Raw genomic sequence first — 57671 nt, 5'->3', positions numbered from 1 at the left:
CCTGAATATCATCGGCAGAATCGATCAGCCGCGCCAGCTTACCGGCACGCTGCGCCAGTTCGGCCAGACGGTTGGAGTTGGACGAGTTTTTCGAGCCGACCACCAGCACCACGTCCGCATCCTTCGACAGCGTTCGCACCGCTTCCTGGCGGTTGGTGGTGGCATAGCAGATATCATCTTTACGCGGCCCGATGATTTTCGGGAAACGGGCACGCAGGGCGTCGATCACTTCATACGTATCATCAACAGACAGCGTGGTCTGCGTCATAAAGCTCAGGTTATTTTCATCTTTCACCTGCAGCTTCCACACGTCGGCCGGCTCCTCAACCAGGTACATGCCCCCTTTCGGGTTATTGTACTGGCCCATGGTGCCCTCCACCTCCGGGTGACCGGCGTGACCAATCAAAATGGCTTCGGTGCCCTTACGGCTGGCACGCGCCACTTCCATATGCACTTTGGTCACCAGCGGACAGGTGGCGTCGAACAGCATGGTTAAATCACGCGCCTTCGCTTCTGCACGCACCGCCTGCGAAACGCCGTGGGCGGAGAAAATCAGAATGCAGCCATCCGGCACCTCACTGATTTCCTCAATAAAAATCGCACCACGCTCGCGCAGGCTGTTCACCACATAGCGGTTGTGCACCACTTCATGACGCACGTAAATCGGTGCGCCGTACATCTCCAGCGCACGCTCGACAATGCTGATAGCGCGATCTACGCCCGCACAAAAACCGCGAGGGTTAGCCAACAGGATCTGCATTCGCCGCCTCCAGTACCGGATCGATCTCCAGCACTTCTACGTCAAAATGAATAGTCTGCCCGGCCAGTGGATGATTGAAATCAACGGTGATCGAGTCACCGGAAACTTCACGGATCACGCCGGGCATTTCGTTACCGTCCATGCCGGAGAACAGCATGATAGCGCCGACCTCCGGTTCCCCTGCCTGCACAAAATCGCGGCGCGAGAAGTACTGGATCAGATCCGGGCTGATGCCGCCGAAAGCGTCTTCAGACTCCAGCGCAAAGGCGTGCTTGTCACCCACCTTCAGTCCGATCAGCTGGTTTTCCAGCCCCTCGGACAGGCTGCCGTCACCCAGACAAAACAGCGCCGGCTTACCGTTGTTACGCGTTGATTCTGCGGTAGAACCGTCCGCCAGTTTTAAGGTGAAATGCACCAGCAGTGAGCTGTCGCGCTTTACAGTATCGATCATGCCCTACCCTTAATTCTTAGCCTGTTTACCGGCCGGGCTGATAAACCCTTCCAGTACGACCAGCGCGGCACCAATACAGATAGCGCAGTCGGCAATATTGAACGTGGCGAAGTGCCAGTCACCCACATAGAAGTCGATGAAGTCCACCACAAAACCATGATATGCCCGATCGAACAGGTTGCCTAATGCGCCTCCTACGATCAGCGCATAGGCGATGTTATTCAGTTTATTGCTCGCCGCGGTGCGGTACATCATCACCAGCAGCACGACGACGATGGCGATAGCAATACCGGCAAAGAACCAGCGCTGCCAGCCACCTTTATCGGCGAGGAAGCTGAACGCCGCGCCGTAGTTGTGAGCATAAAAGAAGTTAAAAAACGGCATCACCGGCATCGATTCGTGCAGCATCAGCGTGTTCATAATCCACTGCTTGCTGGCAAAATCGATGCCAATCACCACCAGCACCAGCCACAGCCAGCGCAATCCGGTAGAAAGAACGGGCCGGCTCATCATGCAAACTTACGCAGTTCGCCGCTGCCCGCGACGTTGGTGGCACAGCGACCACAAACGTCCGCATGCGCAGCGTTCTGGCCGATATCGGTGGTATAGTGCCAGCAACGCGGGCACTTCTCACCTTCTGCTTTATGCAGGGCAATCTTCAGGCCTTTGATAACTTCGCTCTGCTGGGCATCGTTCGTCGCCTGGGCGTAATCCGCCACGTCAGCGCCGGAGGTCAGCAGCACAAAGCGCAGCTCTTCGCCCAGACTGTTCAGCTTCGCGGCCAGCTCAGCATCGGCATACAGCGTGACGCTGGCTTCCAGTGAACCACCAATGCGCTTGTCGGCACGCGCCTGCTCAAGCACCTTGTTCACTTCGCTACGCACTTTCAGCAGGTCCGCCCAGTAGGCGTCGTTCATTGACTCATCCGCCGCCAGGCTGAACAGGCCATCGAACCACTCTTCGGTAAACACGTACTGGCTGCGTTTGCCCGGCAGGTAGGCCCAGATCTCATCGGCGGTAAACGACATGATCGGTGCCATCCAGCGCACCAGTGCCTCAGCGATGTACCACAGCGCGGTCTGGCAGCTGCGGCGCGCCAGGCCATCGGCCTTCGCGGTGTACTGACGGTCTTTAATGATGTCGAGGTAGAAGGACCCCATTTCCACCGAGCAGAACTGCATCAGGCGCTGAACCACTTCGTGGAAATCATAGGCTTCGTAAGAGGCAACGATATCGTTCTGCGCTGCCAGCGCACGGCCTACGGCCCAGCGATCCACGACCACCATCTCTTCCGGCTTCACCAGGTCGGTTTCCGGGTTAAAGCCCGCCAGGTTAGCCAGCAGGAAGCGCGCGGTGTTACGAATACGGCGATAGCTGTCGGCGGAACGCTTCAGGATTTCGTCGGAAACGGCGATCTCACCGGAGTAGTCGGTGGAAGCCACCCACAGACGCAGGATATCCGCGCCCAGTTTGTTCATGACGTCCTGCGGCGATACCGTGTTGCCCAGCGATTTGGACATCTTGCGGCCCTGACCGTCAACGGTGAAACCGTGGGTCAGTACCTGACGGTAAGGCGCTTTGCCCTTCATCGCGGTAGAAATCATCAGCGAGGACATAAACCAGCCGCGGTGCTGGTCAGAACCTTCCAGATACATATCCGGTGCATGGCCGCCAAACTCAGGGCGCGCATCCACCACGGAATAGCTGGTTGAACCGGAGTCAAACCACACGTCCAGCGTATCCGGCACTTTCACATAGTTGTCGGCGTCATCGCCCATCAGGTCACGCGGGTCAAGATCCCACCACGCCTGGATACCTTCTTCCTCTACGCGCAGCGCCACTTTTTCCATCAGCGCCAGGCTGTCTGGATGCAGCTGTTCGGTGTCTTTATGCACGAACAGCGCCATCGGCACGCCCCAGGTACGCTGACGTGAGATACACCAGTCAGGGCGGTTCGCGACCATTGCTTCAATACGCGCCTGGCCCCAGTCCGGGATCCACTGCACGCCTTTGATCTCTTTCAGCGACTGCGCGCGCAGGCCTTTCTGATCCATGCTGATAAACCACTGCGGGGTCGCACGGAAGATGATCGGCGTTTTGTGACGCCAGCAGTGCGGGTAGCTGTGGTGCAGTTTTTCAACGTGCAGCAGAGCACCTTTCTCTTTCAGCAGCTCAACGATCATATCGTTGGCTTTAAAGACGTTAACACCGTCCAGCGTCGGATAGGTACCCGGCAGATAGGTGCCGTCCGGGCCTACCGGGTTAGCGGTTTCCAGACCGTATTTCTGACCGATAACATAGTCATCCGGGCCGTGGCCCGGCGCGGTATGGACAGCACCGGTACCGGCTTCCAGCGTAACGTGTTCACCCAGCACGACTTTCGACTGGATCTGCTCAAGGAACGGATGCTGGAACAGCTGAAGTTCCAGCGCCTCACCCTTGCACTCGCCCAGCACGGTCCACTCTGCAACGCCCGCGCGTTTCATCACGCTTTCCACCAGCTCTTTCGCCAGGATCAGGCTGCGGCCTTCGATCTGCACCATCTGGTACTCGAATTCCGGATGCAGGGAGATACCGCGGTTAGCCGGCATGGTCCACGGGGTGGTGGTCCAGATAACCAGCGAAACCGGGCCTTCTGAAGCGGCAACGCCGAACTTCGCGCGCACGGCGTCGGCATCCAGGGCGTTAAACATCACGTCGATGGATGGCGAGGTTTTGTCGTAGTACTCAACTTCGGCTTCCGCCAGCGCAGAGCGGCAGTCAAGGCACCAGTGCACCGGCTTCGCGCCTTTGTGCAGGTGGCCGTTGCCGATGATTTTACCCAGCGCGCGGATGATGTTGGCTTCGGTTTTGAAGTTCATCGTCAGGTACGGGCGATCCCAGTCGCCCAGCACGCCAAGGCGGATGAAGTCGGCTTTCTGCCCTTCCACCTGCTCGGCCGCGTATTTGCGGCAGGCAGCACGGAACTCGGCCGGGGTGACTTTCTCGCCCGGCTTGCCGATCATCTGCTCAACTTTGTGCTCGATAGGCAGACCGTGGCAGTCCCAGCCCGGTACGTACGGCGAATCGTAACCCGCCATGCCTTTCGACTTAACGATAATATCTTTCAGAATCTTGTTAACTGAGTGACCAATATGAATGCTGCCGTTCGCATAAGGAGGGCCATCATGAAGGATAAAGGTTTTTTTCCCTTTTTTGGCTTCGCGGATGATGCCGTACAGGTTGTCATCATACCAACGTTGCAGCATTCCCGGTTCGCGTTTGGCCAGATCGCCACGCATCGGGAACCCCGTTTCCGGCAAATTCAGGGTTGATTTATAGTCACTCATCAGATTCTCGATTCCGTATTTCGCTTCAGTTCTGTTTAAACCGGTGTCTTCAGCCCGAAAAAGTCGCGGGCAGTCACCACATCTTTAGCAATTTGCTCTTTCAGTGCATCGAGCGAGGCAAAGCGCTGCTCGTTGCGAATTTTTTTACGCAGCACCACGTCAATATGGCGCCCGTAAAGGTCGATAGCGACATCCAGCAGGTGCACTTCCAGCTGCTGACGCAGCCCGGCAACCGTCGGACGGGTGCCAATATTGGCCACGCCCGGCAGTGGATGTTCCCCAAGGCCCAGCACCTCAACGGCGTACACCCCTTTTACCGGGGAAACGGTGCGCTTAAGCGGCAGGTTAGCGGTGGGGAAGCCAATAGTCCGGCCCAGCGCATCACCGTGGACCACGCGACCGGAAATGCTGAAGGGATGCCCCAGCAAAACGGCTGCCTGCGCCAGGTCATCGTCTGCCAGCGCCTGGCGTACCGCCGTACTGCTGATGCGTTTGCCATTATCGCAAAATGTCTGGGTGCTGATGACATCGAAACCGTATTCGACGCCAGCCTTCTGTAATAACAGGAAATCGCCCTGGCGACCAGCGCCAAAGCGGAAATCATCGCCGACAACGAGGAACTGTACGCCGAGCTTGCCGACCAGCAGATCGGCGATAAAACTTTGCGCCGTATGGGCAGCAAAACGCCGATCGAAGCGCACGCACAGCACGTTATCAATACCGGCCTGCGCAAGGTAACGCACTTTTTCACGCAGGCGGGTCAGCCGTGCCGGGGCACCGTCAGCCGCAAAAAGCTCCAGCGGCTGGGGTTCAAACAGCATCACCATCACCGGCAGATTGCGCTGTCGCCCTTCTTCGCACAGGCGCGCCAGCAGCGCCTGGTGACCGCGGTGTACGCCATCGAAATTACCGATAGCCAGTACGCAGCCGCGATGCTGCTCTCTCAGGTTATGTATACCGCGGATAAACTTCATGGCTGGCTCAAATTTGTGGAAATCGGCGGATTATACCTTGTACAGCGATGAAGGTTAACCCGCGATTGCGGGCTTTCGCGCTTTCTTACTGCCATTTCATTCTGTATGGTACTCGCTGGCCATGGGATTATATTTTTTCTTGTGAATAAGCTGTATTCGCCGGGCTTATGCTGGTAGAATCTTGCGCCATCGAAACGTAACCAAGTGCCAATGTTTCATCGGCGCTTATTTGCACAAATCCATTGACAACCGAAGGCGAAAAGGGCATATTCCTCGGCCTTTGAATTGTCCTCATAGAACTATTTGGGAGTTGGACCTTGGCTAATATCAAATCAGCTAAGAAACGCGCCGTAACGTCTGAGAAGCGTCGTAAGCACAACGCTAGCCGTCGTTCAATGATGCGTACCTTTGTTAAGAAAGTATACGCAGCTATCGCTACTGGCGATAAAGCAGCTGCACAGGCTGCATTCAATGAAATGCAACCTATCGTGGACCGCCAGGCAGCTAAAGGCCTGATCCACAAAAACAAGGCTGCTCGTCATAAAGCAAACCTGGCTGCACAGATCGGCAACCTGGCGTAATGCCTGCTTGTTGATCCGCGTTAAAAAGACCGCCTTACGGCGGTTTTTTTATGCCTGTTAAACGGCAAACAGCGCGCTGAAATCCTTATTGCAGATACGCTGCACCGCCGGATGCTGGATCATACGCTCGGCAAAAATCACGTGATACTCCTCCACCACCGCTTCCGGTCTTCCCAGTTCGACAATCCCTTCATCGTAATAGCTCTCCTTACCGTACAGCGTTGGCGCCACAAAAATAGCCCGATTCGCGGCTCCAAATGCCTTCATCAGCGCCGCATCATCGAACTCACCGAGAATGGTCACGTCCAGATTTTGCGACTGGAACCAGTTCAGCAGCCGGCGCCCCAGCATCGAACGCCTGCCGGGAACCAGCAAATTATTTGCGGTCAGGCAGGCCGGAAACGCGCTCTCGGGTAGCGCATCGTGGCACCAGAAGCTGACGCCGCATTCGCCCAGCTTGACGGAAAACAGCCCCGCCTGCTGCGAAGAATCCACCGGGCAGTCCGAGAGGATCATATCCAGCTTGTGCTCGCTGAGCTGCTCCAGCAGCAGCTCATGAGTCGATTCAAAGCAGCGCAGGTGGATAGGCTCTGCTTCCTGTACGGCGGTGGCCAGAATCTGGCTGACCAGCTTTTTGGACAGCGCATCGGCCACGCCAACGTCAAACAGCAGGCTCGCTTCCTTGCGGTAGTTAACGATATCCAGCATCTCCTGGCTGAGGGTAAACATGCGGTCGGCATAGCGAAAAACCAGCTGTCCCAGCTCCGAGGGCACCAGCCCCCGCCCCTGCCGCTTGAACAGTCGCCCCTGCAGGCGCTCTTCCAGCGCCTTCAGCTGGCCGGTAATGGTCTGCGGCGTGAGGTTGAGTACCTCGGCAGCTTTAACCACCGAGCCGGTTTTACAGACCTGCCAGAAGTAATAGAGGTGGTTAAAGTTCATCTGCGACATCTCATCCCCCGCACAGGCTACCGGAGCTTCGCCCGCAGCAGCAGATAGCCCACCACGGCGGAAACCACCGAACCGGTTAAAATGCCCAGCTTAGCCAGCGTCACCATCTCTTCATGCTGCGCATCAAAGGCCAGCGAGGCGATGAAGATAGACATGGTAAAGCCAATCCCGCACAGCACGCCAACGGCGGCGATATCGACCATTTTGGTCCGCTCGGGCAGAGCGGCAATTTTCAGCTTCACCGCCAGCCAGCAGATCAGCGTAATGCCCAGCGGCTTGCCAATGAACAGGCCGAGGATAATGCCAAGCGGCACGGCGGAGTACAGGCCGTCAAGCGAGACGCCGCTCAGCGACACGCCGGCATTGGCAAAGGCAAACAGCGGCAGGATGATCCAGCTTACCCACGGCTGTAATCCGTGCGCCAAATCAATCGACGGTGAAACCTCTCCCTTTCCCTTCAGCGGGATAAAGAAGCCGACGATGACCCCGGCCAGCGTGGCGTGAACGCCGGACTTGAGTACCGCCACCCACAGCACCACCCCAACCAGCAGGTACAGCGAGGTTTTACGCACCCCGCACAGATTCAGCAGCGCCAGCGCCAGAACGGAGGCCGCCGCCACGCTCAGCGAAACCAGCGAAAGGTCGCTGGTGTAGAAGAAGGCGATAATGACAATCGCACCGAGGTCGTCAATCACCGCCAGCGCCATCAGGAACATTTTTAACTGCACCGGAACCCGGCTGCCCAGCAGCGCGAGGATCCCCAGCGCAAAAGCGATGTCCGTGGCGGTGGGGATCGCCCAGCCGTGGATCGCCAGGGGATCGTTATGGTTAAAGGCGGTAAAGATCAGTGCCGGAGCCAGCATCCCGCCCAGCGCGGCGATCAGCGGGAACATCGCCCGCTCGCGACTGTTCAGCGACCCCATGACCAGTTCGCGTTTGACCTCAAGACCAATCAACAGGAAGAACAGCGCCATCAGTGCGTCATTAATCCACAACAGGAGATCTTTGTTGATTTCAAGTTCACCAAAACGGAACTGCACCGGCATTGCCAGCAGCGCCTGATAGTCCTGCTGCGTCGCGCTGTTGTTCGCCAGAAACATAGCGACAGCCGCGGCCAGGATCAGTACCACACCGCCGGTGGCGTCATTGTTAAGCAGACGCTTAAGAGCTGTTTTCATCGAAGATTCCATTAATTCGAGTTTAGGCTTAAAGATAGCCACAGCATACTCGCTTTAACTCTTCGTAAAAAACAGATTATAAATGGTTAAAGGATCGGAATTTCCGAATTAAAGAAAATGGGCGGCCCTGTTGAGACCGCCCATCGAATACTGCGCGTAAAGAGTAAAACAGATTAGCGCGTCAGATCGTCAAAGAACTTTTTCACGCCGTCAAAGAAGCTCTTTGAACGCGGACTGTTCTGATCGCCGCTCGGGCCACCAAAGCTCTCTTCAAGCTCGCGCAGCAGCGCTTTCTGCTTGTCGTTGAGGCTGACCGGGGTTTCCACCACCACGCGGCACAGCAGGTCACCCTGCGCGCCGCCGCGCACGGATTTCACACCTTTACCGCGCATGCGGAACAGCTTGCCGGTCTGGGTTTCCGCAGGCACTTTCAGCTTCACGCGGCCATCCAGGGTGGGCACTTCAATCTCACCGCCCAGGGCTGCCATCGCAAAGTTAATCGGCACTTCGCAGTACAGGTTATTCTCTTCACGCTCGAAGATACGGTGTTTTTTCACCTGAACCTGAACGTACAGATCGCCAGACGGCGCACCGTGCTCGCCCGCTTCACCTTCGCCGCTCAGACGGATGCGATCGCCGGTATCCACGCCCGCCGGAATTTTCACCGACAGCGTTTTAGACTTCTCTACGCGTCCGTGGCCGTGACAGGCGTTGCACGGATCTTTGATCACGGAACCGCGACCGTGACAGGTCGGACACGCCTGCTGAACGGTAAAGAAGCCCTGGCGCATCTGCACCTGGCCGGCACCGTGACAGGTTGAACAGGTCTGCGGCTTGGTCCCCGCTTTGGCTCCGCTGCCGTGGCACACTTCACACTCTTCCAGCGTTGGAATGCGGATCTCTTTGGTCACGCCGCGTACCGCTTCTTCCAGCGTCAGTTCCATGTTGTAGCGTAAATCAGCACCGCGTGCGGCGCGCTGTTGACGGCGGCCTCCGCCGAAAATATCGCCGAATACGTCGCCAAAGATATCGCTAAAATCTGCACCGCCACCGCCGAAACCACCGCCGCCGCCGCCCATTCCGCCCTGTTCAAAGGCGGCATGGCCGTACTGATCGTAAGCCGCACGTTTCTGCTCATCGGTCAGAATTTCGTACGCTTCTTTGATCTCTTTGAATTTCTCTTCGGCTTCTTTATCGCCCTGGTTGCGGTCGGGGTGGAACTTCATCGCAAGACGTTTATAAGCCTTTTTGATTTCACGCTCTTCCGCTGATTTGGAAACGCCTAAAATCTCGTAATAGTCTTTCTTCGCCATTGTTATTGATCCTACCCTTAACATGCGTGCACGGGCGGGGAGAAATCTCCACGCCCGTGCTGGTTAATACGATGCTCCACCGGGGAGCATCATGCCCGCTCAAGGGCGATTATTTCTTGTCTTTAACTTCTTCGAATTCGGCGTCAACGACGTCGTCATCTTTCTTACCTTCGGCGGCTTCTGCTGCGCCGCCAGCGGCCTGCTGCTGCTGAGCAAATTCCATCAGCTTGCCGGACACTTCCATCAGAGCCTGGATCTTCGCTTCAATCTCAGCTTTGTCTTCGCCTTTCAGCGCAGTATCCAGCTCGGCCAGAGCCGCTTCGATTGGCGCTTTCACGTCTGCTGGCAGTTGGTCACCGGCATCGGTCAGCTGTTTGCGGGTGCTGTGCGCAACCTGGTCACCCTGGTTACGGGTCTGCACCAGCTCTTCAAACTTGCGGTCAGATTCGGCATTAGCTTCCGCATCGCGCACCATTTTTTCGATCTCTTCATCGTTCAGACCAGAAGAGGCCTTAATGGTGATCTTCTGCTCTTTACCGCTGTTTTTATCTTTAGCGGATACGTGCAGAATACCGTCGGCGTCGATGTCGAAGGTCACTTCGATCTGCGGCATACCGCGCGGTGCTGACTGGATACCGTCAAGGTTGAACTGGCCCAGTGACTTGTTATCCGCAGCGCGTTTACGCTCACCCTGCACAACGTGGATGGTTACGGCAGACTGGTTATCTTCTGCAGTAGAGAACACCTGGCTGTGCTTGGTTGGGATCGTAGTGTTCTTGGTAATCAGCGAAGTCATCACGCCGCCCATGGTTTCGATACCCAGTGACAGTGGGGTAACGTCCAGCAGCAGAACGTCTTTCACTTCACCCGCCAGAACGCCACCCTGTACGGCTGCGCCCACGGCAACGGCTTCGTCCGGGTTAACGTCTTTACGCGGCTCTTTACCAAAGAACTCAGCCACTTTGGCCTGAACCATTGGCATACGCGTCTGGCCACCGACGAGGATAACGTCGTTGATATCAGACACGGACAGGCCAGCATCCTGCAGCGCAACTTTCAGCGGCTCAATAGAGCGAGCAACCAGGTCTTCTACCAGTGATTCCAGTTTTGCACGGGTCACTTTGATGTTCAGGTGCTTAGGACCGGTCGCATCCGCCGTGATGTACGGCAGGTTCACGTCGGTCTGCTGCGCAGAAGACAGTTCGATCTTCGCTTTTTCAGCGGCTTCTTTCAGACGCTGCATCGCCAGCGGATCGTTGTGCAGATCGATACCTGAATCTTTCTTAAATTCAGCCACCAGGTAGTTGATCATACGGCTGTCGAAGTCTTCACCACCCAGGTGAGTATCACCGTTGGTTGCCAGCACTTCGAAGGTTTTTTCGCCGTCAACTTCATCGATTTCGATAATTGAGATATCGAAGGTACCACCACCCAGGTCGTATACCGCGATAGTGCGGTTGCCCTGGCCTTTATCCAGACCGTAGGCCAGTGCGGCTGCGGTCGGTTCGTTGATGATACGTTTGACTTCCAGACCGGCGATACGGCCCGCATCTTTAGTTGCCTGACGCTGTGCATCGTTGAAGTAAGCCGGTACGGTAATTACCGCTTCGGTCACTGGCTCACCCAGATAATCTTCCGCCGTTTTCTTCATTTTTTTCAGCACTTCTGCAGAAATCTGCGGAGGTGCTACGCGCTGGCCTTTCACGTCCAGCCATGCGTCACCGTTGTCAGCGCCAACGATTTTGAACGGCATGATTTTAATATCACGCTGTACTTCTTCGTCCTGGAAGCGACGGCCAATCAGGCGCTTAATCGCAAACAGGGTGTTCTGCGGGTTAGTCACGGCCTGACGTTTAGCAGGCTGACCCACCAGCGTTTCGCCGTCCTGAGTGTAGGCAATGATGGATGGCGTGGTGCGATCGCCTTCCGCATTCTCCAGTACGCGTGCCTTGCCGCCATCCATGATAGCTACACAAGAGTTAGTCGTACCCAGGTCAATACCAATAATCTTACCCATCTAAACGTCTCCCACTTAAATTCATTTCAAATCAGGTTATGAACCTTAAATGCGGGCATTTTTCACAGTTTCAACTGCTCAACCCGCTCTTTTTTTCCAGGTCCGTAGCCTCGGATGCCAATTAAGATGGGGCCGCCAGGCGCCGCATCAAGGGGCAGGAGGAAAAAAAATTCGTTTTTTTTAAAAAAAAACGGACCGGCGGCGGCCGGTCCGTATTAACCACGGTAAAAAAGCGGTTACTGCACGCTCACCTGCTGCAGCAGAACGCGCTGTGCGGACGCGCGCCGGAGCCAGAAACCGACCAGCACGCCGACGCCGGCAAGGCCAAGAACGTAGTAAGCCGGCGCCATCGGCGTCAGCTTCATCAGCAGCGTCACCATGATGGGCGTCAGGCCGCCGAAAATGGCATACGAGAGATTGTAAGAGAAGGAGATACCGGTAAAACGCACCGCGGGCGGAAACGCAGAGACCATGACGAAAGGCACCACGCCCACCACGCCAACGCACAAACCGGCCAGCGCATAGGCGCTGAACAGCCAGGCCGGATGCTCCGCCGCCACGGTGAAGAAGGTCCAGCTGGTTACGGCCAGCAGCAGGCTGCCGACAATCAGCGTGGTCGCCGCGCCAATACGATCGACCAGCGCCCCGGCAATAATACAGCCAAATATCAGCATCACCGTAGCCAGGCTGTTCGCTTTCAGGGTCAGCGCGGCGGGCAGGCCGTGGAGTTTTTGCAGCAGCACCGGCGCCATCAGCAGCACCACCACAATGCAGGCGGAGAGCAGCCAGGTCAGCAGCATCGACACCACCACGCTCTGGCGATGATGGGCAATGACCGTCTTCAGCGGCAGCTCATCCGATAAGGCCTTGCGCTGCTGCATCTGGGTGAACACCGGCGTTTCGTGCAGCCAGCGGCGCAGGTACATGGCCAGCAGGCCGAATGCCCCTCCCAGCAGGAACGGAATACGCCAGCCGGTCTCAGCAATAGTCTGAGGCGTCATGCTGGTATTAATCAGCGTGGCGACCAGTGAGCCGAGCAGAATGCCAAAGGTCAGACCGGCCGTCAGCGTACCGCAGGCAAAACCCACACGCTTTTGCGGCACGTGTTCGGCCACGAAAACCCAGGCGCCGGGCACTTCGCCACCGATGGCCGCGCCCTGCAATACCCGGAGCAGCAGCAGCAGAATGGGTGCAGCGATACCCAGCGTGGCATAGGTCGGCAGCAGCCCCATCGCCAGCGTGGGCAGGGCCATCAGCAGAATGCTCAGGCTGAACATTTTCTTGCGCCCTTTGCTGTCGCCAAAGTGCGCCATGATCAGGCCACCCAACGGGCGGGCAAGGTAACCCGCGGCAAAAATGGCGAACGTCTGCAGCTGACGCAGCCATTCAGGGATATCGGCAGGGAAAAACAGCTCGCCGATCACGGCGGCGAAAAAGACGAAGATAATAAAGTCGTAGAATTCCAGCGCGCCACCGAGCGCCGCCAGAGCCAGGGTTTTGTAATCCTGTCGGTTCAGAGGCCGTGCGTGTTCTTGTTCCATGATTCTTCTGGTAAATCCATAGTCAGAGAGAAGAAAAATAATTCACCTTGTAAAGCTATGCTTACTATAACGTCAATTATTTTCCACACCAGACGACACTGGATCTTATGCCTGAGAATCCTGTTTTTTAGCTGTTTGTTTCGCGCCGGGCGCTTTTCGGCCTAAATGCTGCTACCACCTGCGGGTGGGTTTCAATATACGGCCCGTCTAACAGCTGAATGCAGTAGGGCACGCTGGCAAAGATGCCGTGCACCACGGTATTCCCCTGCTCATCCTTCAGGCCTTCCAGCGTCTCTTTGATCGACTTAGGCTGCCCCGGAAGATTGATTATCAGCGACTGTTTGCGGATCACCCCCACCTGGCGGGAGAGGATCGCCGTCGGAACGAAGTTCAGGCTAATCTGGCGCATCTGCTCGCCAAAGCCGGGCATGTCACGATCGGCGATCGCCAGGGTGGCATCGGGCGTTACATCGCGGCGCGCAGGGCCGGTGCCGCCGGTGGTCAGCACCAGGTGGCAAAACAGCTCATCGACCAGTTCACAAATCGTCTGTTCAATCATCGACTGCTCATCGGGCACCAGGCGTTTCTCAATTTTGAACGGCGTCGACAGAGCCTCGGTAAGCCAGGCTTCCAGCGCAGGCAGCCCCTGATCCTGATAGATGCCGTTCGCGGCGCGATCGGAAACGGAAATTAATCCTATGCGTAGCGTATTCATATCGTCTTAGTTTCTGCATGAGGGGGAATAAGGGGGATTATATACTGAAAATAATTCAAGATGCAGGCAGAGGGTCAAGGAAGGTGATTCAGACAGCGGTGGGTTGATGCAGTTTCTTTCGCTGGATACCGTGGCCGGATAACCGGCCACGGTGAGCCATTACAGCAGATCGGCAATCATTTTATCCAGTTTGCCCTGGTCAACGGCAAAGTTACGGATGCCTTCAGCCAGTTTCTGAACCGCCATTGGGTCCTGGTTGTGCTGCCACAGGAACTCAGACTCGGTCATTTTCGCCGGACGTGCTTTCACTTCACCGGTGTAAGACAGTTTGCGCTCGATGCTGCCTTCAGTCTCAGCCAGCTCTTTCAGCAGGCCCGGAGAGATGGTCAGACGGTCACAGCCGGCCAGTTCAATGATTTCGCCCACGTTACGGAAGCTTGCGCCCATCACCACGGTTTCGTAACCGTGCTGTTTGTAGTATTCGTAGATTTCAGTCACGGAAACAACGCCTGGATCTTCAGCTGGCGCGTACTCTTTCTTATCGGTATTGGCTTTGTACCAGTCGAGAATGCGGCCAACGAATGGCGAGATCAGGTACACGCCCGCTTCGGCACAGGCACGCGCCTGGGCGAAGGAGAACAGCAGGGTCAGGTTACAGTTGATGCCTTCTTTTTCCAGCTGCTCGGCAGCACGGATGCCCTGCCAGGTAGACGCCAGTTTAATCAGGATGCGGTCGTTGCTGATGCCGGCATCGTTGTACAGTTTGATCAGGCTACGCGCTTTAGCGATGCTGCCTTCGGTGTCATAAGACAGACGTGCATCCACTTCGGTAGAGATACGGCCCGGAACCAGCTTCAGGATCTCCAGACCGATGTTCACGGCCAGCTTGTCCGCAGCGAAAGAAACCTGTGCTTCTTTATCGCTGCTCTGCTCGCGCGCCCAGGTCACGGCTTCATCAATGAGCTTACGGTATTCTGGGATCTGGGCTGCGCTGAGGATCAGAGAAGGGTTGGTGGTGGCATCCTGCGGTTTGTAGAGTTTCATCGCTGCGATGTCGCCGGTATCAGCAACAACGGTAGTGATCTGACGCAGGGAGGATAATTTGTCCGTCATAGTTGTCATTCTCATCAAGGTTGAAACAAGGTTGATTTGTCAGGGTGTTGAAAATGTCTGCCCCGGATGATAGCACGCGTACCCGACCTTGCAACAACCATAAAACCCCGTGCCACAGGGGGATAAATACGCTGCACAAACGTGCTTTTTCGGTTTCTTTACGATGAATCAACAGATCCGCCAATGACAGCGATTTGTCCTCTGTTAACGCTTTTTTGCTACAGTATGCTCTGGCAATTTTTCGCATGCACAAGGACACCCCGATCATGTTGATGGTTATTTCCCCCGCAAAAACGCTGGACTATGAAAGCCCGCTGGCCACCCGCCGTTTTACCCAGCCCGAACTGCTGAAGGAATCACAAAAACTGATCGCCGTGGCGCGCCAGCTCTCGCCGTCGCAGATCGGTTCGCTGATGCATATCAGCGACAAGCTGGCGGTGCTCAACGCGGAGCGATTCAATGACTGGCAGCCGAAATTCACCCCGGATAACGCCCGTCAGGCGATCCTGGCGTTTAAAGGCGATGTCTATACCGGCCTGCAGGCGGAAAGCTTCAGCGAAGATGATTTCGACTATGCCCAGCAGCATTTGCGCATGCTCTCCGGCCTTTACGGCCTGCTGCGCCCGCTGGATCTGATGATGCCGTACCGGCTGGAGATGGGTATCAAACTGGATAATCCGGCGGGGAAAGATCTCTACAGCTTCTGGGGCGACAGGCTGACTCTGGCGCTGAATGACGCGCTGGCCGCCCAGGGTGATAAGGTACTGGTGAATCTCGCTTCCGATGAATACTTCAAGTCGGTCAAACCTAAGCAGCTGAACGGTGAAATTATCAAGCCGGTGTTCCTCGATGAGAAGAACGGCAAGTTTAAGGTGATCAGCTTCTACGCCAAAAAAGCGCGGGGTCTGATGAGCCGCTACATTATCCAGAACCGCCTGACGCAGCCGGATCAGCTGAAGAAGTTTGATGTCGATGGATACGCGTATGATGCCGACGGCAGCAAGGGAAATGAGCTGGTGTTTAAGCGGCGGGAAGTTGCCTGAACAAACTAAATGGAGAAGGAGAACCCCTCTCCATTTCCGCGCGGATTAACCGTCAGTGAGCGGTTAATCCGCGCGGGAGCAGGGCGAAGCTTCTTCGCCCTTGCATCCCTTATTTCTTCAGCAGGAACTCACGCAGGTCGGCAAACTCGGCCTTCATCTTGTGCGACAGCAGCGGCAGATCCGCCCGTTCGGCCAGGGCCTCCGGCAGAGGGAGCTTGCGGTCGAGGATCGCTTCCACGCTCTCAATGAACTTCGCCGGATGCGCCGTTCCCAGGAACAGGCCAAACTCCCCTTCCTGCAGCTGATCGCGCAGCAGACGATAGGCAATCGCCGCATGCGGTTCAGAGATGTAGCCCAGGTCGGCCAGCTCGCGCATGGTTTCTTTGGTGGTTTCATCACTGACTGCACCAAAGCCCAGGTCCTGCAGACGCCAGGTTTTACGGCGGAAGATCTCTTCCACACGCGGCCAGTTGTTAGGCTGCGACACATCCATCGCGTTGGACAGCGTGGCAACGGTGACGTTTGGCGTCCACTTGCCGTCGGCCAGGAAGCGCGGCACGGTATCGTTGGCATTGGTGGCAGCGATAAAACGCTTCACCGGCAGGCCCAGTGATTTCGCCAGCAGGCCCGCGGTCAGGTCGCCGAAGTTACCGCTTGGCACCGAAATCACCAGCTGATTGCGTTTTTCCTGCGGCAGCTGAGCGACGGCTTCAAAGTAGTAGCAGATCTGCGCCAGCAGGCGGCTGATGTTGATCGAGTTAGCCGAATTCAGGCCAATCGCCTTCTTCAGCTCTTCATCGTCAAACGCCTGCTTAACCAGCGCCTGACAGGCATCGAAGTCACCGTCGATGGCGATAGTCTGGATATTACCGCCCAGCGTACAGAACAGTTTTTCCTGCAGCGGGCTGATTTTACCCTGCGGGTAAAGGATCACGACGCGCACGTTTTCCATACCGTAGAAGGCATGCGCCACGGCGGCACCGGTGTCGCCGGAGGTGGCGGTCAGAATGGTAATTTTTTCATCCGACCCGCTGACGTAAGAGAGCATCTGCGCCATAAAGCGGCCGCCGAAGTCCTTAAAGGCCAGCGTCGGGCCGTGGAACAGTTCCAGAGCGGCGATATCGTCCGTTACGCTGGCGACCGGAGCCGGGAAGGTAAAGGCGGTTTTCAGACGTGCCAGCAGCTGCTCTTTTGGAATTTCATCACCGATAAACGCCGACAGGATTTTGCTGCTGCGAGTGACGAAGTCCTCCTCCAGCAGCGCATCAATATCGGTCAGTTCGAATTCGGGTAATTCCAGCGGAAAGAACAGGCCCTGCTGTGAACCCAGCCCCTGCTTCACCGCCTGGGCGAAGCTAACCTGCTCGTTGTGATCCTTAAGATTGTACAGTTTCATGCGTTATCCCAGTTTACGTGCGCCTGCCGTATCTAAACGACAAATATGAACGAAGCCTTCATCATTTTGCAGATAGTTCTGGCGAAGCCAGTCCGCCATCCGCTGTGCCGTATCCAGCTGATTGCATACGGCAAACAGCGTCGGCCCTGAACCCGAGATACCGCAGGCCAGCGCGCCGATATCGGCCGCCGCCTCGCGCGCTTCGGCAAAGCCGGGCAGCAGTCGGGTACGGTAAGGTTCAGCAATTACGTCCTGCATCAGCTTCGCGGCCAGTTCCGGCTGCTGCGTGTGGCAGGCGTGAATAAAGCCGCCGAGGTAGCGGCCGTGGCGAATAATATCCTCTTTGCGGTACTGCGCCGGCAAAATCGCCCGCGCCTCGGCGGTAGAGACTTTAATCCCCGGATAGGCCATCACCCACAGCCAGTCATCAAAGCCTGGCACGGCCTGGCTGATAATGCCGTTTTCTTCCAGCATCAGCTGCATACCGCCCAGGAAGCACGGCGCCACGTTGTCGTAGTGCACGCTGCCGGAAATGCGCCCTTCCAGCTCGCCCATCAGCGCCAGCAGCTCGGTATCATTCAGCGGCTTACCGCAGAATTCGTTCATGGCCATCAGGCCGGCAACGACCGAACAGGCGCTGGAACCGAGTCCGGAGCCAATCGGCATATTTTTTTCCAGCGTCATCGCCACCGGTACGCGTTTGCCGATCGCTTCACAGAAGCGGTCCCAGCACTGATACACGATGTTGTCTTTCGGGTCGGCGGGCAGTTTGCTGACAAAGCTGCCTTCATTCCGCAGGCTGAACTCGTCAGCCGCTTCCACGCTGACGCAGTCGCCCAGCAGCGTGCCGTCAATCGGCGATACCGCCGCCCCCAGCACGTCGAAGCCGACGCTGACGTTGCCAATTGAGGCGGGGGCATGAATCTTAACCATGTTTAAACTCCCAACTTCCACGACAGAGTGCGTAACAGATCGGCAAACACGCCCGCCGCGGTCACATCATTACCGGCGCCGTAACCACGGAGCACCAGCGGAATTGGCTGATAGTAACGGCTGTAGAAGGCCAGCGCGTTTTCGCCGTTTTTCACTTTAAACAGAGGATCGTTACCGTCCACGGCATCGATCTTCACTTTACAGACGCCGCCCTCTTCAATCGCCCCGACGAAGCGCAGGACTTTCCCGGCATCGCGTGCAGCGGCAACCCGGGTAGCAAACGCATCGTCCAGCTCCGGCAGACGCGCCATAAAGGTATCGACATCGGCAATGGCGGTAAACGCTTCCGGCAGCACCGTTTCGATCTCAATATCATTCAGCTCCAGCTGATAGCCCGCTTCACGCGCCAGAATCAGTAACTTACGCGCCACGTCCATCCCGGAAAGATCCTCGCGTGGATCCGGCTCGGTGAAGCCCATCTCACGCGCCATGGTGGTCGCTGCGGACAGCGATACGCCTTCGTCCAGCTTACCAAAAATAAACGACAGCGAGCCGGAGAGAATACCGGAGAAACGAATCAGTTCGTCACCGGCATTGAGCAGATTTTGCAGGTTTTCAATCACCGGCAGACCGGCGCCCACGTTGGTATCGTACAGGAACTTACGGCGAGATTTCGCCGCCGCCGCGCGCATCTGCTGGTAATAGTTGTACGACGAGGTGTTGGCCTTTTTGTTCGGCGTGACCACGTGGAAACCGTCGGCCAGGAAATCGGCGTAGCGATCGGCAACCTGCTGGCTGGAAGTACAGTCAACGATCACCGGATTCAGCAGATGATACTCTTTGACCAGGCGCTTCAGCCGGTCGAGATCGAACGGCTCTTTTGCCGCCTCCAGCTGCTCCTGCCAGTTTTCCAGCGGGATGCCGTGTACGTTAGTCAGCAGCGCGCGTGAATTGGCAATGCCGCACACGCGCAGATCGATATGCTTGTTCTTCAGCCACGCCTGCTGGCGGTACAGCTGATCGATTAACGCGCCGCCCACGCCGCCCACGCCAATCACAAACACCTCAATGACCTGGTCGGTGGCAAACAGCATCTGATGCACCACGCGTACGCCGGTGGTCGCTTCATCATTGCTGACCACCGCAGAGATAGATCGCTCGGAAGACCCCTGCGCAATCGCAACGATATTGATATTGGCGCGGGCCAGCGCGGAGAAGAACTTGGCCGAAATACCGCGCAGCGTACGCATGCCGTCGCCGACCACGGAGATCACCGCCAGCCGTTCCATCACGTCCAGCGGCTCCAGCAGGCCGTCTTTCAGTTCCAGATAGAATTCATCTTCCAGCACTTTACGTGCACGCGACAGTTCGCTCTGGGACACGCAGAAGCTGATGCTGTATTCGGATGATGACTGGGTGATCAGCACCACGGAGATGCCGCTGCGGGACATGGTGGCGAACACGCGTGCCGCCATGCCGACCATGCCTTTCATTCCCGGACCGGAAATATTGAACATCGCCATATTGTTCAGATTGGTAATCCCCTTCACCGGGGTATCGTCATCGCTGGCGCTGTCGCCGATCAGCGTACCGGGAGCCTGTGGGTTGGCGGTGTTTTTAATCAGGCAGGGGATCTGGAACTGGGCAATAGGGGCGATGGTGCGAGGGTGAAGAACTTTAGCGCCGAAGTAGGAAAGCTCCATGGCTTCCTGATACGACATCGACTTCAGCAGCCTGGCATCAGGGACCTGGCGCGGGTCGCAGGTATAAACCCCGTCGACGTCGGTCCAGATTTCGCAACAGTCGGCGCGCAGACAGGCGGCCAGCACCGCAGCAGAGTAGTCGGAGCCGTTACGGCCCAGCACCACCAGTTCACCGCGCTCGTTACCGGCGGTGAAACCGGCCATCAGCACCATATTGCTGGCCGGAATTTTGTTGGCGGCGATACGGCGAGTCGATTCCGCGATATCCACTGTCGATTCCAGATAGTGCCCAATCGCCAGCAGGTTTTCGACCGGGTTGATCACGCTGACGCCGTAGCCACGCGCCTGCAGAAGGCCTTCCATGATGGCAATCGAGAGTTTTTCACCGCGGCAGATGATGGCGGCGTTGACGCTGTCCGGGCACTGACCCAGCAGGCTGATACCGTGCAGAACCTGCTTAAGCTGCGCGAACTCCTGGTCGACAACCCCCTTCAGACGGTCGAAGTCGAAGCCCGGCTGCGCTTCCGCCAGCCCCTGTAACAGCTCGGCAAAAATACGCTCGGCATCGGTAATATTCGGCGCCGCATCCTGACCGCTGATGGTCTTTTCAATCATCGCCACCAGATGATTGGTAATTTTAGCTGGCGCGGACAATACGGTAGCAACCTGTCCCTGCTGTGCATTGCTTTCCAGAATGTCAGCCACACGCAGAAATCTTTCCGCATTGGCTACCGAGGTTCCACCGAATTTCAGCACTCGCATGTTCAAACTCTCCTGAATTTTTCACGAAAAAAAAGCCCGCACTGTTCAGGTGCGGGCTTTTTTCTATTTTACTCTTTATGCGTCAGCCCGCACCGTTACCTGTGGTAATGGTGGTGGTAATAATGATTGTGGTAATCAGGCTGTTTTTACGCATTTTAGATTTATCGTCTGTCTGTCTGTAAAATCTGTCGGTCTTCAGAAGTAAAGCAATTGCCCCACTAAGTCAATTTTTTTATCGCCGGTGCCCTATCGCTCCTGCGACGTCAGTTAAGACTATTTACGCCTGGCGCCATTCTGTTCTGTTACCCCTGCGGGTGATAGCAGTAAATCACGCCATTAATCCGACATTAACCAGCGTTTTTCTCTGCCAGCTTTTTTTCCACATCGTGAAGTAAACGATGCAGCATGGCCGTATCGCGCTGCTGCAGCAGACCGAGCCGCTGCTGTAGCCAGTCCGCCAGCTTGACATCATCCGCCACCTCCAGCTTCGCTAAGAGCTGCTGAGCACGCTGGCGCAGGGCGGCCAGCTGGGGGACTTCAGCCGCGGGTTCTGCAGCGGCACTGACCTGGCGCAGCGCCGACAGCTGGTAACAGTAGACCATCACCGCCTGGCCCAGATTCAGCGAAGGATAGTCCCCGGCCATCGGGATGCCGGTCAGCAAATCGACCAGCTCCAGCTCGTCATTGGTCAGGCCGCTATCTTCCCGGCCGAACACCAGCGCGGCGCTGCCGATCCACTGCTGCTTTTCTTCCAGTACGGTTTGCACCTGCTGCGGCGTGGCGTAGTAGCGAAACTTTGCCCGGCTGCGGGCCGTGGTGGCGATGCTGAAATCGATATCCTCTAACGCGGCGGCCAGCGATTCCCAACGCGTGGCGTTGTCGAGGATTTCGGTGGCTCCGTGGGCAACCCGCCTGGCGGCCTCATCAAGATGCACATCGCTGCTGACGATGCGTAACTCGCTAAATCCCATGGTTTTCATCGCGCGTGCGGCGGCACCGACATTTTCAGGACGAGCAGGAGAAACAAGAATAAGAGGGAAACGCATAACCGCCTTTACTATTAACAAAACCCGAGCGGGTACTTTGCCATGCCAGCCGTGTAAATGACAGAAGGCGATATTTAACATCTGCCCAACAGGACTACGGTAGCAATTTAAAACCAGTGAATCTGATGTTACACTAGCATTCTGTTGAATAAGCAATAAAAACCAGTTGTTACTTAAATAAAATCTGTTTTATCAATTGGGTAACATTTGTTAAATGTAGACTAAACGTTAGATTAACCTTCCACGCTTAATCGTTAGCATTTGGCGCTGTTTGTGAGCTAAGCTGGCAATCTGGGAAGAGTTTTTCACAAAACTGTTAACGTGCTACAATTGGTTTGATATAAGTCAACTAAGCGTTACTTTATTGCTTAATGGTTGTTGCCAGTGCTGTTATGTTACCGATGTTGCAGTTAGGATGTATGCCGTATTTGCACTGCCGGGGCATTCAGGCGCCACCCGTTTGGCTACGCTGACCATGTTGTTGACAGTAACTAAGGTGTATCAAGAAATTTATTCTGTACTGCTGTTCTTTTACCGCTGATTTTTAACATCAGCCACGCAACGGCGGTATGTCCTGTTCCAGTTTTGTTGGCAATTTTAGGTAGCGAACACATGCAGACCCCGCACATACTTATCGTTGAAGACGAATTAGTCACTCGTAATACACTCAAAAGTATTTTTGAAGCCGAAGGCTACATGGTTTATGAAGCTACGGATGGTGCCGAAATGCACCAGATACTGACGGAAAACGACGTCAATCTGGTGATCATGGACATCAATCTGCCCGGTAAAAACGGCCTGTTGCTGGCACGTGAACTGCGTGAACAGGCTAACGTCGCCCTGATGTTCCTGACCGGGCGCGACAACGAGGTCGACAAAATTCTCGGCCTTGAAATCGGTGCAGATGACTACATTACCAAGCCGTTTAACCCTCGCGAACTGACCATCCGCGCCCGCAACCTGCTGTCGCGCACCATGAATCTCGCGGCAGTGAGCGAAGAGCGGAAACTGGTGGAAAGCTATCGCTTTAACGGCTGGGAGCTGGACATCAACAGCCGCTCGCTGATCAACCCACAGGGCGAGCAGTACAAGCTGCCGCGCAGTGAGTTCCGGGCGATGCTGCACTTCTGCGAGAATCCGGGAAAAATTCAGACCCGCGCTGACCTGCTGAAGAAAATGACCGGCCGCGAGCTGAAACCTCACGATCGCACGGTTGATGTTACCATCCGCCGTATCCGTAAGCATTTCGAATCAATCCCGGATACGCCGGAGATCATCGCCACCATTCACGGCGAAGGTTATCGCTTCTGCGGCGATCTGGAAGATTAACCAGCGCCGTTCTGAATATAAAAAAGGCCGAATAATTCGGCCTTTTTTTATCTCAAAATCAATATGTTCCGCAAATTATTTTTCTGCCCACGGAATAATCGGTACCGCGCTGAGTGCATTCTTCGGCGAGCCGTCTACAACTTTATCGGAGTAGCTCAGGTAGATTAATGCATTACGATTTTTGTCGTAAAAGCGGACCACCTGCAATTTTTTAAACACCAGCGACGTTCGCTTTCTGAAAACGACTTCACCATTCGATTTGCCCTGGGAAATTTTTTCGGAAAGTGTCACCGGACCCACCTGCTGGCAGGAAATAGCCGAATCTGACGTATCTTCGGCCAGCCCCAGCCCACCTTTGATGCCGCCGGTTTTCGCCCGGCTCAGGTAGCAGGTCACATTCTTCACGTCCGGGTCGTCAAATGCCTCAACGACAATCTTATGATCCGGGCCAAATAATTTGAAAACCGTGTCAACCGAACCGACCTCTTCCGCCTGCAAAGAGAATGGAATCAGCGCGACTGAAGTGACTATTAACAATTTTTTAATTGTCATGACGTTACCATTTCAAAGAAAATAGCTGACATTGTAAGTCATCTCGGGTGACATACATAGCTCACAGCTACTCACGCGAACTACTGTCAATGAGCAATTGATTTAGCACATTCTTAAAACTATAACCGCGTACTTAACCTTTGCATTTAGTGCTACTATCCACCGACTTTGCTTTTTTGCTGCAACACTGAACTGAGTAGAATTGAGGACGATTTAATGGACCAAGCCGGTATCATTCGAGATTTGCTTGTCTGGCTGGAGAGCCACCTGGACCAACCGCTGTCGTTAGATAACGTCGCGGCTAAGGCAGGCTATTCAAAATGGCATCTACAAAGAATGTTTAAAGACGTCACGGAGCACGCCATCGGCGCTTATATCCGTGCGCGTCGTTTATCGAAAGCAGCGGTAGCACTGCGGCTAACCAGCCGTCCGATTCTGGACATTGCTTTACAGTACCGCTTTGATTCGCAACAAACCTTCACCCGGGCTTTCAAAAAGCAATTCAGCCAGACCCCAGCCTGGTATCGCCGTTCATCCGACTGGAATGCATCGGGCCTGCGCCCGCCGATTCGCCTGGGAGACTTTAAGCTTCCGGAGCCAACCTGGGTCAGCATGCCTGAAACGGCGTTACTGGGGCAGACGCAGAGCTATACCTGCACGCTGGAACAAATTTCCCGTTTTCGCGATGAAATGCGCCTGCACTTCTGGCGTCAGTTTCTGACCGAGACGGATACGGTGCCACCGGTGCTGTATGGTTTGCACCAGTCGCGCCCCAGCACCGAGAAAGATGACGAGCAGGAAATTCTGTATACGACTGCGGTCATACCCGATCGGACTTCAAGCCAGCTACAGTCGGCACAGCAGGTTACGCTGGAAGGGGGGGACTACGTGCAGTTCACCTATGAAGGCTCCACCAGCGGGCTGCAGGATTTCGTTCTGCTGCTTTACGGCACCTGTATGCCGATGCTGCAGCTGACGCGCCGCCACGGTCAGGATATTGAGCGCTTTTATACCCATGGCGGTAAAAAGAGGGCTGAACCGCCGACGGAGATCCGCTGCGAATATCTGATCCCTATCCGACGCATGCCGGAATAATCGGGGAAACAGTCAGGGGCCGGTCTTACCGGCCCCTTCTTATTTAGCGCTGCAGTTCGTCAAGCGCAGGCTCATCAAGGTGGGTGATATCCCCTGCGGTTTCCACCACCCAGCCGGATGCCAGCCACGGGCTTTCCTGGTGCTCAATCCGCGAAATCGAGCAGTTGCGCAGCCGCAGACGGCGTTCGGCGTTCGCAGGCAGGCCAAGAATGGTGCTCAGCAGCACGCCCAGCGCCATGCCGTGACTGACCAGCAGCGGGCGACTCCCGGCGGGCAGATCCAGGCAGGCATTCAGAGCCTGATGCATACGATCCGCCATTTCCTTCATGGATTCCCCCTGCGGAATGCGACCATCCACGGTGCCGTCCACCAGCGCTTTACGCCAGCGTTCTTCTTCCGGGTTAAGGGAATCCAGCGCCCGCTGTTCCAGCACGCCCATATTCAGCTCGCGCAGTCGCGGATCGAGGGTCACATCACAGCCGCAGGCATCGGCAATAATCTCAGCGGTACGGCGGGTACGACCCAGATCGCTGGCGATCACATGGGTAATTCCGAGGCTTTTGACGCGCTCTCCCACCTGATGCGCCTGTAATTCTCCCTTTTCAGTCAGCGCGCTGTCTGACTGCCCCTGAATGCGACGAGCGGCATTCCAAAGCGTTTCTCCGTGGCGAACAAGATAGACCTGTAACATACGTTTTTCCGTTATACTGCGATTATTTACGTAAAGGGTTCAAACAATTATGTACCATGTTGTCGCTGCTACCAGCAATCCTGCCAAAATTAAGGCAATTACCCAGGCCTTCAGCGATATTTTCGGAGAAGGATCCTGCCACATCGAGGGTGTTGAGGTCGACAGTGGCGTAGCAGCGCAGCCCATGACAAATACAGAAACGCGAACTGGCGCACGCCAGAGAGTGATGAACGCCAGACAGGTCCGACCTGAAGCCGACTTCTGGGTCGCCATTGAGGCCGGTATTGAAGAAGACACCGCCTTCGCCTGGATGGTGGTAGAGAACCATAAACTGCGCGGTGAATCCCGCTCTGCCAGCTTTACGCTGCCGGCGATAGTGCTGAAAGGCATTCATGAAGGGCGGGAGCTGGGCGAAGAGATGGCCCGTCTGACCGGCATTGATAACATTAAGCAAAAAGGCGGCGCTATCGGGGCTTTCACCGCCGGGCACCTGACCCGCACCAGCGTTTACCATCAGGCGCTGATCCTCGCCCTCTGCCCGTTCCATAACGACGTTTACAGCCGGCCGGTTTAAACCCGATCGCTGCCGTTCAACAGCTGCGCTTCCAGCCAGGCTTTCAGAGCCGGGGGCGCACTCTTCAGGCTGTTCGACCCGCGCGTAATGGTGGCAATGCCCGCCCCCAGTTCGTTTTTCAGCTCTCGCTGGCTCATTTCGCCGCGCATCAGCTCTTCCACAATTCGCAGCCGGGTGCCCAGCGCTTCACGCTCGTCCGGCGTCAGCATCAGCTGGAGCAGCGGCAGGTGCAGTTCGCTCTGATAGGCGCGCTGCATCAGCACAACAAAGCGCAGCCAGTCTTCATTTGGGGGTTCAACGGATACCGGAACGGGAGAATCATCGGTCATGATGGGCAGCCATACTATTTAACTAGTACAGAAGTGTAGCATCATCGTCGCCATACTTGAAGCCGCAACTGCATCAGCCGCTGCGGCCAGAAAGTCCATCAATAACGCTGCTGCCACTCGCTGTCGGCAAACAGCTTGTCCGGTTTATTGAGGAAATAACGATAGTACGCGTCATACGCCAGCACGTTTTTCACATAGCCGCGCGTCTCTGAAAACGGGATGGTTTCGATAAAGGCCACCGCGTCCAGACGCCCGGCGCTGTTACCCTGCCAGGTTCTCACCCGTCCCGGCCCCGCGTTGTAGGCCGCTGAAGCGAAAATGCGGTTCTGACCGAACTGCTGATAGACCGATTCCAGATATTGCGTGCCGATTTGAATATTGGTTTCCGGATCCAGCAGCTGGCTGCTGTTGCTGTAGCCGCTGATGCCGAATTTAGTCACCGTATGCTGCGCGGTTGCGGGCATCACCTGCATCAGCCCGGAAGCGCCAACCGGCGAGCGGGCTTTCGGGTTCCAGGCGCTCTCCTGGCGCGCAATGGCCATCGCATAGCTTGGCGGAATGCTTTTACCGTCGATGTAGCGCTCAAACTGGCTTTGCCAGGCCAGCGGGAATCGCTCCTGCAGGCTGTTCCACAGCTTACCGGCAATCGTCGCCTGCACGCTGAGATCCCACCAGCCCTGCTTCAGCGCATAGCTGGCCAGCATCTGCTGCTGGCTGACCGTACGGCTGCCGATCAGATAGCTCCATTCGCTGCGCGCCAGATTATCCATGCCCCAGTACATCAGTTCGCGCACGCGGGCTATTTCCGGTCCGGTGGTCAGCGCGTCGTCAATCGCCGGCGCTTTGTCTATCTGCAGCGGATACTCCACGCCCAGCCGCTGTGCGGCCACCATCGGATAGAAGCCGCGCTCCTGCATCAGCTTGCGCAGAATGCCCTGGGCTTCGTCATTGCGGCCGCGCTCCATCAGCAGGTCGGCCTGCCAGTACTGCCACTCATCTTTTTCCTTCGCCTCCAGCGGCAGGCGGGCAATCCAGGTATTCAGGCCGCGGCGGTCGTTATTACCCAGCGACATGCGCACCCGGCGCTCAATCAGCGAGGTTGAATCGCTGCGCATCACCACATCATCACGCCAGCGGCCCTGCTCGCTGGTAATGTCGTTGCCCATCAGCCGCCAGGCTACCGCCTCTTTCAGCTCCTGCACCTGCTGCTCGTCCAGCTTCTGCTGCACCGCCAGCGATGGGATCATCTGCCGGGCCTGCTCCGCATCGCTGCGCGCCACGCTGGCGAACGCAATCGCCGTCGCCTGGCGGGTAAATTCCGTCGGCCCCACGCTCGCCGCGAAGGTCTGAACGGTCATCGGGTCGTTTTGCAAATTCATCACCGCGCTGGCGATGGTCTGATAATCCTCCGGCAGCTGCTTTGCCAGATAGTTAACCAGACTACCGTTGCCCGCTTTCATCGCCAGCCGGATGCGTTCAAGGGTGGTTATCGGGTTTTGCTGCCCGGCCTGCTGCCAGACGCTGAACAGTTTGTCGCAGGTAGCGGGCAGGGACGAGCCTGTCAGCCAGATCTCTTTTGCGCCCTGCCAGGCGACCTGCTGCTCTCCGGTGGCCCACTTGGCGTAGTACCAGTTGCAGCGAGCGGCTACCGGTTTGGGAGCCTGAGGGCTGAACACCAGCAGCCCGCGCCAGTCTTCGCGGCGCGCCAGCTCATTAACAAACCGGGCCGGCAGCGAACGCACGGGCGGCAGCGTCGGATAGCGCTGGATAAAGGCGTTCACCGCCAGGCCGGTTTCCTGGCCCAGATCCTGCGTCAGCTGGCGATACTCCAGATAGGGATAAAGCGGATAGTCCTGCAGGGTGGGCATCAGCTGCGCCACGGTATCCATCTGTTTGCTATCCCAGGCCTGCTTAATCTGTAAATAGCGGGTGCGCTGCGCATCCAGCGAATCTGCCTGCACGCTGCCTGCTGCCACCACCAAACAGGATGCTACTGTCCACAACTGCCACTTGTCCGCCATGACCTTCCCCACCTTACTTTATTAATCCTGAACACCTGAAACGACCCCCTTCATGCTAACCAGGTACGGCCGGTTGCGCCACGTGACGAACAAATATTTACCGAAATCCCCTCAGCGCCCCATTTTTGTTCAGCCGCTGCGCGCTGATTGTGCACGCCAAAACGCGATAGTCATAAAAAAACCTATAATTCAGCAAATTAAAAACATGGCACGCACTTTGCTCTGTTGAATTCCATCTTGTATACCAGACGGAATTCAACATATGGCTTTAACCACAGGATTTACGTTACAGGACTGGCAGCATCATTATCAGCAGCATCCGGAGTCGGTGCTGTCCACGCTGGAGTCGCTGCGCGCCGGGCTTTCCACCGCGGATAACGCCTGGCTTTATCTCGCCTCTCCCGCGCAGCTGCGGGCGCAGGTTGAACCGCTGCTGGCGGCCTGGCAGCAGAACCCCGCTTCGCTGCCGCTGTTTGGCGTGCCCTTCGCGGTTAAAGACAATATTGACGTCGCCGGCTGGCCGACCAGCGCCGCCTGCCCGGCCTTTACCTACCAGGCCGAGGCCGATGCGACGGCGGTCGCGAAGCTGAAAGCGGCCGGTGCCGTGGTGATAGGCAAAACCAACCTCGACCAGTTTGCCACCGGCCTGGTCGGCACCCGATCGCCGTTCGGTGCGGTCAGCAATACCTTTAACCCGGAATACGTCAGCGGCGGGTCCAGCTCCGGCTCCGCGTCGGTAACCGCCCGTGGCCTGGTCTGTTTTGCCCTCGGGACCGATACCGCCGGTTCCGGCCGCGTACCCGCCGGCTTTAACAACATCGTCGGCCTGAAGCCGACCAAAGGCTGGCTGTCGGCGACCGGCATGCTGCCCGCCTGCCGCCTGAACGATACCATTTCGATTTTCGCCCTGACGGTGGAGGATGCCTTCCTCGTCGCCAGCTGCGCCGGGGGCTACGACAGCCAGGATGCCTATTCCCGCATCGACCCGGGCCTGGCCCCGGCCGCCCTTTCCACCACACCGCGCCTGGCTATTCCGGCAATCCCGGAATTTTACGGCGATGCGCAGGCCGCCGCCGCATGGGAGGCCGCGCTGGCAGCACTGACCGCCGGGGGCGCCACGCTGCATCCGATTGATTTCACCCCGTTCCACCAGCTGGCCGAGCAGCTCTATTACGGCCCGTGGGTAGCCGAACGCACCGTGGCGGTCGGCGACATGCTGAACCGGCCGGAGGAGATGGATCCGGTGGTGTACGGCATCGTCAACAGCGGCCACCGCTACACCGCCGTGGATACCTTTAAAGCCGAGTACCTGCGCGCCGAACTGACCCGTCAGATCCAGCAAACCCTGAGCCAGTTTGATGCGCTGGTGGTGCCGACCTCACCGACCATTCACACACTCGAAGAGATGAAGCAGGAGCCGGTGCGCTACAACTCGCAGTTCGGCACCTACACCAACTTTACCAACCTTGCCGACCTGTCCGCGCTGGCGCTGCCCGGCCCGTTCCGCGCCGACGGCCTGCCTGCCGGGATCACCGTTATCGCACCGGCCTGGTACGACCGCGCACTGGCGGGGTTTGGCCGCCGCTGGCAGCGGCAGCAGGCGCTCAGCCTCGGCGCAACCGGCCTGCCGCTGCCCGCTACCGCCGCCCCTCTGCCCGCTTCCCCACTGCACGTCCGCGTTGCCGTGGTGGGCGCGCACCTGACCGGTATGCCGCTGAACCATCAGCTGACCCGCCGCGATGCGGTGCTGGTTGAAGAAACCACCACCGCCGCCTGCTACCGGCTGTATGCGCTGGCCAACACCACGCCGGCGAAACCCGGCCTGGCCAGAGACAGCAATGGCGCGGCGATCACCGTTGAGCTGTGGGATATCCCGCTGGCCCGCTTCGGCGAGTTTGTCGCGGAAATCCCGGCACCGCTGGGGATTGGAACGCTGGAACTGGCCGATGGCCGCACGGTGAAGGGGTTTATCTGCGAACCGGCGGCGCTGGCCGAGGCAACTGAAATCACCGCATTTGGTGGCTGGCGCAACTGGCTGGCCCGTCAGGAGACGTCACATGTTTAATACCGTACTGATCGCCAACCGCGGCGAAATCGCCTGCCGCGCCATCCGCACCCTGAAGCGCCTGGGTATCACCAGCGTGGCGGTTTTCTCGGACGCGGATCGTAATTCTCAGCATGTGAGAGAGGCCGATATGGCGGTCGCGCTGGGCGGCGAGAAGGCCAGCGACAGCTACCTGAAAATTGACAAGATCCTCAACGCCGCTGTGGAAACCGGCGCTCAGGCCATCTGGCCGGGCTACGGCTTTCTGTCAGAAAGCCTGCCGTTTGCCGCCGCCTGCGAGGAGGCGGGGATCGTCTTCATCGGCCCGACCGCGCATCAAATCGGCGAGTTTGGCCTGAAGCACCGGGCGCGTGAACTGGCCGCCGCCGCGGGCGTACCAATGACCCCGGGCACGCCGCTGCTTGCCTCGCTGGAGGAGGCGCTGGCCGCCGCAGAGCGGATTGGCTACCCGATTATGTTGAAAAGCACCGCAGGCGGCGGCGGCATCGGCCTGACCCGCTGTGCCGACGACGCCGCGCTGCGCAGCGCCTGGGAGAGCGTTCGCCGCCTCGGCGAGCAGTTCTTCAGCGATGCCGGGGTGTTCCTGGAACGCTGCATCGATCGCGCCCGCCACGTTGAGGTGCAGATCTTCGGCGACGGCCACGGTAAAGTGGTGGCCCTGGGCGAACGCGACTGCTCACTCCAGCGCCGTAACCAGAAAGTGGTGGAAGAAACCCCGGCACCGAACCTGCCCGCCGCCACGCGCAGCGCGCTGCTGGAATCGGCGGTAAAGCTGGGCGAACTGGTGAACTACCGCAGCGCCGGCACCGTGGAATATATCTACGATGCCGCCCGCGACGAGTTCTACTTTCTGGAAGTGAATACCCGCCTGCAGGTGGAGCATCCGGTTACTGAGTGCGTCACCGGCCTGGACCTGGTGGAGTGCATGCTGCAGGTGGCCGCAGGCGAGCAGCCCGACTGGGCGCGGATGGCTCTGGCCCCGCAGGGCGCCTCCATTGAAGTGCGCATCTACGCGGAAGATCCGTTAAAGAACTTCCAGCCCAGCCCCGGCGTACTGACCGAAGTCAGCTTCCCGGACGACGTGCGCGTGGACAGCTGGATCGCCACCGGCACCGAGGTTTCCGCCTTCTACGATCCGATGATCGCCAAGCTGATCGTTCACGCCGAAAACCGCGAGGCGGCGCTGAAGAAAATGCAGACAGCGCTGAATCAGACCCGGCTGCACGGCATCGCCACCAACCTCGACTATCTGCGCCAGGTCGTCGCCACGGACGCCTTCCACAGCGGCCAGGTGTGGACGCGCATGCTGGACAGCTTCAACGCCGCGTCGCCGGTCGTTGAAGTGATTCAGCCGGGCACCTGGAGCAGCATTCAGGACTACCCTGGCCGCCTCGGCTACTGGGATATCGGCGTGCCGCCTTCTGGTCCGATGGATGACTACGCTTTTCAGCTCGCCAACCGCATCGTCGGCAACGCGGAAGAAGCCGCCGCGCTGGAATTCACTCTCCAGGGGCCGACTTTACGCTTCCACAGCGATGCGCTGATCGCCCTGACCGGAGCACGCTGCCCGGCCCTTCTGGACGATGAAGAGGTCGCTTACTGGCAGCCGCTGGCGGTGAAAGCGGGACAGACGCTGACGCTGGGCCGCGCGCAGCAGGGCTGCCGTACCTACCTGGCGGTGCGTAACGGTTTCGACGTGCCGGAATACCTCGGCAGCCGCTCGACCTTTGCCCTCGGCCAGTTTGGCGGCCACGCCGGTCGCACCCTGCGCGTGGCCGATATGCTGGCTATTTCGCAGCCCGCGCTGGAAGCCTGCACCACACCGGCCCCGGTCAGCGAGCCTCGTGCGCTGCCTGCGGCCGCGCAGCCGGTCTACGGCGATGAGTGGCGCATCGGCGTGCTCTACGGGCCGCACGGCGCACCCGACTTCTTTACCCAGCAGTCCATTGATGAATTCTTTGCCAGCGACTGGCACGTCCACTACAACTCTAACCGGCTTGGCGTTCGCCTGGTCGGACCGAAACCCGGCTGGGCGCGGGCCAACGGCGGTGAAGCCGGGCTGCATCCCTCCAACGTTCACGACTGCGAATACGCCATCGGCGCGATCAACTTTACCGGCGACTTCCCGGTGATCCTCACCCGCGACGGGCCGAGCCTCGGCGGCTTCGTCTGCCCGGTGACCATCGCCAAAGCCGAGCTGTGGAAAGTCGGCCAGGTGAAACCGGGCGATCGCCTGCGCTTCCATCCGATTAGCGCGGAAGAAGCGCATGCGCTGGAGCTGGCGCAGGCCCGCAGCGTGGAAAACCTGAGCGCGCTGCATCTGCCGGGCTTTGATGTGCCGTCGCTGGCGGAAACCGTCCACGGCTCCGCCACCATTCTCGCCTCGCTAAAAGCCACCGCCACCACGCCAACCGTGGTCTGGCGTCAGGCCGGCGACAACTACATCCTGCTGGAATACGGCGATAACGTGCTGGACCTGGCGCTGCGCCTGCGTATCCATCTGCTGATGACCGCGCTGCGCGAGTACGGCCAGCCCGGCGTCGAAGAGCTGTCGCCCGGCGTCCGCTCGCTGCAAATCCGCTACGACAGCCGCATTCTTAGCCAGAAACAGCTGATGACGCTGCTGCAGGAGCTGGAGAAAAACCTCGGCGACGTCAGCCGGATGAAAGTCCCGTCGCGCATCGTCCATCTGCCGATGGCCTTTGAAGACAGCGCCACGCTGGGCGCGGTGGAACGCTATCAGGAAACCGTGCGCGCCAGCGCGCCGTGGCTGCCGAACAACGTCGACTTTATCCAGCGCATTAACGGCCTCGGCAGCCGCGACGAAGTGAAAGACACCATCTTTGACGCCAGCTACCTGATCCTCGGCCTGGGCGACGTTTATCTCGGCGCACCCTGCGCGGTGCCGATTGACCCGCGCCACCGCCTGCTGAGTTCGAAATACAACCCGGCGCGAACCTTCACCGCCGAAGGCACCGTCGGCATCGGCGGCATGTATATGTGCATCTACGGCATGGACTCCCCCGGCGGCTATCAGCTGGTGGGCCGCACGCTGCCTATCTGGAACAAATTCCTCAAAAACCCGCAGTTTGCCGCGAATGAACCCTGGCTGCTGCACTTCTTTGACCAGGTGCGCTTCTATCCGGTCAGCGAGGCCGAACTGGACGTGCTGCGTGACGATTTCCGTGAAGGCCGCGCCAGCGTGCGTATTGAGCACACCGAATTCGACTTTGCCGAACACACCCGTTTCCTCGCCGATAACGCCGGGTCAATCGCCGCCTTCCGCACCCGCCAGGCCAGCGCCTTTGAGGCCGAAGTCGCGCTGTGGGCACAGGAAGAGGAAGGCGCGCCGCTCAGCAGCAGCGAGAACCTGCTGCCGCCGGAAGAGGACGACAGCGCCCTGCAGGTCAGCGCCGATATGAACGGCAATATCTGGAAGATTCTGGTGCAGGAAGGTGACGTCGTGGAGGCCGGGCAGTCGCTGATCGTCGTGGAGGCGATGAAAATGGAACTGGCCATCAACGCGCCGCAGGCCGGTCGGGTAAAACGTATTGCCTGTCAGTCAGGCCGTCCGGTCAGTCCGGGCGATGCGCTGCTGTGGCTGGAATAGGGATCTGAATATGCAGGGATCGTCGCAGAAAAACAGCAAAGATCGGCCGGAGGTGCTGGCCGATCGCGTCTATCACGCGCTGAAGAATGACATTTTCGACTTTCGTCTGATGCCGGGTGACCGCTTCAGCGAAAGCGAGATCGCCGCACGCATGGCGGTGAGCCGCACCCCGGTGCGTCAGGCACTGTTTCGCCTGGAGCGTGAGGGCTATGTCGAAGTGTGGAACCGCCTCGGCTGGCAGGTGCGCCAGTTTGATTTTGCGTACTTCGAAGAGCTGTACGACCTGCGCACGGTGCTGGAGTGCGAGGCGGTGAAACGGCTGTGCCGCCTGCCCGCACGGCAGTGCAGCGAGCTGCTCGACCGACTGACGCGCTTCTGGATCGATGAACCGCGCCTGGCCGACTTTATCGCCGTTTCCCTGCATGACGAAGCCTTCCATATGGCGCTGGTTTCCGCCGCAGGCAATGAAGAGATGGCCCGGATCCACAGTGAGTTAACCGAAAAAATCCGCATCATCCGCCGCCTCGACTTCACCCGCGAGGATCGTGTTGATGCCACCTACAACGAACACGCGCAGATCTTAAACGCGGTACTACACCAGCAAAGCGAGGAGGCTCAGAAAATTCTGACCGACCATATTGCCGTCAGTAGGGCAGAGGTCAGAAAAATCACATTGCATATGCTCCAGCAGGCGAGGCTACACACGGTTTCACCCACATAATCTTTTAAATAATTTCAGGGGATTACTGATGAAAAGACGTTCATTGCTCAAGGCCTTTGCACTTTCTGCCACCGTTATTGGCATGGGATTATCCTGGAACGCTCAGGCGGCCGACACCATTAAAGTCGGCATTATGCACTCGCTCTCCGGCACTATGGCGATTTCCGAAACGCCGCTGAAGGACGTGGCGCTGATGACCATTGATGAGATCAACGCCAAAGGCGGCGTGCTGGGTAAAAAGCTGGAGCCGGTGGTGGTCGACCCCGCCTCTAACTGGCCGCTGTTTGCCGAAAAAGCCCGCCAGCTGTTAACCCAGGATAAAGCCGCGGTGGTGTTTGGCTGCTGGACGTCGGTATCACGCAAGTCCGTTCTGCCGGTGTTTGAAGAGCTGAACGGCCTGCTGTTCTACCCGGTGCAGTATGAAGGCGAAGAGATGTCGCCGAACGTGTTCTACACCGGCGCCGCGCCAAACCAGCAGGCGATCCCGGCGGTCGAGTATCTGATGAGCGAGGACGGCGGTTCGGCAAAACGCTTCTTCCTGCTGGGTACCGACTACGTTTATCCGCGCACCACCAACAAGATCCTGCGCGCTTTCCTGCACTCTAAGGGCGTGAAGGACAGCGATATCGAAGAGGTCTACACGCCGTTTGGCTACAGCGACTACCAGACCATCGTTTCCAACATCAAAAAATTCTCTGCCGGTGGCAAGACGGCGGTGGTTTCCACTATCAACGGCGACTCTAACGTCCCGTTCTATAAAGAACTCGCTAACCAGGGCATTAAAGCGACCGATGTGCCGGTCGTGGCCTTCTCGGTAGGGGAAGAAGAGCTGCGCGGGATTGATACCAAACCGCTGGTCGGCAACCTGGCCGCGTGGAACTACTTCGAATCGGTGGATAACCCGGCTAACGCGAAATTCGTAGCGGATTACAAAGCCTATGCCAAAGCGCACAAGCTGCCGAACGCCGATACCGTCGTGACCAACGACCCGATGGAAGCAACCTATGTCGGCATCCATATGTGGGCGCAGGCCGTCGAGAAAGCGGGCACCACCGACGTGGATAAAGTCCGTGCCGCGATGGCCGGGCAGACCTTTGCCGCGCCGGACGGCTTCACCCTGACCATGGATCAGACCAACCACCACCTGCACAAACCGGTGATGATTGGCGAAATCGAAGATAACGGCCAGTTCAACGTGGTGTGGCAGACCGATAAACCGGTACGCGCCCAGCCGTGGAGCCCGTACATCGCCGGTAACGACAAAAAGCCCGACCACCCGGTAAAAACCACTAACTGATAGTCCCGTTCCGAAGGGCCAGGCGCTGCCTGGCCCGCTGAAATTCATCGCACCCGAGATAAGCGAGAGAGCACACTATGATGCGATTGCTGCTAATACTGCTGTTCAGCCTGCCATGCCTCGCCGTGGCCGGACCGGCAGCGGACTTTTCCGCCGCCGGCCGCAGCGATCAGCTGAAGATCCTCCAGCAGTGGGCCGCCGCGCCGGACCCTGCCCGCCTGCCGCTGCTGCAGGCCCTGCATAATGAAACCGTGGTGCTGGACGAAAACAAACGGCCGTTCAGCCAGCTTAACGATCGGCTGACCCCGCTGGAAGGCAGCGCCGCGCCGGTGGGCGCCACCAAAAAGCTGTTTATGAATAACCGACTGCGCACGATGATCGCCACCGCGCTGGCTGCTCATCAGCTGGTCAGCCCGCTGGCCGCCACGCGCCTGAAGGCGGCACGTGCGTTGCAAAACGATGCCCAGCCGGATCAGCTGCCGCTGCTAAACCGGCGGCTGGCGGCAGAACAGGACAGCCGCGTCCATGCGGTATTAGCCCAGGCCGTTGCCGGGCTGCAGCTGACCGACGGCAACCCGCAGGTGCGCCTGCAGGCGGTCAGAGTGCTGGGTGAAACCAGCGATCCGCAGACCCAGGCCAGCCTGGAACGTCTGCTGTCTCCGCAGAATGAAGCCGACGCCAGCGTGCGCGCCGCCGCCGCCGACAGCCTGAAGCAGATCCGCCATCGCCTGATGCTGGGTGAAGTGCTCGGCCAGGCGTTTACCGGCCTGTCGCTGGGCTCCGTGCTGCTGCTGGCGGCGCTCGGGCTGGCTATCACCTATGGCCTGCTGGGGGTGATTAACATGGCCCACGGCGAGATGCTGATGCTGGGTGCCTATGCCACCTGGATGGTGCAGAACCTGTTTCAGCGCTTTGCTCCGGAGTGGCTGGCGTTTTATCCGCTGCTGGCGCTGCCGGTGGCCTTCTTTATCACCGCCGCCATCGGCATGGCGCTGGAACGCACCATCATTCGCCATCTTTATGGCCGCCCGCTGGAGACGCTGCTGGCCACCTGGGGCATCAGCCTGATGCTGATCCAGCTAGTCCGCGTGGTCTTTGGCACCCAGAACCTGGAAGTCGCTAACCCCGCCTGGCTCTCCGGCGGCTTGCAGGTGCTGCCGAACCTCGTCCTGCCGTACAACCGCCTGGCGGTGATGGTGTTTGTGGTCGGCGTGCTGGTGCTGACCTGGCTGCTACTGAATAAAACCCGCCTGGGGATGAACGTGCGGGCGGTGACGCAGAACCGCGCGATGGCCGACTGCTGCGGGGTGCCTACCGGGCGCGTGGATATGCTGGCCTTCGGCCTCGGTTCCGGCATTGCCGGGCTGGGCGGCGTGGCGCTCTCACAGCTGGGCAACGTCGGGCCGGAGCTGGGCCAGGGCTATATTATCGACTCCTTCCTGGTGGTGGTGACCGGCGGCGTTGGCCAGCTGGCCGGCACGGTGGTGGCCGCGCTCGGCCTCGGTATTCTCAATAAGGTGCTGGAACCGCAGATTGGGGCCGTGCTCGGCAAAATCCTGATCCTCGTGCTGATCGTGCTGTTTATCCAGAAGCGGCCGCAGGGGCTGTTCGCCTTTAAAGGAAGGGTGATTGACTGATGACGCAACCCATGACGCTAACCGTGGCGCAGAAAGCGCCGCGTCTGACCCTCGGGCTGGGGGCGGTGCTTCTGCTGGCTCTGCTGGTGCTGCCGTTCCTCGCGCTGCTGCCGCAGGATAACCCGCTGGCGCTGTCGACCTATACGCTGACGCTGGTCGGCAAAATTCTCTGCTACGCCATTGTGGCCGTAGCGCTGGATCTGGTCTGGGGCTACGCCGGACTGCTCTCCCTGGGTCACGGCCTGTTCTTCGCGCTGGGTGGCTATGCGATGGGCATGTATCTGATGCGCCAGGCCGCCGGTGATGGCCTGCCCGCTTTTATGTCGTTCCTGTCGTGGAGCGAGCTGCCGTGGTTCTGGGCCGGAACGCAGCACTTCGCCTGGGCGCTGTGCCTGATCGTGCTGGTGCCGGGCGTGCTGGCGCTGGTATTCGGCTGGTTTGCCTTCCGCTCGAAGATTAAGGGGGTCTACTTTTCGATCATGACCCAGGCGCTGACCTATGCCGGGATGCTGCTGTTTTTCCGCAATGAAACCGGCTTTGGCGGCAACAACGGCTTCACCGGTTTTACCACCCTGCTCGGCTTCCCGATTACCACCACCGGCACGCGCATCGGCCTGTTTGTCGCCACCGTGCTGCTGCTGGTTATCAGCCTCGGCATCGGCTTTGCGCTGGCCCGCAGCAAGTTTGGCCGCGTGCTGACCGCGGTGCGCGATGCGGAAAACCGGCTGATGTTCTGCGGCTACGATCCGCGCGGCTTTAAGCTGTTTGTCTGGACGCTGTCGGCGGTGCTGTGCGGGCTGGCCGGCGCGCTTTACGTGCCGCAGGTCGGCATTATCAACCCCGGCGAAATGTCGCCCACCAACTCCATTGAGGCCGCTATCTGGGTCGCCCTGGGCGGGCGCGGCACGCTGATTGGCCCGATGCTGGGTGCGGCGATCGTTAACGGCGCGAAAAGCTGGTTCACCGTCGCCTTCCCCGAATTCTGGCTGTTTTTCCTCGGCCTGATGTTTATCCTCGTTACGCTGTTCCTGCCGCGTGGCGTGATTGGCCTGCTGCGCAGGAGGAAGCATGACTGAACAACTGTTTACCCAGCCCCACCCGTCAGACCGCCACCGCAGACAAACCGATCCGGTCCTGCAGCTGGAGAAGATTAACGTTTCCTTCGACGGCTTCCGGGCGCTGACCGATCTGTCATTGCAGATTGGCGTGGGCGAACTCCGCTGCATCATCGGCCCCAACGGTGCGGGAAAGACCACGCTGATGGATGTGATCACCGGGAAAACCCGCCCGGACAATGGCCGGGTGATCTACGACCAGGATACCGACCTCACCACGCTGTCGCCGCCGGAAATCGCCCGCGTCGGCATTGGCCGCAAGTTCCAGAAGCCGACGGTGTTTGAAGCGCTGACGGTGTTTGAAAATCTGGAAATCGCGCTGAAAACCGATAAATCCGTCTGGGCCTGCCTGCGGGCAACGCTCAGCGGCGAGCAGCAGGATCGGATTGATGAGGTCCTTACGCTGCTGCGCCTCGGCGGCAGCCGCCAGCGCACCGCCGGGCTGCTCTCCCACGGGCAGAAACAGTTCCTGGAGATCGGCATGCTGCTGGTCCAGGACCCGCATCTGCTGCTGCTGGACGAACCGGCCGCCGGGATGACCGATGCGGAAACCGAGTACACCGCCGAGCTGTTTCGCGGCCTCGCCGGGAAGCACTCGCTGATGGTGGTGGAGCACGATATGGGCTTTGTGGAAACCATTGCCGACCACGTGACGGTGCTGCATCAGGGCCAGGTATTGGCGGAGGGATCGCTGCGCCAGGTACAGGCCAACGAGCAGGTTATTGAAGTCTATCTGGGGCGCTGACATGTTAAACGTATCGGAACTGAATCAGTACTACGGCGGCAGCCACATTCTGCGCGGGCTGTCGTTTGAGGCTCGCCCCGGCGAGGTCACCTGCCTGCTGGGCCGCAACGGGGTGGGGAAAACCACCCTGCTGAAGTGCCTGATGGGGCTGATCCCGGCGAAATCCGGCACCATCAGCTGGCAGGATAAAGTCATCAACGGCCGCAAACCGCACCAGCGGGTGCAGGCCGGGATCGCCTACGTGCCGCAGGGCCGCGAGATTTTCCCCCGCCTGACCGTGGAAGAGAACCTGCTGATGGGGCTGGCGCGCTTTTCCGGTGCGCAGGCCGCCAAAGTGCCGGAGGAGATCTGGCAGCTGTTCCCGGTGCTGCTGGAAATGCGGCAGCGGCGCGGCGGGGATCTGTCCGGCGGCCAGCAGCAGCAGCTGGCGATCGGGCGGGCGCTGGCCTGCAGGCCACAGCTGTTGATCCTGGACGAGCCAACGGAGGGGATCCAGCCTTCGGTGATCAAAGAGATCGGCGCGGTGATAGCCGGGCTGGCGAAACGCGGCGATATGGCGATCCTGCTGGTGGAACAGTTCTACGACTTTGCCGCGGAGCTGGCCGACAGCTACCTGGTGATGTCTCGCGGAGAAATCATCCAGCGCGGCCGCGGTGAGGATATGGAAGCCGACGGGGTGCGGGGGCTGGTGGCGATCTGATACCCGCCCTGGCCGCGCCTGCGTGCGGCCAGGATCGGTTTTCCGGCAGGTTTGCGCGGAATTTGCGGCGCTATCCTATTGAAGGTACACTCCAAAATGTCTGAAATGGCCCGGTTAATGTTGACCTTTATCGTCATTCGCCACATTGGAAGAACCATCATGGAAACCCGGCGCGACGAGCGCATAAACAAGCTGGCCCAGGCGCTGAAGCGCACCGATAAAATCCATCTGAAAGAGGCGGCTCAGCTGCTGGGCGTCTCTGAGATGACCATTCGCCGCGACCTCAATGAAGGCCCGGGTGCCGTGGTGCTGCTCGGGGGCTATATCGTTGCCGATCCGATCCGCAATCAGAGCCACTACTTTGTTTCCGATCAGATGAGCCAGCACGTGGAACAAAAGCGGTTACTCGGCGTGCGGGCAGCGGCGCTGATTAAGCCTGATGAGACGATCTATTTCGACTGCGGCACCACCATTCCGTGGATTATCGACGCCATCGATAACGATCTGCCGTTTACCGCCGTCTGCTGCGCGGTGAACACCTTCCTGGCGCTCAAGGAAAAACCGGCCTGCCGGGTGATCCTCTGCGGTGGTGAATTCCACCCCGATAACGCGATGTTTACCCCGCTGGGCCAGCTGTCGGTGATGGATAATCTCTGCCCGGATAAAGCCTTTATTTCCGCAGCGGGCGTGGATATCCATCAGGGCGCCAGCTGCTACAACCTGAACGAGCTGCCGGTGAAACTGCTGGCGCTTCAGCGTGCGCGCCAGCGGCTGCTGGTGGCCGACAGCAGTAAATTTGGCAAAGTGCTGCCGGCACGGATTGCCGATCTCAGCGCCTTCGACAGCCTGATTAGCGACGCGCCTCCGGCGCAGGATCTCGGGATCCCGGTGATCTGCCCGTAAAGCTGGCGTCCCTCCCGGCAACCGACAGCCCGTCAGGATTTAAGATCGATCGTTAAGGATCGCCTCGCCGTCGCGCAGGCGGCGCAGATTTTCACACACGCCGGCCACGATCCCACGGATGGAAATATCGGTTACGCCGCCGATATGCGGCGTGGCGATCACGTTGTGGCCGAACAGTCCGTCCTGCGGGTCCGGCGGCTCCTGCCAGAACACGTCCAGCCCGGCTCCGGCCAGCTGACCGCTATCCAGCGCCGCCAGCAGTGCACCCTTCTCTATCAATCCACCCCGGCCCACGTTAATCAGGAAGCTGCCGGGCTTCATCATCGCCAGCGCGGGCTCGTCGATAATATGGTGCGTTTCCGGATTATCCGGCAGGCTCAGCACCACAAAATCAGACTCGGCCAGCAGCTGCGGGAGCTGCGCCATGGTGCCCAGCCAGTCCAGCCGATGGCGGCGGGCAAACTCCGCGTCCACGCTGCGCCTGACCCCGGTTACCCGCATATCAAACGCCGCCAGCCGCTGCGCCAGTGCCTTGCCGATGCCCCCGAGGCCCACCAGGCCCACGGTTTTCCCCTTCAGGCCAAGGCCAATCGGCTGACCGAGCCGACGATCCGCCAGCATCTGCGGCACTTCGCTGGCTTTACGCGCCAGACCCAGCATCATCCAGATAGCCAGCTCGGCGACCGAGTCCGCATTGCCGGAGATATCGGTCGGCACGTTGGCGACCGTAATGCCGCGAGCGCGGGCGGCGGCGATATCCACCCGCTCCAGCCCGGCACCCGACTGCTGGATTAGCTTCAGCCGATCGGCGGTGCGCAGCAGCGGCTCGCTCACCTGGGTCATGGTCGGGATCAGCGCGTCAAACCCGGCCAGACTCTTCCCGGCCTGCTCGGCACAAGCGACAAACTCAACGTCGGGCAGCGTCTCACGAAGCTGCTGGATCATGCCGCCCCAGGCATTTTCCTGCGCTGCGATCAGGACTCTCATCGATATCTCCATAATTTATAAGGTAAAAAAATTAGCATAGCGTTACATGGTGAGAAATCAAACAGATATCCAGTTGTTGGGGTGATATCGGGATAATCCGCTGCCTGGTGGCTGTGATTAAGCGGGGAAAACAGCTAAACTCCGTGGTTTGAAAGGGCAACAGTGCGCCCTGCTAATAACTCAGACCATAAGAGGCTCAATCTACGTGGCTCAATTCGTCTATAGCATGCATCGCGTCGGCAAAGTCGTGCCGCCGAAGCGTCATATTCTAAAGAACATCTCACTCAGCTTCTTCCCGGGTGCCAAAATCGGCGTGCTCGGCCTGAACGGCTCGGGTAAATCCACCCTGCTGCGCATCATGGCCGGCATCGATAAAGACATCGAAGGCGAAGCGCGTCCGCAGCCGGGTATCAAGATCGGCTATCTGCCGCAGGAACCGCAGCTGAACCTGGAACACACCGTGCGCGAATCGGTGGAAGAAGCCGTTGCTGAAGTGGTTAGCGCGCTGAAAGGTCTGGACGAGGTGTACGCTAAGTACGCAGAGCCGGATGCAGACTTCGACAAACTGGCCGCACAGCAGGGCAAGTTTGAAGAGATTATCCAGGCGCACGACGGCCATAACCTCAACACTCAGCTGGAACGTGCCGCCGACGCGCTGCGCCTGCCGGACTGGGATGCGAAAATTGCTAATCTGTCCGGTGGTGAACGCCGCCGCGTAGCGCTGTGCCGCCTGCTGCTGGAAAAACCAGACATGCTGCTGCTGGACGAGCCGACGAACCACCTGGACGCCGAATCCGTGGCCTGGCTGGAACGCTTCCTGCACGACTTCGAAGGCACCGTTGTGGCGATTACCCACGACCGTTACTTCCTGGATAACGTGGCGGGCTGGATCCTGGAGCTGGACCGCGGCGAGGGTATTCCATGGGAAGGCAACTACTCCTCATGGCTGGAGCAGAAAGACGCGCGTCTGGCGCAGGAAGCCTCAAGCGAAGCCGCACGCCGTAAGTCGATTGAGAAAGAGCTGGAGTGGGTGCGTAAAGGCGCCAAAGGCCAGCAGTCAAAAGGTAAGGCACGTCTGGCTCGCTTCGAAGAGCTGAACAACACCGAATACCAGAAGCGTAACGAAACCAACGAGCTGTTTATTCCACCTGGAGCCCGTCTGGGTGACAAAGTGCTGGAAGTCAGCAACCTGCGTAAATCCTACGGCGACCGCCTGCTGATTGACGACCTGAGCTTCTCCGTACCGAAGGGCGCCATCGTCGGCATCATCGGCCCGAACGGCGCGGGTAAATCCACGCTGTTCCGCATGATGTCCGGCCAGGAACAGCCTGATTCCGGTGAAATCGTGCTGGGTGAAACCGTGAAGCTGGCCTCGGTCGATCAGTTCCGCGACAGCATGGACAACTCTAAAACCGTATGGGAAGAAGTGTCCGGCGGCCAGGATATTATGCGCATCGGTAACACCGAGATGCCAAGCCGCGCCTACGTGGGCCGCTTTAACTTTAAAGGCGTCGATCAGGGCAAACGCGTGGGCGAGCTGTCCGGCGGTGAGCGCGGTCGTCTGCACCTGGCGAAACTGCTGCAGGTTGGCGGTAACATGCTGCTGCTCGATGAACCGACCAACGACCTGGATATTGAAACCCTGCGCGCGCTGGAAAACGCCCTGCTGGAGTTCCCGGGCTGTGCGATGGTTATCTCGCACGACCGCTGGTTCCTGGACCGTATCGCCACCCACATTCTGGATTACCAGGATGAAGGCAAGATCGAGTTCTTCGAAGGTAACTTCACCGAATACGAAGAGTACAAGAAACGTACGCTGGGCGCAGACGCGCTGGAGCCAAAGCGTATCAAGTACAAGCGTATGATTAAGTAAGGTTAAATCAGCAGATTCCTGCAGAATCTGCTGTTTCATCCCCCTCAAGCCACCGTCTGTGACCGTGGCTTTTTTCTTATCGGTCCCGGTAACATCCTGCATTTTCTACTGACTATCCGCCTATAAAAAAATTTATTACGCGTTTTCACTTTGTAAAAGTGAAAGTCTGTTTAAGTATGGTAAGTATTATCTTAATAATTTACCGTATCGCCGGAGGTGGCTCCTGCAGGTTATGCGATGTAATCATCTTTACCTCAGCGAATTTTCACCACAAAAAAAGAATAATATGCGAGTTCCCACGGCATTTATGATAAGCCTCAGCCTCCTGCCGTTGAATTTAATAAGCGATAATTTATCGCAAATCTCTTTAGTGATATTCCTTATTTTTTAGAGCTTCAAATTTATTGGCAATATAGCTATTGTGTTGTTAATTGACTTGATTTAACATTCTTGTCTTGAGGATCGTTAAATAACATGCCCCACTCACTTAAAGGCATGCGATATACAAAACGCATTTTTACTATAAAGGGGTGTTTTAACTATCTTCTTGTTTTGATGTATTTACAGGGAATGTTTTATGAAGGAAAGATTTTTTGTCTCTTCCCCTTTTATCAAACGTAAAGCCGGACTGCTTGCGTTAACGCTAATTTCACATCCATTTCAGTACAGTTCGGCTGAAGTTGGTTCTGTTAGTGGTCAGTTATTACAGAATAACCCCGTATTAACCACGCCGCCCCCTTTACCTACAAAAAATACGGAAAAGCTGACCCCGCCGACTGAGAATCAGATCGAGGAAGTGGAAGGGGGGCCATCCATATTTATATCTGAAGTTGTTGTTAAGAATGTAACGGAAAAAGCAAAAAGTGATGTTCAACAGTTAGTTGATCGTTACAAAAATAAAAAAATGACGTTTCCCGCACTAAAGAATCTTGCTATCAATATTACCAGCCTGCTTCAGAAGCACGGTGATAGGTTAAGTTACGCCTATATTCCAGAGCAGAAGATGCAGAATGGAATCATAACAATTAACATCATGCATGGCCATATTGAAGCCATCCGGATTAATCAGAACAGCTCGCTGGTCAATGATAAAACGGTTAACCGCTACGTTGCTCAGATGTACGCGCTGAAGGATAAAATTAAAGCCGTAGAGGCGTCCATGTCACGCATTTCCGATCTGCCTGGCGTGGAAAACCTTTCCTCATTTCTTAGCGCGGGTAACGAAGCCGGCGGCAGTATATTGGCCCTTGATCTCACTCCCGCGCCGCGTATCAACGGCACGGTGCTGTTTGACAATATGGGTTCACTTTCCAGCGGACGCAGTCGTCTGGGACTGCAGCTCAACGTCAACAGCCCGACAGGAACAGGGGACAGGTTTCAGGCTCTGGCCTATGCCGCACCGGACTTTCTCCAGACAAACAATGACAGTAAGCACGGTAATACGCTGATAGGCCGTTTGTCCTATGATGCCCCGGTTAACCTGAAAGGATGGCGTTTGGGTGCTGCCGTATCTCGCGTGAGCTATCGGCTTGGCGGTCCGGTGTTACATGGCCTGGGCGATGGCTATGCCGATGTCGCCTCTCTTTATAGCAGCTGGACCCTGTTACGCCGTGAGAAAAGGACGATCAACCTTGGCGCTACGTTTGACTATAAACGTATGCAGGACAAGTTCTGGGGGATGAAAAACATCCGCCACGCCCCGGTATTATCATTACAGCTGTCCGGTGATAATCAGGGCGAGCTGTGGAACAGACCGAATGTTTTGCAGTATCAACTCTCCCCGTCCATTGGGCGATTAAGCAATCTGGATGACTGGAATGGCAATAATACAAGGGGGCGTTTCGTTAAACTGAATGAAAATGCCTCCTTTATTCAGGCGCTTTATCCCCGCATTAACTTCACCCTGAATTTTTCGGGGCAGCAGACCAGTAAAAATCTGGACGGCGCTGAACAAATGTCGCTGGGCGGCCCCTACGCCGTTCGGGCATACAGCAACTCGGCTGCCAGCGTAGACAGCGGATGGGTAGCCTCCCCCGCGCTGAACTTGACGCTGCCCTGGTTCGAGAACGCCAGCCTGAGTCTTTTCTACGATTACGGCAAAGGCAAAATTCAAAAATTTGCCCCCTCAACGCAAAAAATTGTGCTCAAGGGTTATGGCGTGGGGTTGAATTATCAATTTAACAGCTGGTTCTTTATTAATGCCAGCTACGCATGGCGGCAGGGAAAGGATGAACATCTCGTGCCGCAGAATAAATCCACAGGTTGGATAACCACAGGCATTAACTTCTAAAAGCAGAATTTTAGACAGGAAATGCCTTTACTATAAGCACAAAGGGAATGTTATGGAAAACAAAAATGCAGTAATCAGACCGCTTGCTTTAGCCGTCGCGCTATCGTTTGTTGGTGGAGCAAGCGCCGTAGGTACGGGTACCGTGGTTTCCGGTTCAGGCAACATTATCAAAAATGGAAATCAGGTAAATGTTCAGCAAAATACTGACAAAATGATTGTTAACTGGAACAACATGAACGTCGGGAAAAATGAAAACCTGAATTTTAAACAGCCTAATGCAAACGCTGCCGTTCTCAACAAAATCAATAGCATTGATCCAACGGTGATTGCTGGTGCCTTGAATGCAAATGGTAAGGTGTTTATTGTCAACCCTAACGGGGTGCTGATCAGTAAAGGTTCATCAATAAACGTCGGGAGTCTGATTGCCTCCTCTCTGGATATCAGCAACAAAGATTTTATTAATGGAAACATTAATCTGAAAGGAACCGGAAAAGGCAAGGTCGTTAACGAAGGTAATATTAACGCCGCAGATGCCGTTGCCATGTTGGGCGCCGGTGAAGTGACGAATAACGGCACGATCAGGACCCAGTCCGGAGGCGCTGCCCTCGCTTCAGGAAGTGATATTACTCTGTACTTCCCGGAAATGGGTAAAATGTCCGTTAAGGTGAATAAAGGCAGCCTGAATGCATTGATTAATAACGGCGGAATTATCGTGTCTGACCGGGGCAACGTGACTCTCACTGCCTGGGCTACGGATACCTTAACGCGCGGCGTTATTAATAATACCGGCGTACTGGAGGCAAGAGGCTTCCAGAATATTCTTGATGGCGGTGTTTCCCTCTCTACCAACGGTGATGTTAACCTTGGCGGACGGGTAAACGCTCATTATGCCAGGAGAATCGAAGCTGTCGGTAAGAATGTTAACGTAAGCGATGGGACTGAACTTAGCGCAGAGTCTACCATACTGAGCAGTACCCACGAAAATGGGTATGTTAAAGTTGGCCGTATCGAATCTAAAAGAGGAACCACTGCAATCTCCGCCGACAACGTTTTGACTACGGCAGCAGGTAACCAGTCAGAGTTTTCCAGTGATGTTAAGGTGTATGCCCGCACACCAGGTAAAAATATTGACATCGCTGATACCTCGGTAAAAACTGAAAATCAGATCCGTAACGAAAAAGGTGTGGTGAGTGCCGGTCTGATAGAAGCCGTTGCTAAAAGTGGAAATTCATTAGGAATTCAGAATGACGAAGGTCATATTAACGTCAATAATGCTGAAGTGGACTACGGCAATCTGACGTTAAATAGTGATAAAGCTGTCAATATCAACGGCCAGATGAAGGGTGACAGCCTTCAGGTTAATGCACGGCAGATTAATCAGTCTGTCGGTGCAAAAATCAATATGAAGAATCGGGCCCAGCTATATACCACTTCAGATCTGAAACAGAATGCAGATATTGTATCTGATCACATTACGATATCGAGCGGTGCTTCGATCCTGCAGAATAAAGATGCCAGCAATATAGCCAAAGAAATCAACTATTGGGGCAAAGACATTAAGCTTTCCGGCAATACGCAGGCCGACAGCCTGGCTATGTATACAGTCAACAATGCCACAGAAAGCGCGTCTGCAAGCATCTCAGCAGCTAAACTCGACCTGAACGGTGCAGACTATGATTTTAGCGCAGGGAAAAACCGTATTGATGTCGTTCATGCCGATCTTGGATCGTTGAGTCTGTCAAACACAGAAGATATCTCTTTAGATAATGGCTCATATATTACTGGCGATCTTAATTTAAACGGGGATAAGAACGTTTCCCTGCTGCATAACAGCCACGTTTTGGGAAATAGCAATATCACCGCGGCCGAAGACGTCATCCTCAAAGGAGCGTTCACGGCTGATAAAGACATCAAAATTTCCGGCAATAATATCCTCTCTAAAAGTCAATGGGGAGATGATATGAACATGCTGACAACGTATGGCAACATGACGTTACATGCAAAAAAAGACATCGACTTACCGTTCATCGAGGTCGGTGGTAAATCAAAATCGAATGCCAAGCCAAATAATGAGAATAAAAACAATCTTAACGTCACCGCAGAAAATATTTCACTGGGGCAGTTAGATGTTAAGGGAAATGCCCATCTTAATACCATTGGCGAGCCATCAGCAATTACGGGAAATATTACCCTTGGCGCTTCTGACATCATGGGGAATGCTAACGTAAAAACACAGGGTGATATTACTCTCACTAAAAGAATGGTGGTAGATGGTGATATCAATATGGAATCGAACAACCTTTTATCAGGTTCTTCGCCAGGAGAATATTGGTGGATACCACAAGATCGCAGCAGCATCCACGGCCGTAACGTTAATCTTCAGGTGGAAAATGATATTAATCTTGGTGGAGTTATCACAAACTTTGATGGCTTTTATTCAAAAAATGGCAATGCCCTGATCACTGCGAAAAACGTCACTCTGGATAGCTTATGGACCATGTCCGATGTGAAAATTACCGCTAAGGATAACGTATCAATTAAGGCATTCGATCCAATGTATATGTCCTTCCCAGGCAGCACGAATAGCCCTACCGTTCGTGCCGAAATCAATGCGGATAGTGTTAATATTGACTCATCTTCAGCCAGTGTCAATGTTGCGGTAACCGCAAACAATGACATCCACTATGGCAAAAGTATAAATAAGCAAGGCACCACGTTGACCTCAAAGAATGGCAGCGTTTACCTTGGAGAAAGAAATATTTTTGATGATTATGATTATGCCAATCACAAATCATTGACTATCAACGCCGCGAAAAAAGCTGCCATCAACAATAATCTTAGCGTTTCTGGTAAACTATCCGTAACGGCAGGTAAACCCGGCATTAGCCTGCCGTCTGAACTCACCGTGATGGGTGATACGGTCTTCACAACGCCGGGGAATATCTCCACTGATGCCTATTACACGGAGCATACTTTCTACGGAAACTTGACCTATATCCTGGGTAATTACAGCTACATATCTGCTTACAATCGGTATTTCCAACCGTCTGTTTACGGCAAAAAAACAATAATCAGAAAATAAGTTAACGGGGGACGGCCCACAGTGGCCGCCCTTTTTTCACGTTATAGATAGAAAGATCTGAATACCTCAGAACGCATGGCGAATTCGATAAACGAAGCCAGCGCAGGCGTATTAAGCTTACGTCCCGGATATACCAGCCATAATTCATTCCCCTCCACTTCCCACTCGGGTAACACCCGTTTCAGGCACCCTGAATTTATTGCCTCTTCCGTCAAAAAGCGCGGCAGCAGCGTAATGCCGGCATGATTTATCGCACACTCGCGGGCATAAACCAGATTATCGGTCATATGGGTGGGCGGAAGCAGCCAGCGATAATAGTCATCTCCACGTTTCAGGCCCCATTCACTCCAGGCATGATGGGCAATACAGCGGTGCTCGGAGAGTTGGGCAGGCTCGCGCAGCGGCACATGATGAGAGAGATACTCGGGCGAGGCCACCAGCAGGCGCTCACAGTAGCCGATCCGGCGGCCTATCAGCGATGAATCCTGCGGCTGACCGGTGCGCAATGCGATATCAAATCCCTCCTGGACAAGATCGCGGATCTGGTCGGAAACCAGCACTTCCAGCGTGACATCAGGATAGGCCAGCTGAAACGCCGCGTTAAACCGCGCAAGCAGCGTTGCACCAATCCCGGCCGGGGAAGTGATGCGAAGACGACCGCTGGGATTCTCCCGCAGGCGTTCAATGGCCTGCCCGGCACGTTCGCTGGCCTGCATCATCTCCTGGCAGTGAACCAGATAGCGTTCGCCGGCAAAGGTCAGACTCAGCTGACGGGTCGTGCGGTTAAGCAAGCGCAGGCCCAGCGCCTGCTCGAGCTGGCTGATGCGCTGGCTGACGCTGGATTTCGGCAGCCCCGCTCGTTTCGCCGCCGCGGTAAAGCTGCCGCATTCGGCCACCAGCGCAAAAAGCGCCATATCCTGAAGCTGCCTGAACATGATTGTTCACCTGAGAAGAACACTGAGTGCATTATTGTCCATCTTATCATCATCGCGCTGAGCTTCTACACTGGTGTTAACTCACTAAGGAGAACAGTATGACCATTAAAGCGATTGCCATTAACCCGGAAAACCCTCAGCAGTTTATTGAAATTCAACAGCCGCAGCCTGCGCCAGGCGAGTACGATCTGCTGGTGGACGTGAAGGCCGTTTCGGTTAACCCGGTGGATACCAAAGTGCACAAGGGTGCGCAGAAAAACGGCCTGCAGCAGCCGCGCATTCTCGGCTGGGACGCCAGCGGCGTTGTGCTGGCCGTTGGCAGCAAGGTCACCGGCTTTAGCATCGGCGATGAGGTTTACTACGCCGGTGATATCACTCGCCCCGGCAGCAACGCCACCCGGCAGCTGGTTGACGCTCGCATCACCGGCCACAAACCGCGCCAACTGGACTGGGCACAGGCGGCGGCGATCCCACTGACCGCGCTGACCGCGTGGGAAGGCCTGTTCGATCGTCTGCAGATCGACAGGGCCGCAGAAGGCAAAACGCTGCTGATCGTCGGCGGCGCGGGCGGAGTGGGATCGCTGGCGATCCCGTTTGCTAAACTGCACAGCAAAGTGAAAGTGATCGCCACCGCTTCACGCCCGGATTCCGCGCAGTGGTGTCAGGATCGCGGAGCCGACCTGGTCATTGATTACAAAGATATGGCGGCGGAGCTGGCGAAACACGGCCTTAAATACGTGGATTATATCTTCTGCCTGAACGACACCGACGGACACTGGGACGCCATGAGCCAGATCGTCGCGCCGCAGGGTCAGATTTGTACCATTGTGGAAAACGAGAAACCGCTGAGCATGGATCAGCTGAAGCTGAAAAGCGCGGCGCTGCATTTTGAGTTTATGTACACCCGCAGCATGTTCACCACCGACGATATTGCCCGCCAGGGCGAGATTCTGGAGGCGACAGCTGCACTGCTGGATGAGGGAAAAATTACCACCTCACTCAGTAAAACGCTGCATGGCCTGAGCGTGGAAACGCTGACCGAAGCCCACCAGCTGGTGCTGGAAGGCCATATGCGCGGCAAAGTGGTGATTGTGTATTGAGTCTCGGCGGGGTCAGCATCCGGATCGCACCGATTGCCGCTCGATAGCTTGATGCCGGGCTCAGTGACAAGTGCATCATGATGCGCAATCCGTCTCTCTCCACCGTTACAGTGCGGTAGAGAGAATTTACGGCAGCAGTGACGCCCTTCCACCGCAGTCGGTTGCAGCAGGAAACGTTTACAGCACCTGTCGCCTTTACTGCGCGCCCAGCATCGCCTTAACCAGATCCACGCAGCGCAGGAAGCGCTCGTCGTAGTTATCCTGCTCCACGTGCACATAGCTGATGCCGTTCTCATTCAGCATCGACACCAGCAGCTCCTGAAACTCTTTACGATCGACAGAGCTACCCAGGCTGCGCAGGCCGTCGGCCACCCACGGCACGTTGTTCTCCACCAGGATCACCAGATCGAAGCGGTACTCATCGATCAACGCCTGCACGAAGGGGTGTTCACGGCCTTCATACTTCTTACAGAACGCCTGAGTCGTCACAAAGTCGGTATCGATAAAGGCGACCTTGTTAGCGTATTTCACCGCAAAATCAATGTACTGTGCCTGCCCAAGGGCGATTTTGTCGTAGTCGGAATACTGCAGCGCCATCTCATCGCCGCCCAGGTGCGAGAAAACATAATCGCGGCCAAACTCCCAGGCGCTGGTGGTGTTGAAGATGTTCGCCAGCTTGTTGACCAGCGTCGATTTCCCGCTGGACTCCCCGCCGAGGATCGCCACGGTACGCACGAAGAACGGCTTCACCTCGGTTGGAATATATTCCCAGTAGCGGAACGGATCCTGGCGGATCTGCCCACCGCTGATGCTCATAAAGGACCGCTGCGGATCGATCACCACCGTATCCACATTCAGATGAGCCTTAAACTGCGGGGCATCCGCCTCTTCACTGGTATAGATCCGATCCGGCACAATGCCACGATCGTCCATAAAGGCGCGCACGCCCTCGCTCCAGACGTCCCAGCCGTGAGGATAAGGTTCCATCCCCTCTTCATTGAACGCGTGAATGCGGATATTTTTCTGGTATTTGAAGGTCTGTAACAGCCAGCGCAGGCGATCGCTTACGGTGGGCTGCTGCGACATCGCGCTGTCTTCAAACAGCTTTTTGTCGCGCGGCTCATCGTAGCCCATAATAATATGCAGCTCATCCACCTGGCTGCAGGCACGCTGGATCAGATATATATGGCCGGTATGCAGGGGATAAAATTTGCCAAACACCACGCCAATGGTTTTTTCACGGCGCGGAAACTCCAGCCCGAGGAAGCGGTGCAGCGCCTCCAGCTTTTGCGCGCTGGGGCTTTTGATTTTGGCATTCAGCAGCTGGCTGAGGTAGCCCTTGGTCATGCCGCTGGCGTCAGCAACCTGCTGCAGCGTGCAGCCCTGCTGACGAATGGCGGTTTTCAGATAATCAAATGACGACACAACATGCCTCCTGCGCGATCGGCGGGCCAGCTCGGCCCGTCCTGTCTCATTATAGGTCGTCAAGAATCGCCAGCGCATCCGCCAGCTTCTTCACTCCGTAAACCTTCATATTCTCCGGCATTTTCTTCGGCACGTTGGCCGCGGGAACGATGGCGCGGCGGAAACCGTGCTTGGCGGCTTCGGAGATGCGTTCCTGCCCGCTCGGCACCGGACGGATTTCTCCGGCCAGGCCGACTTCACCAAACACCACCAGATCCTGCGGCAGTGGACGATCGCGCAGGCTGGAAACCATCGACAGCATCAGCGCCAGGTCCGCACTGGTTTCCGTCACCTTCACGCCGCCGACCACGTTCACAAACACGTCCTGATCGGCCATCTGCAGGCCGCCGTGGCGATGCAGTACCGCCAGCAGGATCGCCAGTCGGTTCTGCTCCAGGCCGACCGCCACGCGGCGCGGATTCCCCATCATCGAGTGATCGACCAGCGCCTGAATCTCCACCAGCAGCGGGCGTGTCCCTTCCCACAGCACCATCACCGAGCTGCCGGAGGTCACCTCATCGCCGCGGCTGAGGAAAATCGCCGACGGATTGCTGACCTCACGCAGACCCTGCTCGGTCATCGCGAAGACGCCCAGCTCATTCACCGCACCGAAGCGGTTTTTATGGCTGCGCAGCGTGCGGAAGCGGGAATCGGCATCGCCATCCAGCAGGACCGAACAGTCGATGCAGTGCTCAAGCACCTTGGGACCAGCCAGCGATCCGTCCTTGGTAACGTGGCCGACCATCACGATGGCCACCCCACGGGTTTTGGCGAAGCGGGTCAGATAGGCGGCGGTTTCCCGCACCTGCGCCACGCTGCCCGGCGACGACTGGATATCCGCCATATGCATCACCTGAATGGAGTCAATCACCATCAGCTTCGGCTGTTCCTGCTCGGCGATCAGGCAGATCTGCTCAATGCTGGTTTCCGACAGCATATTCAGGTTTTCGGTCGGCAGCCCCAGCCGGTGCGCACGCATGGCCACCTGCTGCAGTGACTCCTCCCCGGTGACGTAAAGAGTTTTCATCCCTTCCGACAGCTTGCACAGCGTCTGCAGCAGCAGCGTACTCTTACCCGCACCGGGGTTGCCGCCGATCAGAATCGCACTGCCCGGCACCACGCCGCCGCCCAGCACGCGGTCAAATTCTTTAAACCCGGTGGTAAAGCGCGGCAGTGCCTCAAGGCTGATTTCCGACAGCTTCTGCACGCGGCTGGTCCCGGCACTGCCGGCGTAACCAGACAGACGCTCATTGCGTGCGGCAGCGGGAGATGCGGCCAGCCGCACCTCGGTGATGGTATTCCAGGCGTGACAGGCGCTGCATTGCCCCTGCCAGCGCGGATAGTCTGCGCCACATTCGTTACAGACAAAGGCGCGTTTTACCGCTTTAGCCAAAACTTCCCCTTAACGCTCTTCGTGAATCAGGCTGCCGCTGAGAATACAGAACACGCCCATCAGATCCGCATGGCGAATGGTCACCGCGGCCTGTTCATTAACCTTCGGCTTCGCGTGGTAAGCAATACCCAACGCGGACGCCTTGATCATCGGTAAATCGTTCGCACCGTCGCCCACCGCCACCGTTTGCTCAGGCGCAATGTTAAAACGCTCGGCCAGGCGCTTCAGCGTATCGGCTTTGTACTGCGCATCAACGATATCGCCCAGCACTTCACCGGTCAGTTTACCGTCGCGGATCTCCAGCACGTTAGCGGCCACGGCCGACAGGTGCAGCGTGTCACGCAGGTGTTCGGCATAATAGGTAAAGCCGCCGGAGGCAATCGCCACCTCCCAGCCCAGCGCCTGCAGTTTCTGCACCAGCGAGGTCAGGCCCGGCATCAGCGGCAGGACATCGCGCACCTGCTTGAGGATATTGGCATCGGCATCTTTTAGCGTGGCCACGCGCTGGCGCAGGCTGGCGGCAAAATCCAGCTCGCCGCGCATCGCACGTTCGGTGACTTCGGCGACCAGCTCGCCGCTACCGGCCAGCTTGGCAATCTCATCAATGCATTCGATCTCAATCGCCGTCGAATCCATATCCATCACCAGCAAACCCGGTGTTTTCAGGTGGGGGATACGCCCCAGCGGCGCAACGTCCAGCCCCATTTCATGGGCCAGTTTCGTCGCGCGCGGCGTCAGCGAACCCGCCAGACGCAGCACCTGATAATCTTCCACGCTCCATGCACTGACGATCACCATTGCAGCACCCAGGCGGTGCTGGTAATCGGTAAGGCGGGCTTTGTCGAGCTGACGCCCATACAGCAGCCAGCCGGTTTGGCCAGCGCGGTAGTCCAGCGGCATCACTTCATCACCGCTGAGAGAAAGAGGTAACCCCGGCCAGAGAGAGACATCGGAAGGCAGATCGCACCAGGTCAGACTATTTGGCATTACAGCTCCTGTAGGGACTTAATAACTACGACAGAACGACGATAAAGCTGGCAAGAGGCTACCCTGTTAGCCCGCCTTCTGGCAACATAAAGCAGGTCTGTCTGTCTATTTTTTGAAGGGTCATGATGGCAAAAGCCAAACTTAAATTTCGCCTGCACCGAACGGTGATAGTGCTCATCTGCCTGGCGCTGCTGGTGGTGCTGATGCAGGGCGCGTCCTGGTTCAGTCTTGGCCGCCAGATGGCCCGCTCGGGACAGGTTGAGGAACTGGCTCAGACGCTGACCCGTCAGGTCGCGTGGACGTTGACGCCGCTGATGGAAAACAGCGACGACAATCATCAAAAAATCGTTGATACCCTTGAACAGCTCACCCACGAAAGCCGTATCCTGGACGCGGCGGTCTACGATGATGACGGCAGCCTGGTCGCACGCAGCGGCGAGACCATTAACGTGCGCGATCGCCTGGCGCTGGACGGCCAGCGCGCCGGTAGCTACTTCAATCATCAGATTGTCCAGCCGCTGACCAGCAAAGACGGCCCGCGTGGTTTTCTGCGCGTCACCCTGGATACCCACGTGCTGGTCACTGAAGCCAAGCAGGTGGATAACACCACCAATATCCTGCGGCTGATGATGCTGCTGGCGCTGGCCATCGGCATTATTCTCTGCCGTACCCTGCTGCGCGACCGCCGCACACGCTGGCAGCAGTCGCCGTTCCTGCTCACGGCGAATAATCCGATCGTTGAAGACAACGAAAGTGATACTGAACGTGAAACTGAGAGCGATTCTCCTGCCGCCAGTCCTGCAGAAGCGGTAAATGAAACGGCCAAAGATCCCCTAAGCAAATAGAGCTATTCGTCAGCAATAGCCCTTCATGATCTGTACAGATTTTCCGTTCCGCAGCATGGTGTTTATCGGTCAGGCGCGTAAGCGCCCCGTATCGTACCCAGTAAAACTAAGGAGAAACACATGCAACGGAACTCTCTGATCGCCATTATGGCCGCCGCAGCAGGTTTGTATTTTTCTGGCGGTGCCTTTGCAGCCGACCCACAGGATCTGACGGTCTATGCAACACAGAAAGCGCAGACCTCGCGCTCTTCGGGCGATCTCAATAATTACGGTAAAACATTCGAGGTCACCCTGGAAAATCTTTCAGCGAAATCCATCGATCTCAAGACCGTTTGTCTGCGCGGTTATTCCCACGAGGGCAAGGAATTTCCGGTCGCCCGGGTGCAGGATAATCTGACCAAAGGCCAGCTCAAACCGCAGAAAAAGGTGACCGGCCTGGCCGTTTTCTCAGCCGCGGATGACAGCGTGTTCGATGTTAATCAGCTGAAGATTTCTCATAACTGCAGTTAAAACGCGGAAGGGAAAAGCGGATTAACGAGGCTGGCGGACGCCAGCCTCGAAAGGGATTTAGGCTTTATCACCCAGCAGAACCGACTCCAGCGCGATAACAACCATGTCGCTGAAAGTGGTCTGACGCTCGGCGGCGGTCGTCTGCTCGTGCGTACGAATATGGTCAGACACGGTACAAATCGCCAGCGCCTTCGCGCCGAACTCCGCGGCCACGCCGTAGATACCGGCGGCTTCCATTTCCACGCCCAGAATGCCGTACTTCTCCATCACGTCGAACATCTGCGGGTCCGGCGTGTAGAACAGGTCAGCGGAGAAGATGTTACCTACGCGAGCATCCACGCCCAGCGCTTTCGCTGCATCAACCGCGTTGCGCACCATCTCGAAGTCCGCAATAGCCGAGAAATCATGGTCTTTGAAGCGCATACGGTTCACTTTGGAATCGGTAGACGCCCCCATACCAATCACCACGTCACGCAGTTTCACGTCGGCGCGTACCGCACCGCATGAGCCCACGCGAATGATTTTCTTCACGCCGAATTCGGTAATCAGCTCTTTCGCATAGATTGAGCAGGATGGAATACCCATACCGTGGCCCATCACGGAGATTTTACGGCCCTTGTAGGTACCGGTATAACCCAGCATGCCGCGCACGTTATTCACTTCTACCGCGTCCTGCAGGAAGGTTTCCGCGATATGTTTCGCGCGGAGCGGGTCGCCCGGCATCAGAACCACGTCAGCGAAATCACCCATCTCAGCGTTAATATGAGGCGTAGCCATGTTTTAATCCTTATTTATCAGGCCAGGCTGATGCCTGGCCGGTTACGAGTAGTATTACGTGTTGTCGCCCGGCTGGACGTCAGCATTACTTCAGCAGGTTTTTGCCGTATTCCATCGGTGACAGACCAAAATAGCTGGCTACCGTCTGGCCAATGTCAGCAAAAGTGTCGCTATAGCCCAGGTAGCCCGGCTTCACGCCTGGGCCATAAATCAGTACCGGGATATGTTCGCGAGTGTGTTC

At 57.0% G+C, this 57671-nt stretch carries 48 protein-coding genes and 1 other annotated feature (2 of these 49 cut by a window edge); of the genes, 20 read left to right on the top strand and 28 right to left on the bottom strand.

Going from position 1 to position 57671, the window contains the following annotated elements:
* The 5 genes in view from ispH to ribF are tightly spaced (at most 35 nt apart) and all read right to left on the bottom strand, a layout consistent with a single transcriptional unit that may run on beyond the window.
* Positions 1–760, bottom strand: partial view of a 4-hydroxy-3-methylbut-2-enyl diphosphate reductase gene (ispH, locus tag PGH32_RS18455; RefSeq protein ID WP_314421491.1) — the 5' portion only. It extends 194 nt beyond the left edge of the window; only the first 760 of its 954 coding nucleotides appear in the window; the start codon lies at positions 758–760; the stop codon falls past the left edge of the window.
* Complete coding sequence (gene fkpB / locus PGH32_RS18450) at positions 741–1211, bottom strand: FKBP-type peptidyl-prolyl cis-trans isomerase (protein WP_314421495.1); 471 nt, start codon at positions 1209–1211, stop codon at positions 741–743. The genes ispH and fkpB overlap by 20 nt, the downstream gene beginning before the upstream one ends.
* Before the next feature lie 9 nt (positions 1212–1220).
* A complete protein-coding gene (gene lspA, locus PGH32_RS18445) occupies positions 1221–1724 on the bottom strand; it encodes a signal peptidase II (RefSeq protein WP_337894786.1) in 504 nt (167 codons plus the stop codon).
* On the bottom strand, positions 1721–4540 hold the full coding sequence (gene ileS, locus PGH32_RS18440; RefSeq protein WP_314421508.1) for an isoleucine--tRNA ligase: 2820 nt from the start codon (positions 4538–4540) through the stop codon (positions 1721–1723). The genes lspA and ileS overlap by 4 nt, the downstream gene beginning before the upstream one ends.
* 35 nt (positions 4541–4575) lie before the next feature.
* Entirely contained in the window at positions 4576–5514 is a 939-nt protein-coding gene (ribF, locus tag PGH32_RS18435; RefSeq protein ID WP_314421510.1) for a bifunctional riboflavin kinase/FAD synthetase, read from the bottom strand.
* Between the two features lie 317 nt (positions 5515–5831).
* Here ribF and rpsT point away from each other — a divergent pair, with 317 nt between their 5' ends.
* On the top strand, positions 5832–6095 hold the full coding sequence (rpsT, locus tag PGH32_RS18430; protein WP_123336463.1) for a 30S ribosomal protein S20: 264 nt from the start codon (positions 5832–5834) through the stop codon (positions 6093–6095).
* A gap of 57 nt (positions 6096–6152) precedes the next feature.
* Here rpsT and nhaR read toward each other — a convergent pair whose 3' ends face one another.
* From nhaR to tal, 7 genes are all read right to left on the bottom strand, one after another.
* The gene (gene nhaR, locus PGH32_RS18425; protein ID WP_337894785.1) at positions 6153–7043 is read right to left on the bottom strand and encodes a transcriptional activator NhaR; all 891 of its coding nucleotides are present in this window, start codon (positions 7041–7043) and stop codon (positions 6153–6155) included.
* 17 nt (positions 7044–7060) lie between these two features.
* A complete protein-coding gene (gene nhaA, locus PGH32_RS18420) occupies positions 7061–8221 on the bottom strand; it encodes a Na+/H+ antiporter NhaA (RefSeq protein WP_314421517.1) in 1161 nt (386 codons plus the stop codon).
* Between the two features lie 173 nt (positions 8222–8394).
* Positions 8395–9534 (bottom strand): molecular chaperone DnaJ, encoded by a 1140-nt coding sequence (dnaJ, locus tag PGH32_RS18415; RefSeq protein ID WP_314421519.1) that lies wholly within the window; start codon positions 9532–9534, stop codon positions 8395–8397.
* Positions 9535–9643: 109 nt separating this feature from the next.
* The gene (gene dnaK / locus PGH32_RS18410) at positions 9644–11551 is read right to left on the bottom strand and encodes a molecular chaperone DnaK (RefSeq protein WP_314421524.1); all 1908 of its coding nucleotides are present in this window, start codon (positions 11549–11551) and stop codon (positions 9644–9646) included.
* A 236-nt stretch (positions 11552–11787) separates the two neighbouring features.
* Positions 11788–13092 carry an MFS transporter gene (locus PGH32_RS18405; protein WP_314421527.1) on the bottom strand — a complete coding sequence of 435 codons (1305 nt, stop codon included), beginning with the start codon at positions 13090–13092 and terminating at the stop codon, positions 11788–11790.
* A 127-nt stretch (positions 13093–13219) separates the two neighbouring features.
* Positions 13220–13807, bottom strand: a complete 588-nt coding sequence (gene mog, locus PGH32_RS18400) for a molybdopterin adenylyltransferase (RefSeq protein ID WP_337894784.1) — start codon at positions 13805–13807, stop codon at positions 13220–13222.
* A gap of 159 nt (positions 13808–13966) precedes the next feature.
* Positions 13967–14920: a transaldolase gene (gene tal, locus PGH32_RS18395; protein WP_314421530.1), complete on the bottom strand. Its 954-nt coding sequence runs from the start codon at positions 14918–14920 to the stop codon at positions 13967–13969.
* 266 nt (positions 14921–15186) lie between these two features.
* On the opposite strand from tal, the gene yaaA reads away from it, so the two are divergent.
* Positions 15187–15963 carry a peroxide stress protein YaaA gene (gene yaaA / locus PGH32_RS18390; RefSeq protein ID WP_314421532.1) on the top strand — a complete coding sequence of 259 codons (777 nt, stop codon included), beginning with the start codon at positions 15187–15189 and terminating at the stop codon, positions 15961–15963.
* 109 nt (positions 15964–16072) lie between these two features.
* On the opposite strand, the gene thrC is transcribed toward yaaA, so the two are convergent.
* From thrC to PGH32_RS18365, 5 genes are all read right to left on the bottom strand, one after another.
* Positions 16073–17359 carry a threonine synthase gene (gene thrC / locus PGH32_RS18385; protein WP_337894783.1) on the bottom strand — a complete coding sequence of 429 codons (1287 nt, stop codon included), beginning with the start codon at positions 17357–17359 and terminating at the stop codon, positions 16073–16075.
* 3 nt (positions 17360–17362) lie between these two features.
* Complete coding sequence (thrB, locus tag PGH32_RS18380) at positions 17363–18292, bottom strand: homoserine kinase (protein ID WP_314421537.1); 930 nt, start codon at positions 18290–18292, stop codon at positions 17363–17365.
* Positions 18293–18294: 2 nt separating this feature from the next.
* Entirely contained in the window at positions 18295–20757 is a 2463-nt protein-coding gene (gene thrA, locus PGH32_RS18375) for a bifunctional aspartate kinase/homoserine dehydrogenase I (protein ID WP_337894782.1), read from the bottom strand.
* 25 nt (positions 20758–20782) lie between these two features.
* Positions 20783–20904, bottom strand: a sequence feature (Thr leader region).
* Positions 20840–20911 (bottom strand): thr operon leader peptide, encoded by a 72-nt coding sequence (thrL, locus tag PGH32_RS18370; RefSeq protein ID WP_105594825.1) that lies wholly within the window; start codon positions 20909–20911, stop codon positions 20840–20842. Its footprint overlaps the feature before it by 65 nt.
* Positions 20912–21104: 193 nt before the next feature.
* Positions 21105–21803 carry a tRNA/rRNA methyltransferase gene (locus PGH32_RS18365; protein ID WP_337894781.1) on the bottom strand — a complete coding sequence of 233 codons (699 nt, stop codon included), beginning with the start codon at positions 21801–21803 and terminating at the stop codon, positions 21105–21107.
* Positions 21804–22415: 612 nt separating this feature from the next.
* Here PGH32_RS18365 and arcA point away from each other — a divergent pair.
* Positions 22416–23132, top strand: coding sequence for a two-component system response regulator ArcA (arcA, locus tag PGH32_RS18360; protein WP_123336430.1), 717 nt, complete (start codon positions 22416–22418; stop codon positions 23130–23132).
* A 75-nt stretch (positions 23133–23207) separates the two neighbouring features.
* Here the strand turns inward: arcA and creA are convergent, their stop codons facing one another.
* The gene (creA, locus tag PGH32_RS18355) at positions 23208–23684 is read right to left on the bottom strand and encodes a protein CreA (protein ID WP_314421550.1); all 477 of its coding nucleotides are present in this window, start codon (positions 23682–23684) and stop codon (positions 23208–23210) included.
* A gap of 216 nt (positions 23685–23900) precedes the next feature.
* Between creA and robA the strand changes: the two genes are divergently transcribed.
* Positions 23901–24779 (top strand): MDR efflux pump AcrAB transcriptional activator RobA, encoded by an 879-nt coding sequence (gene robA, locus PGH32_RS18350; protein ID WP_314421552.1) that lies wholly within the window; start codon positions 23901–23903, stop codon positions 24777–24779.
* Positions 24780–24822: 43 nt separating this feature from the next.
* Here the strand turns inward: robA and gpmB are convergent, their stop codons facing one another.
* Entirely contained in the window at positions 24823–25470 is a 648-nt protein-coding gene (gpmB, locus tag PGH32_RS18345; protein ID WP_314421553.1) for a 2,3-diphosphoglycerate-dependent phosphoglycerate mutase GpmB, read from the bottom strand.
* A 49-nt stretch (positions 25471–25519) separates the two neighbouring features.
* On the opposite strand from gpmB, the gene yjjX reads away from it, so the two are divergent.
* Positions 25520–26044, top strand: a complete 525-nt coding sequence (yjjX, locus tag PGH32_RS18340; protein WP_314421555.1) for an inosine/xanthosine triphosphatase — start codon at positions 25520–25522, stop codon at positions 26042–26044.
* Here yjjX and trpR read toward each other — a convergent pair.
* Together trpR and sltY are read right to left on the bottom strand one after the other, a co-directional pair.
* Positions 26041–26373 (bottom strand): trp operon repressor, encoded by a 333-nt coding sequence (trpR, locus tag PGH32_RS18335; RefSeq protein ID WP_123336420.1) that lies wholly within the window; start codon positions 26371–26373, stop codon positions 26041–26043. The genes yjjX and trpR overlap by 4 nt on opposite strands.
* 98 nt (positions 26374–26471) lie before the next feature.
* Positions 26472–28394: a murein transglycosylase gene (gene sltY, locus PGH32_RS18330; RefSeq protein ID WP_337894780.1), complete on the bottom strand. Its 1923-nt coding sequence runs from the start codon at positions 28392–28394 to the stop codon at positions 26472–26474.
* 262 nt (positions 28395–28656) lie between these two features.
* On the opposite strand from sltY, the gene atzF reads away from it, so the two are divergent.
* The 9 genes from atzF (at position 28657) to deoR (ending at position 41187) form a co-directional block, all read left to right on the top strand.
* Positions 28657–30459, top strand: coding sequence for an allophanate hydrolase (gene atzF / locus PGH32_RS18325; protein ID WP_337894779.1), 1803 nt, complete (start codon positions 28657–28659; stop codon positions 30457–30459).
* Entirely contained in the window at positions 30452–34069 is a 3618-nt protein-coding gene (gene uca, locus PGH32_RS18320; protein ID WP_337894778.1) for an urea carboxylase, read from the top strand. The genes atzF and uca overlap by 8 nt, the downstream gene beginning before the upstream one ends.
* A 10-nt stretch (positions 34070–34079) precedes the next feature.
* Positions 34080–34790, top strand: coding sequence for a GntR family transcriptional regulator (locus PGH32_RS18315; RefSeq protein ID WP_314421569.1), 711 nt, complete (start codon positions 34080–34082; stop codon positions 34788–34790).
* Positions 34791–34818: 28 nt separating this feature from the next.
* Positions 34819–36087, top strand: coding sequence for an urea ABC transporter substrate-binding protein (gene urtA, locus PGH32_RS18310; RefSeq protein ID WP_314421577.1), 1269 nt, complete (start codon positions 34819–34821; stop codon positions 36085–36087).
* A 77-nt stretch (positions 36088–36164) separates the two neighbouring features.
* Positions 36165–37724: an urea ABC transporter permease subunit UrtB gene (gene urtB, locus PGH32_RS18305; protein ID WP_337894777.1), complete on the top strand. Its 1560-nt coding sequence runs from the start codon at positions 36165–36167 to the stop codon at positions 37722–37724.
* Entirely contained in the window at positions 37724–38800 is a 1077-nt protein-coding gene (gene urtC, locus PGH32_RS18300; RefSeq protein ID WP_123336405.1) for an urea ABC transporter permease subunit UrtC, read from the top strand. The genes urtB and urtC overlap by 1 nt, the downstream gene beginning before the upstream one ends.
* On the top strand, positions 38793–39584 hold the full coding sequence (gene urtD / locus PGH32_RS18295; protein WP_337894776.1) for an urea ABC transporter ATP-binding protein UrtD: 792 nt from the start codon (positions 38793–38795) through the stop codon (positions 39582–39584). The genes urtC and urtD overlap by 8 nt, the downstream gene beginning before the upstream one ends.
* Position 39585: 1 nt before the next feature.
* Positions 39586–40284: an urea ABC transporter ATP-binding subunit UrtE gene (gene urtE, locus PGH32_RS18290; protein WP_314421589.1), complete on the top strand. Its 699-nt coding sequence runs from the start codon at positions 39586–39588 to the stop codon at positions 40282–40284.
* A 159-nt stretch (positions 40285–40443) separates the two neighbouring features.
* Entirely contained in the window at positions 40444–41187 is a 744-nt protein-coding gene (gene deoR / locus PGH32_RS18285) for a DNA-binding transcriptional repressor DeoR (protein ID WP_337894873.1), read from the top strand.
* Between the two features lie 39 nt (positions 41188–41226).
* Here the strand turns inward: deoR and PGH32_RS18280 are convergent, their stop codons facing one another.
* Positions 41227–42174 (bottom strand): 2-hydroxyacid dehydrogenase, encoded by a 948-nt coding sequence (locus PGH32_RS18280; RefSeq protein WP_337894775.1) that lies wholly within the window; start codon positions 42172–42174, stop codon positions 41227–41229.
* 205 nt (positions 42175–42379) lie between these two features.
* Between PGH32_RS18280 and ettA the strand changes: the two genes are divergently transcribed.
* From ettA to PGH32_RS18265, 3 genes are all read left to right on the top strand, one after another.
* Complete coding sequence (ettA, locus tag PGH32_RS18275) at positions 42380–44047, top strand: energy-dependent translational throttle protein EttA (RefSeq protein ID WP_314421593.1); 1668 nt, start codon at positions 42380–42382, stop codon at positions 44045–44047.
* Positions 44048–44624: 577 nt separating this feature from the next.
* The gene (locus PGH32_RS18270; RefSeq protein WP_337894774.1) at positions 44625–46337 is read left to right on the top strand and encodes a ShlB/FhaC/HecB family hemolysin secretion/activation protein; all 1713 of its coding nucleotides are present in this window, start codon (positions 44625–44627) and stop codon (positions 46335–46337) included.
* Positions 46338–46389: 52 nt separating this feature from the next.
* Positions 46390–49419, top strand: coding sequence for a two-partner secretion domain-containing protein (locus PGH32_RS18265; protein WP_337894773.1), 3030 nt, complete (start codon positions 46390–46392; stop codon positions 49417–49419).
* 41 nt (positions 49420–49460) lie between these two features.
* On the opposite strand, the gene PGH32_RS18260 is transcribed toward PGH32_RS18265, so the two are convergent.
* Positions 49461–50357 (bottom strand): LysR family transcriptional regulator, encoded by an 897-nt coding sequence (locus tag PGH32_RS18260; RefSeq protein ID WP_314421665.1) that lies wholly within the window; start codon positions 50355–50357, stop codon positions 49461–49463.
* A 95-nt stretch (positions 50358–50452) separates the two neighbouring features.
* Between PGH32_RS18260 and PGH32_RS18255 the strand changes: the two genes are divergently transcribed.
* Positions 50453–51454 (top strand): zinc-binding alcohol dehydrogenase family protein, encoded by a 1002-nt coding sequence (locus PGH32_RS18255; RefSeq protein WP_337894772.1) that lies wholly within the window; start codon positions 50453–50455, stop codon positions 51452–51454.
* Between the two features lie 195 nt (positions 51455–51649).
* On the opposite strand, the gene nadR is transcribed toward PGH32_RS18255, so the two are convergent.
* The 3 genes from nadR to serB are packed head-to-tail and all read right to left on the bottom strand — an operon-like array spanning position 51650 to position 55298.
* Positions 51650–52879 carry a multifunctional transcriptional regulator/nicotinamide-nucleotide adenylyltransferase/ribosylnicotinamide kinase NadR gene (nadR, locus tag PGH32_RS18250; protein WP_443112803.1) on the bottom strand — a complete coding sequence of 410 codons (1230 nt, stop codon included), beginning with the start codon at positions 52877–52879 and terminating at the stop codon, positions 51650–51652.
* Positions 52880–52928: 49 nt separating this feature from the next.
* Positions 52929–54311: a DNA repair protein RadA gene (gene radA, locus PGH32_RS18245; protein WP_105594809.1), complete on the bottom strand. Its 1383-nt coding sequence runs from the start codon at positions 54309–54311 to the stop codon at positions 52929–52931.
* A gap of 9 nt (positions 54312–54320) precedes the next feature.
* A complete protein-coding gene (gene serB, locus PGH32_RS18240) occupies positions 54321–55298 on the bottom strand; it encodes a phosphoserine phosphatase (protein ID WP_314421614.1) in 978 nt (325 codons plus the stop codon).
* A 125-nt stretch (positions 55299–55423) separates the two neighbouring features.
* Between serB and PGH32_RS18235 the strand changes: the two genes are divergently transcribed.
* Together PGH32_RS18235 and PGH32_RS18230 are read left to right on the top strand one after the other, a co-directional pair.
* On the top strand, positions 55424–56143 hold the full coding sequence (locus tag PGH32_RS18235; protein ID WP_314421620.1) for a YtjB family periplasmic protein: 720 nt from the start codon (positions 55424–55426) through the stop codon (positions 56141–56143).
* Between the two features lie 120 nt (positions 56144–56263).
* Positions 56264–56653 (top strand): DUF4354 family protein, encoded by a 390-nt coding sequence (locus PGH32_RS18230; RefSeq protein ID WP_314421624.1) that lies wholly within the window; start codon positions 56264–56266, stop codon positions 56651–56653.
* Between the two features lie 57 nt (positions 56654–56710).
* On the opposite strand, the gene deoD is transcribed toward PGH32_RS18230, so the two are convergent.
* Both deoD and deoB read right to left on the bottom strand, forming a co-directional pair.
* A complete protein-coding gene (gene deoD / locus PGH32_RS18225) occupies positions 56711–57430 on the bottom strand; it encodes a purine-nucleoside phosphorylase (protein WP_314421625.1) in 720 nt (239 codons plus the stop codon).
* A gap of 85 nt (positions 57431–57515) precedes the next feature.
* Positions 57516–57671: the 3' portion of a phosphopentomutase gene (deoB, locus tag PGH32_RS18220; RefSeq protein ID WP_314421626.1), read on the bottom strand. 1071 nt of this gene lie beyond the right edge of the window; only the last 156 of its 1227 coding nucleotides appear in the window; its start codon lies beyond the right edge, outside the window; its stop codon occupies positions 57516–57518.

Origin of the sequence: Erwinia sp. SLM-02, assembly GCF_037450285.1 — a bacterium.
Lineage (GTDB): Bacteria > Pseudomonadota > Gammaproteobacteria > Enterobacterales > Enterobacteriaceae > Erwinia.
This window is presented reverse-complemented; position numbering and strand designations above follow the sequence as displayed.

Bases quoted from the DNA above. Each gene is read 5' to 3' on its own strand.
- fkpB (WP_314421495.1), bottom strand. From the start codon at position 1,211: ATGATCGATACTGTAAAGCGCGACAGCTCACTGCTGGTGCATTTCACC.
- lspA (WP_337894786.1), bottom strand. From the start codon at position 1,724: ATGATGAGCCGGCCCGTTCTTTCTACCGGATTGCGCTGGCTGTGGCTG.
- ileS (WP_314421508.1), bottom strand. From the start codon at position 4,540: ATGAGTGACTATAAATCAACCCTGAATTTGCCGGAAACGGGGTTCCCG.
- ribF (WP_314421510.1), bottom strand. From the start codon at position 5,514: ATGAAGTTTATCCGCGGTATACATAACCTGAGAGAGCAGCATCGCGGC.
- nhaR (WP_337894785.1), bottom strand. From the start codon at position 7,043: ATGTCGCAGATGAACTTTAACCACCTCTATTACTTCTGGCAGGTCTGT.
- nhaA (WP_314421517.1), bottom strand. From the start codon at position 8,221: ATGAAAACAGCTCTTAAGCGTCTGCTTAACAATGACGCCACCGGCGGT.
- dnaJ (WP_314421519.1), bottom strand. From the start codon at position 9,534: ATGGCGAAGAAAGACTATTACGAGATTTTAGGCGTTTCCAAATCAGCG.
- dnaK (WP_314421524.1), bottom strand. From the start codon at position 11,551: ATGGGTAAGATTATTGGTATTGACCTGGGTACGACTAACTCTTGTGTA.
- PGH32_RS18405 (WP_314421527.1), bottom strand. From the start codon at position 13,092: ATGGAACAAGAACACGCACGGCCTCTGAACCGACAGGATTACAAAACC.
- mog (WP_337894784.1), bottom strand. From the start codon at position 13,807: ATGAATACGCTACGCATAGGATTAATTTCCGTTTCCGATCGCGCCGCG.
- tal (WP_314421530.1), bottom strand. From the start codon at position 14,920: ATGACGGACAAATTATCCTCCCTGCGTCAGATCACTACCGTTGTTGCT.
- yaaA (WP_314421532.1), top strand. From the start codon at position 15,187: ATGTTGATGGTTATTTCCCCCGCAAAAACGCTGGACTATGAAAGCCCG.
- thrC (WP_337894783.1), bottom strand. From the start codon at position 17,359: ATGAAACTGTACAATCTTAAGGATCACAACGAGCAGGTTAGCTTCGCC.
- thrB (WP_314421537.1), bottom strand. From the start codon at position 18,292: ATGGTTAAGATTCATGCCCCCGCCTCAATTGGCAACGTCAGCGTCGGC.
- thrA (WP_337894782.1), bottom strand. From the start codon at position 20,757: ATGCGAGTGCTGAAATTCGGTGGAACCTCGGTAGCCAATGCGGAAAGA.
- PGH32_RS18365 (WP_337894781.1), bottom strand. From the start codon at position 21,803: ATGCGTTTCCCTCTTATTCTTGTTTCTCCTGCTCGTCCTGAAAATGTC.
- arcA (WP_123336430.1), top strand. From the start codon at position 22,416: ATGCAGACCCCGCACATACTTATCGTTGAAGACGAATTAGTCACTCGT.
- creA (WP_314421550.1), bottom strand. From the start codon at position 23,684: ATGACAATTAAAAAATTGTTAATAGTCACTTCAGTCGCGCTGATTCCA.
- robA (WP_314421552.1), top strand. From the start codon at position 23,901: ATGGACCAAGCCGGTATCATTCGAGATTTGCTTGTCTGGCTGGAGAGC.
- gpmB (WP_314421553.1), bottom strand. From the start codon at position 25,470: ATGTTACAGGTCTATCTTGTTCGCCACGGAGAAACGCTTTGGAATGCC.
- yjjX (WP_314421555.1), top strand. From the start codon at position 25,520: ATGTACCATGTTGTCGCTGCTACCAGCAATCCTGCCAAAATTAAGGCA.
- trpR (WP_123336420.1), bottom strand. From the start codon at position 26,373: ATGACCGATGATTCTCCCGTTCCGGTATCCGTTGAACCCCCAAATGAA.
- sltY (WP_337894780.1), bottom strand. From the start codon at position 28,394: ATGGCGGACAAGTGGCAGTTGTGGACAGTAGCATCCTGTTTGGTGGTG.
- atzF (WP_337894779.1), top strand. From the start codon at position 28,657: ATGGCTTTAACCACAGGATTTACGTTACAGGACTGGCAGCATCATTAT.
- uca (WP_337894778.1), top strand. From the start codon at position 30,452: ATGTTTAATACCGTACTGATCGCCAACCGCGGCGAAATCGCCTGCCGC.
- PGH32_RS18315 (WP_314421569.1), top strand. From the start codon at position 34,080: ATGCAGGGATCGTCGCAGAAAAACAGCAAAGATCGGCCGGAGGTGCTG.
- urtA (WP_314421577.1), top strand. From the start codon at position 34,819: ATGAAAAGACGTTCATTGCTCAAGGCCTTTGCACTTTCTGCCACCGTT.
- urtB (WP_337894777.1), top strand. From the start codon at position 36,165: ATGATGCGATTGCTGCTAATACTGCTGTTCAGCCTGCCATGCCTCGCC.
- urtC (WP_123336405.1), top strand. From the start codon at position 37,724: ATGACGCAACCCATGACGCTAACCGTGGCGCAGAAAGCGCCGCGTCTG.
- urtD (WP_337894776.1), top strand. From the start codon at position 38,793: ATGACTGAACAACTGTTTACCCAGCCCCACCCGTCAGACCGCCACCGC.
- urtE (WP_314421589.1), top strand. From the start codon at position 39,586: ATGTTAAACGTATCGGAACTGAATCAGTACTACGGCGGCAGCCACATT.
- deoR (WP_337894873.1), top strand. From the start codon at position 40,444: ATGGAAACCCGGCGCGACGAGCGCATAAACAAGCTGGCCCAGGCGCTG.
- PGH32_RS18280 (WP_337894775.1), bottom strand. From the start codon at position 42,174: ATGAGAGTCCTGATCGCAGCGCAGGAAAATGCCTGGGGCGGCATGATC.
- PGH32_RS18270 (WP_337894774.1), top strand. From the start codon at position 44,625: ATGAAGGAAAGATTTTTTGTCTCTTCCCCTTTTATCAAACGTAAAGCC.
- PGH32_RS18265 (WP_337894773.1), top strand. From the start codon at position 46,390: ATGGAAAACAAAAATGCAGTAATCAGACCGCTTGCTTTAGCCGTCGCG.
- PGH32_RS18255 (WP_337894772.1), top strand. From the start codon at position 50,453: ATGACCATTAAAGCGATTGCCATTAACCCGGAAAACCCTCAGCAGTTT.
- serB (WP_314421614.1), bottom strand. From the start codon at position 55,298: ATGCCAAATAGTCTGACCTGGTGCGATCTGCCTTCCGATGTCTCTCTC.
- PGH32_RS18235 (WP_314421620.1), top strand. From the start codon at position 55,424: ATGGCAAAAGCCAAACTTAAATTTCGCCTGCACCGAACGGTGATAGTG.
- PGH32_RS18230 (WP_314421624.1), top strand. From the start codon at position 56,264: ATGCAACGGAACTCTCTGATCGCCATTATGGCCGCCGCAGCAGGTTTG.
- deoD (WP_314421625.1), bottom strand. From the start codon at position 57,430: ATGGCTACGCCTCATATTAACGCTGAGATGGGTGATTTCGCTGACGTG.